Source organism: Shimazuella alba (assembly GCF_009831235.1).
In the GTDB taxonomy this organism is placed as follows: domain Bacteria; phylum Bacillota; class Bacilli; order Thermoactinomycetales; family Thermoactinomycetaceae; genus Shimazuella; species Shimazuella alba.
This window is the reverse complement of sequence record NZ_WUUL01000004.1, coordinates 173014-230317: the sequence shown is the minus strand read 5'-3', so window position 1 is coordinate 230317 and position 57304 is coordinate 173014. Positions and strand designations below refer to the sequence as shown.

Below are 57304 nucleotides of genomic sequence, written 5' to 3'. Positions count from 1 at the left end.
AAACCAAACCATCTTTTGAATCATGTAGGTAATCCAATCTTTAAACGACATCGTTACCACCTCACTACTTAGCATCACCGCTTTTCATGAGATTAAACCAGATGTTTGCGATTTGATCAGCTACCTGAGTTTCTGAGAGATGACTGGTCGAGATGGTATAGTCTGCAAATTGATAGAAAGGTTTTCGTTTGTCATACAGCTGATAAACTCGATCTTCCAATGTTCCTCCTTGTAGCAATGGTCTGGAGGTATCTGACTGCAATCGATAAATGATTTCTTCAGGTTGTGCATCAAGGGCGAAAACCCATCCAAATTTATTCATACACACTCTATTTTCGGAACGAAGTACAATCCCTCCACCAGTAGTAATAATACTTGGATGTGTATTTTGAACTGCTTGTTCAATAACGCCTGTTTCGATGTTGCGAAAAGTCAATTCTCCATAATCTTTAAAAATGTCTGGAATAGAACTATCTCGATCTCGTTCAATGATTACGTCTGTATCCAAATGTTCCATATCAAGTGTATGAGAAAGAATTTGACCGACAGATGTTTTACCTGTACCCATAAACCCTATTATAATGAGATGTTTTTTCATAGTACGTATTATTATAACATGATCCCTACTCCAACCAATATAAGATTTGAAGGGTTTGTTTATCTAATTCGACCGCTTCTGTTTGCTGTATTCCTTTGCTTCCTTTCGCTATTGCCTTTACAAAGAGTGTTCCTGTTACTGATTCAAATACATAAACGTCAACTGTATATTCTCCAAATGTCTTTTGTTTTGCTGAGTAGTCATTTGGGTTTGTTTGAAGCTCTGATTGCCGGAAAGCTATTGCGCTTTCTGCTGCATAACCAGCCTGTACCATCGCCAAACGCATTTGGTCACGTTCTCTCCATTGCATCCATTCTTTTGAAGCATATAGAAACAATGTAGAGATAAGAGCAATGAGGACCATCACAGTAGGTAAAACAAACCCCTGCTCTTTATTCATCTATACGCCCCCAAATGTAAGCTATTCCCTTGAAAATTGCTCCTTGATCTGATAAGGTAACATGCATTTTCCATCCTTTTGGCAACTGCTCATAATGAATCTTTTTGATGTGATAAAGCAAAATGGTATTCCCTTTAAACGGGGATTTTTCACTCTGTTTTAAACTGCGAATGAGTTGCTTATTTTTTACTGTGTATCGCACTTCTCTGCCATCTTTCATGATCATAATGAAATGATTGTCACTTTCCACCATCTTAACTCCATTTGCCGCATCGTACATCAATTGGATCTGAAATTGATCAAACTGTTCCCACAATTGATATTCTGCCAATTGCATTTTCACACTACTTGTAATTTGATAAAAAAACCCAAAAATCAATGGAAAAAAAGACATAACCAAAGCAAAAGAAAGCATCATCTCTATGTAGGTGAATCCACGTTCTGAAAGCGGTATACCTCTAGTTTGATGGATCTGGTTTGCCCATGAGTGTTCTTCCATTTTATTTTTACTTGTATATTCCATAGTGATTGTACGTGGGTCACCTCTTCTTCTATTTGAAATGGTTTGATCAACCGTGTACTCTTACTTATCTTCAAATCACTCAGTTGCTTTTCTATCTGAGATTGTGCTAACATTCTAGCCTGATTTTCCAACATTCGACCATTTGTGAATGATTTTCCTGTTAAATAAATTGGTACAACAAAGGATAATAATGTGGTAATTACAGCCAGCGCAACAAGTGTCTCTACGAAGCTAAAACCCCTCTCCTGTTTATGCATCAAACTGTATTTTTGTCGTCCCACTAGCCACTTGAATGACAACTTTCATTTTTTCTTTGTTGTACTGTTTCAAAATAATCGTCCCTCCACGTACTTGTCCTGTCTCTTGGAAGACCACTTCATTATTTTTATAATTACTATCAATTTGAATATCTTCCGGTAACTGAATTTGTTTGGTGATTTTTTTGTGTTCCATTGTGGTAATATCGTCATTTGTAAATCGGACAAGTACCTCTTTTTCTTTTGACATTGCTAAAAGCTGAGCTTCTTTCAGCTGGGAAGTGATATCAAAACGAAGCTGCGTATAGGTAGCTTTCGATATTAATGCAGTAATATCAGGCACAGCTATAGAACAAAACAGACCGAGAATACTTATGATACAGAGCAGCTCTACTAGTGTAAATCCAGCTTCTCTTCTCAGTTTTTTTGGCATACTATCTGGATCTCCTCTTGCTTCTTCACTAATCGATAGGTACCTGCATCACCAGGACAGCTTGGAACACTACGTAGATACTTCTTTGTCACTAGTTCTTGAATAGTTTTTGGGTAAACTCCAAAATCCAGATAGTAATTATCAATCTGCATCGTGATCATTCTGCGGTTTGCTTTATCTGCTTGAACATTTGCTTTCTTACTAGCTGAAATAAAATTTGGTAAAGCAATAGCGATAATAATTCCAATAATAAATAGAACAACCAGCATTTCCACTAATGTAAATCCTTGTTCTGATTTCTTCATCATTTCCTCCTACTGTACAGCTTGAATAAGTCCAAACATTGGCAAAAACAAAGATATAACTACGATTGCCATGATCAATCCAATCAAAAGAGTCAGAATTGGTTCCAAATAGGTCAACCATCTCTCCAATTTTTCTGTAAGCCATTCTTCTGTTGTGATGGCTAATTGATTTAACATTTCCCCCAACTTCCCTGTTTCTTCACCTAAAATAACGGTTTGTGAAAAAATCGGCAGGAGTTCATTTGGATTTTCTAAAACAATGGTGCTCAGTGTCGCACCTTCTATTAATTTTTGCTTGGTGGCCGTGAGGTACTGACAAAGGGAAGGCCATGGGGTTACCTGCTCCAAGAGAGTAAAAGACGAAAGCATTGGTACACCAGATGACATGAAAGAGCCCAATTGGAGAGATAAATACTGCGTATATCGGTAACGGTAATAAGTTGTAACAAAGGGAATACGCCTGAAAAAATGTTGAAACCTTACTCTTCTTCTTCCCCACACACCAACCATAACGATAAGAAATCCAATCAAAAGTAGATAAGGAAACCATGCTGAAAATAAAAATACCAACCGTGTTGTATAAGGCAGAGGAAACGAAAAAGACTCATATAATCCAGAAAATGTCGGCAAAACAGCAACAGAAAGAAAGAGCAAACCAACACAGAGGAAACAGAGGATAAATAAGGGATAAAAAGTGATTTGCTTTATTTTTCGTAACCACTTTGCTCTTAATTGGTAATACCGATGACATTGATGCAAAGCAAACAGGATATCTCCATGATGCTCTGCAGCTTCGATAAAAGAACAAAAAATAGCCGGCAGTTTGATGCAGCGCAGTGCGGTTGAAAAACTTTCCCCTTTTTGGATGGTCTGGATTAGAAATTGTCCATCATCGGAAGGGATAACATGCTGAGTCGTTAACATATATAAGCTGTCTAGTAAAGTTAAGCCGCTTTCCAACATGTTACTTAAGTGATAACTGAAGGAAGCTATTTTCTCTTCATTCCACTTACCCACGTTCTGTCACCTCCGTTGCCATTTTGCTCCACTCCTCTTTTGTAGTTAAACCAAGTTCCACTTTTTTCCTCAATGCTTGTTCCATCGTTTGGTAACCTTTTGTTTGAAAATAATGTCTTAGTTGCCCAACTGTCGGTTTCTTCGTAATGAGACTTTGGAGTTCCATATCTACAGGTAGAACTTCAAAAATACCAGATCGTTCATAGTAACCGCTTGATCGACATTTTAAGCAACCCAAGCCTGAACATGCATCACAGGAAAGACGAATCAATCGTTGAGCAATCACTCCACTAACAGCAGAGGCGACGAGATATGCTGGTATACCCATATCAATTAGCCTTGTAATGACACTTGCTCCATCAGTAGTATGAAGCGATGTGAGAACAAGATGTCCAGTCAATGCTGCTTCTATTGCTATTTCTGCGGTCTCTTGATCTCGTATTTCTCCAATCATGATGATATCTGGATCTTGTCGAAGAATAGCTCGCAGACCTTTGGCAAATGTAAAACCAATTTTGTGATGCACTTGTACTTGATTTACCCCTGCTAACTGCAGTTCAATTGGGTCTTCCAGAGTAATAATATTTTTTTGCTGGTGATCAAGAAGGGATAACAACGTATATAAAGTTGTTGTTTTGCCCGCTCCAGTAGGTCCTGTTACTGCTAACAACCCAGTTCGCTGCAATAGCCTCTTCACTCGCTCTGCTTCTATCTTTTCCATCCCAAGTTGATTCAAAGTAGTAGAAGACAACACCCCCGGCAACAGCCGAAGCACCATTTTTTCACCATATAGAACAGGCAATGTAGCTAATCGTACTTCTAACAAGGTTTCTCCGATTTGAACCGTCATCGCTCCATCTTGTGGCAACCTTCGCTCTCCGATATCTAGTTGACCCATTATCTTCATCCGAGAAATGATAGCTTTTGCTTCTTGAATAGGCAGGCGCGCTGTTTCTGTAAGATAACCATCAATACGTTGTCGAATAATGAGGTTCTCCTTGCAAGGCTCTAAATGTATATCGCTAGCACGGTATTCAACCGCTTCAAAAAAGAGATTGTTAACAAATGTAATTACATCCATTTTTTTCACCTCCTAAAAAACAGAACGTATATTTCTATTTCGACCTATTAAACCTTGAAACCTCCTATAATGACAAAAAAAGTAAAAAAATAGACAAAATAAAAAGGCCCTTTCGGCCCATTTACGCAAATATATCGTAATTTTTCCCATAGATGCAGGTAACGTCATCATCTACTTGAATAACTTGTCCATCGAGCAAATCAATATTAATTTCCTTGCCTGTTGTAGTAGATAGAGTAACAGTTAAAGATTTGCGAATTCTGGGCTTGAGTAAGGAAGATTTAAACTCAAACTGCGTCGTCATTTCTTCTTCGACAGAAACGGTTCCTAACTTCTCATCTAACAATATTTTGTAATAAGGTTGAGCAGAAAAATGCTTCATAAAAGCCTGTAATTGATCCTTTTCCCCTGATACACGCAATGTTAACATAGTACGAGCCACTCCTTGTTTTTTTATACGAAAATATGAATGAAAGCGATTTCCAATACCCCTATTTAAGTATAAAGCCCAACTTGTCGGGACTCAATAAATATTAAAATCTCTTTTCATCTCCAAAAACGGTAATAATTTCCGTTTTTTCGACTAAAAATCCACAAAAAAGGTCAAATTAATATTCTCCATAATAATGACAGAAAAATCCATGTGTTTTAGAAGGAAAACAAGATTTGACATCGAATCTTTGAACAAACAAAATAACATCAATAGGCAGGGATCAACCAGATGGATCGATATAATTCGCTAGACTTCGGCAAAATTGTCCGTAAACTGAGAACATCTCGGGGTCTCCCTATGAAATTTTTTGAAGATAAAGAGATTTCCCAAGGTACGATTAGTAAGATTGAAAGGGGTGATCCGACTGTCAGTACGCATAAGCGGTTTTACTACTTAGAAAAGCTAGGTTATAGTACGGATAAACTGCCAAGGCTACTGGAACAAGAAAATAACTCTTCTCAACTTGAACATCTACAATTAAAATCACTGGAGACCATCATCGATTTGGTCGGAGCAAAGGCAGGATTAAAGCAACTGCGAGAATCCGGTCTGCAAGAAAAACTTCATGTCAAACCAATGGTTAATTTCTTAAAAGGGAAAATTTATTACCAAAAAAAATCCTACGATAAAGCCAAAACTGTGCTATTGGAAGCGGTTAAACTAATTGATCGAAATCTTGGTGTTTGGGAGTCAACCAATTTAAAATCATCTTGTTTTGGTGAACTTGCCCGCATATTTTTTCAAGAAAAAAAGTACGACGAAACCATTGCTTACAATCAAAAAGGGATCGATTCGTTTGTGGAGCAAGGTTCCAGAAAATACACCAAAGCTATTCTTTTATCTAATCACTCTCTTTATTTATTGAAACTAGATCTTTTAGAAGAGAGCTTGGAGATGGTGAAAAGTTGTAAGCACAATCTTGGATCACAAGAAACAGGCCTTAGCTTTATTTATCCTTATAATGTAGAAGTAAACGCCCTTATCGAAAACAAGTGCTACACCCAAGCTATTCAAAGTGCCGAACTCGGTATAGAGATCGCTCGAATCAGCCAAAGTTATGATCGATCTTTTCAGCTATGGAGCAGCTTAGGGGATATTTACTTCGAACAAGAAGAATTTTCAGTCGCACTTATCTGCTACCAAACTGCCTTACGGTTAAAACCGAGAGTTAGTTATGAAAATTGGTTTACATACATTCGTCTGCAACTAGGTCTTATTTATATTCAAAAAAGAGATTTCCCCCAAGCGGAGGCACAATTGTTGGACGCCGTCAAAACCTCCGATGGAAGTCGGATGGATCACATATATGAAGTTTACAATGCACTTGGAGATCTGTATCTCCAGCTGGAAAATACAGAAAAAGCTGTTAGTTCCCTGCAAAAAGCTCTACATATTGCCCAAGATCACAAACTATACAAACAAGAGAGGGAAGCGCTGACCAAGCTGTGCCAATGTCAAAACTATCTGGATATAGACCAATATCAAAACTATGTAAACAACTTAGTATCTGTCAGTATCCAACTCCAAAGAGGAGGTGATGAATGATGCGGAAAACAACCAGCGAGCCAATTCATACTTAGATGATGAGAATAGGTCTGATTCTTATATTGCTATTATTTGAGCTAGCCGAGTGGCTAGCTTTATTTTTTTTGGATATTCAAAAATTCCTTGTGTTAAAATAAAAGAGAAACCTTCCGATAAAAAACTGGAGAAATGATGCGTTTTCTGAAACGTGCCAAGGGAACTGGCAAGGTCGGTGGCTCTGCCATTTCCAAGGAGTTCATCAAGGAAAATGTCCCTGTCCTGCTTACCAAGTTTACTATTGCAGAGACGGTACTAAAGAATCTTGGACTTTTGGGTAAGCGTGTTCCCATGTATCTAGTTGTGGACTATTCTGGATCCATGCGCAAGTTCTACCCTCGGACCATGCAGATTATCTCAGATCGTACCCTTGCAGGAGCAGCCCATCTAGATGACGATGAAAAGGTTCCTGTTATCGCGTTCAGTACTGATCTAAACGGTACAGAAACCGCTGATCTTACTGAACACGCTGGTTTCATGGAGCGATTTATGAGGAAGCTTGGGAGTATGGGAGGCACAAACTATGCTCCTGCTTTCCGCAAGCTTCTCTCCCTTCATAAGAAGAAGAAGCAAGGGCTTGTTGTTTTCATCACGGACGGCGGTCCGCAGGACCTTGATCCGGCTGAAAAGCAGCTTCAAAAGCTGTTCGATAAGAACTTGTTCGTTCAGGCACTTGCTGTTCGGGATCCATACAGCAATTACGATGTTCTGAAGGGATGGAAGCGGAAGTATCCGAAGAATTTCGGTTTCCAGGAAGTGGATATGAGCATGCAGGATGATCAGTTCTACAACCTTGTATTCGGAGAGTTTTCAAAGGTTGCTTGATTTCTAAAAAAAGAAAAAAGTTGCATCTATTCCGTTTGAATAGATGCAAGAGCCAGCACACTGCATTTGCGAAAGTGAATGTAGTGTGCTGGTACCTGAATATACTATGTGCTCACATATAATTGCTTGCTGAAAACATCTTACCTTCTCGAAAGGGTAGATGTTATTTTCATAACCCTTTTAATTTATTCCAATATTATGATAATATAAACTCATCCTCATCCTACTATATATCCACATAAGGAGAAAATCATGGCTGAATACGAAATACGCATTGGCAGCGGTTGTATTGCAACAGCAACAGTGCAGTTTGCAGCAGTTCGCAGTATTCTCACGGAAGTCCGAGTCGATCAGCATAGTGGCAAGGGATGCACCTGCATTCCCAATGATGCACCTGTTGCAGAGAAGGTAAAGGCTTATGGCGATTACATGCGATCAGATCTGCGACGCAAGTGTCTTGGGCTGGAATACCGCAAAGGCAATCGTATCGGGGTACTTTGCTAATGTAAGTACCTGTGATAATTCCCAGCATGATAACAAAGAAACTTTTATCATGCTGGACGCGGATAAAATGTATTCTCCAAATAGAAAGAGCCTATTTTCAACCAAGAAAGTAGGCTTTTGTTTGAAACTGTCTGAACCCCTACGATTAATCATTGGGAACTCACAGAAAAATAATTATTAATCTAGACAAACGCTCGAGTATTTCATGTTGTTTTATCGAATTTTTAATTTTAAATAATACACTATTTTCTCCCTCAACACTATCTGGTACCATCAAGTTAACGTTCTAAAGCCTAAGAAAAGAGGATGATCTAATGGGTATCCATGCTGTTTCCGTTGGTAAGCGTCAGAGCTGCTCTGCCAGGGTAGTGGTTGCAAAGGGTGGATTGATCACCAAGTTGGAAGTAACAAGCCATGCTGACAACTGTGGATGCAGCAAGTCAACTGTCCTTCCTGAGCTTATCAAGGAATACGGCGGTCAACTCTTCCTCGGTATCACTGGCTGTGGAGACTTGAAGTACAAGGGGCGACTGGGAATGAAGAGACTCGTTCCCTGTTAGCATCCTAGGACTCTTCCCTTCATATATTTTGCTGTATGGAGGGAGAAGAAAAACTCATGATTCTTCATGCATAATAAATGTCCAAACTCCCCATACTATTTTTAGCGATGGGGAGTGGCCAAGTGGCAAGGCAACGGACTTTGACTCCGTGATGCGTAGGTTCGAATCCTGCTTCCCCAGTTAAAGAAATAACGCCATGATGGCGTTATTTCTGTTTTATTATATACGATCGGTTTGTTATGATACTCGAAACACTCATTAACTCCACGTTCTAACTCGTCATAATCTCGAAAAGGAATAACGATTTGTGTCGGGTCCCCGACGGATTGCAGTAACTTAAAACGCATAGGACTATTGTGTCTATACCGCTCCCACAACCAAAACGCATTTTCCTCCACATCCTTTACATGGCTCATAAATTGGACACCACAATACAACATATTCACTCTAACGCTTTGAAAGTAATCAGAAGCAGCTTCTACGTCTACTTTTCGTTTTGCTTGGTAATCAGCAAAAAACTCAGTTGCTTTTGGTGGATAACCTAGAATATCCCCAAATATACGTATATAATCTGGATTCTTACGATTTTTTCCATTAGTGTTAACTAAAAAACGTCGTTTTAACGCTTCATTTTGAAAATACAAAGTAAATTCCTCGTTACAATCGTAGTACGGATATACACTAAGCTTGTCCAATTTAACAGCATCTAGCTTTGTACGATTTTCGTAACACGATGGCTTTATACCTTTTAAAAAGCTATCTAGAGAGGATAAATACATAGCACAACTCCCAAAACATAGAATTACGATGATTATATCATTTCTAAGAAAAAGAAGAGAGGGAAAGCTCTCCCTCTCTTACCTATGTCTCTTTCACTTCACTGAAATCTTCGCGCCCACACTCTGGGCAATATTTTATGCCGTCGTGTGTAGTTTGTGTGGTGCCTTCACAATCACTATCGAACGAGCAAAACAACACAGGATTTTTCAGCATGCTTTGCACCTCCTCAACTTTGAGGACTACACTATATCATTGTAATAGAAGGAATTGAATGTCAATTACAAATTATCAAAATGATCATTATACTATTCAGCAAGGTAAAGAACTTTGACTTCGCTATTTCGTAAGTTCGAATGGCTCCCCAGCCAAATTAGACAGCAGGGGTGATCCCTTTTATGGATGCGCTTTTTTGCTGCTTATTCTTATGTATCTCACTTTATATAAAATTACATGTTATAATAATTATGTCCATAAGATTCTCTAAAATCAGAATGAGGTTCCCATGGCAAACATTAATCCCCTGAAAAAGGCAAAGGAACTCCGTGAGCGGATGGAGCCAGATGGATTTATGCATCGTGGTTTCATTCCTGATTCAGACTTCCAGCCTCTTGCTCGAATGTTGTTTGATGAGCTTATTCAGTTGGTCGAGAACCTCACTACAGAGGTAGAACATTTGAAGAAAAAGGGCTAGAACAATCCTATGTGACTACTGGTTAATATCAAGTAGTCACATCCACTATACAAATATTTCTATACAAAAAGACGTTTCCTTTTTAGGATTACGCCTTTACCTTTTCTCATGAGGGACAAGTTTTGGAACGCAGAAAAGCAAGATTAAGATGGCTGTCGCATATGGTAAAACTTCTAAAAACTCCACATCCATCACATATTGAAACACCCAAGGATCATGAATGATGAGATCTCCTGCAATATACCCTAAAACCGCCCCGCCCAAATAGAGGATAAAAGGAAACTTGGCGATAAATCTCGCGACAAATCCACTTCCCCACATCAAAAGCGGTATACTCAGTGCTAAGCCAAATAAAACAAGCCACACGTTTCCATGTGCTGCTCCCGCAACTGCCATGACGTTATCCAAACTCATGACGACATCTGCGATGATAATGGTCTTAATCGCACTGCGAAAAGTACCACCAGCTTCTACATGTGTTTTTTCATTCGCATCACCGATAACCAATTTACCTGCGATGAAAAAAAGTAAAAGTCCACCTGCTGTCATCAAAAAAGGAATATGCAGCAAATAAGTTGCTACGGTTGTTAGCGATGCTCTCAAAACCACTGCTATACCTGAACCAATTAATATCGCACGTCTACGTAGTTCGTTTGGTAATCTCCGAGCTGCCATTCCAATCACAACAGCATTATCTCCACTTAACAGAAGATCGGAGAGGACAATGGTAAACATACTGATCCAAAATGTAGTTTCCATCTCTTTCTTCCTTTCCCAGTTTGTCCTCATCCTTACTTTATGAGAGGATTTGAAGAGCTATAACCAATAGTGGTTAGATAATTAGCAGAATGAAACGTATTATAAAAAAAGCTGCTCATAAGAACAGCTTTCCCCAGCTCGATTCTCACCATGTCAGGTAGATATCGTCATCTCTACAAATGAAAATCAACTATTTCTATACCTTCTACTGCTTCTGATACTAATTCTTCGACTTCCATCTTTTGCTCTTCTCGCTCACATACTTTGATCGTTGGTTTTGTTTTTGGTTGTTCTGGTACGAATACAGTACAACAATCTTCATAAGGAAGGATAGAAGTCTCATAAGTTCCAATCTTTTTTGCTATCTGCATGATTTCCGTCTTATCCATGCTAATAAGAGGACGCAAAATCGGTATCGTGGTAACATCATTAATAGCCTGTAAACTTTCTAACGTTTGACTTGCTACTTGTCCCAGAGATTCACCAGTAAAAAGTGCTTTCAGATCATATTGCTTGGCTACTTTTTCCGCGATTCGAAGCATCATGCGCCGCATGATTGTAATGCTGTAATTTTCATAACAATGCTTTCGGATCTCTGTCTGTATATGAGTAAAAGGTACGACATAAAGACGTATTTTCCCACCAAAACGGGTTAATGTTTGGGACAAGTCCAAGACTTTCTGCTTTGCTCGTTCGCTTGTAAAAGGATGACTGTGAAAGTGTATCGCATGAAGTTCTACTCCGCGCTTTAATGCCAAATAACCCGCAACAGGACTGTCAATCCCCCCAGACAACATGAGCAAAACTTTGCCGCTTGTTCCAACTGGCAGTCCTCCGACACCTGCTGTCTCTTTTCCATATATATAAGTTCCTTTAATTCTTACTTCCACTTTGATTTCCAACTCTGGATGATGCACATCTACTTTTGCATGTGGAAAATGATCCAAAATATAGGAACCAATCCGAGGGTTTATCTCACCTGTACGAATAGGAAATCTTTTATCTGCACGTCTGCTTTCCACCTTAAACGTAGATATACCAGGGTAAGAGGAAAAAATATTAGCAGCAGTCTGCTCCATTTCCTCTATCTGGGAATTGATGCGAATTGCCGGGCTAAAACTTACAATTCCAAAAACATCTTTCAGTAATTCCATGATAGGCTCAGCAGGATGCTCACCAAGCTCAACAAAAAGCCTGCCGTGTTCTCTCGTAACTCTAACACTTTCATAATCCTTTAGTTTTTCACGGATATTTCGGATAAGGCGATCCTCAAATAATTTTTGATTTCTACCTTTTAAAGAAAGCTCGCCATATCGAATTAAAATAACATTCCAGTTCATCTTATCTACACCTTTATCCACTGTTGTAAAGTAGGTATAACGTTTTGTAATGCTTTTTGACAATGACTGATATCTGTAGCTGTTGTTAACATTCCCATGCTAATTCGTATACCACTTATTGCTTCCGATCTTTTCCTCCCCATCGCAAGCAATACCCTGCTAGGTGATTCTTTTTTGGAAGAACAAGCGGATTTGCTTGATACAAAAACGGTTTCGTCTTCTAATGCTCTAACTAAAACCTCCGATTTAAGTCCGACACAGGAAAAATTCAGGATATACGGCACACCTTTTTCTCCATTTATCCGAATTCTTTTTAATGATGTAAGACTTGTCAGGAGTTCCGTTTTCCAAATATGTGTATTTTGTAAAAAAGATTCTCTTTTGGCTATAGTTATCTCCAATGCCTTAGCCATTCCTGCAATTAGAGGAACAGCTAATGTCCCTGATCGAATTCCCATCTCTTGTCCCCCGCCGATCAATAACGGAGCGATTTGTTTATTTTTCCGCAGATATAAAGCTCCAATACCTTTTGGGCCATGAAATTTATGCGCAGATACAGATAAAAGATCTATTTTCATTGTCTGTACATCAATTGGTATTTTGGTAAAAGATTGTACGGCATCTACATGAAAAAAAACTTTTGGATAACCTGTTAGCAGATGACCAATTTCTGCAATGGGCTGTACCGCTCCCATTTCATTATTGACATGCATGACAGATACTAAAATGGTTTCGTTAGTGAGAGAAGCTTGTAATTCTTCTAGTGATATCATACCGTTTTCATCTACCGAAAGATAAGTTACTGCAAATCCTTCCTGCTCCAACTTTTGGAAAACTTCATAGACAGAGTCATGCTCAATAGTCGAAGTGATGATATGCTTTCCTCTGTTCTGATACCTATTCACAACTCCATGGATAGCTAGATTATTTGCTTCTGTACCACCTGAAGTAAATATGATCTCTGATGGTTTGGCATGAAGTTCATCTGCTAATTTCTTCCTTGCATCTTCTGCTGTTTGCTCTGCTTGAAAGCCGAGTCCATGGAGGGAAGCAGGATTAGCGTATGTATGCTCAAACATCCAACTGACGGTTTCGATCACTGCTTTGTATGGTTTGGTTGTTGCACTATTATCAAGGTAATGCATAGGATTTGTGTCCTTCCTGAAAATCTCATAAAATGTCATCGTATCAAAAATATAATAAAATACAACATTCACCTAGAAAGATACAGCAAAAAAAGGCGAATGGTATTCGCCTTAGATGTGACAGGAATCGATGCCTCGTTTTTGCAAATAACGCTGGTGATATTCTTCAGCTGGATAGTAGGTGGTAGCAGGCGTAATTTCAGTGACAATAGGCTTGGAAAACTTTCCGGATTTATCCAATTCTTGTTTCATTTTTTCTGCTTGTTTCCTCTGTTCTTCATCGTGATAAAATACAGCAGATCGATATTGTGTACCTTTATCAGGTCCTTGTTGATTTAGAGTAGTGGGATTGTGATTTTCAAAGAATATTTGCAGTAACGCTTGGTAAGATATTTGATTTGGATCAAAGTCTATATCAACTACTTCGGCATGTCCTGTTTTATCGGTACATACGTCCTCATAAGTTGGATTTTCCTTCGTTCCACCTGTATATCCGACAGAAGTATGGGAAACTCCTGGTATTTTACGAAACGTTTCTTCAACTCCCCAAAAACAACCCGCACCGAATGTAGCCTTAGCCATGATTGATCCTCCTTATTGTAATCGGAATAACTGTATTTGTTGTTTGGCCCTATCATTTTCTTCTGGTGTTAGTACCAATGATTCTTTTGGTCGAGGAAAAGGTTGTAAAATCAGATCCAAATAAGTGATCTCTCGATAGTTTACCTCAATTAAGATGCCAATATCTATCAACAACTGTACCATATCTGAAATGGTAGTTGGGTACCTCAACGAAGATCGAACCAAAATGGATTCACACCATTGTTCACGCAAATATAATTCATGATGAACATGATACGACATCAGTTCTTGCTTATGGATCTTATCTAACGGAAATGGTTCCATAGCTAATTTCTTAGCTTCTTCCTCCATATAAAAGAAAATTTCTGATTTGGAATAGCCTTGATATATAAATGTAACAACACTCAGCACAACTGAGTTCATTCCCTGTGGCAAATATAAGTTCCAACCAAGCTCAAAAAAAACTGCTGGTACTTGTAAATAATCTTGCTTCCAGCCCGTACTGAGAACTGTTTGAATGCGCATCTTTTTCCCCTTTTCTGCGCTATTCTCTCATTGTTTTTCACCTTCAAAAAATTAATTAGCCTCGACGGAATTTTGCAATCCATTGATCCGCTTTTGAAGCTAGTTTTGGAAATTGAAGACGAAGTTTGTGTAACCATCTTCTTGCCCAAGGGGTAGTTCTTGACAAAAGGGCAAGACCGATTAGAAAGAAAATCCATCCTTGCATGATTGGAAGTAATGACCCAATAACACCCAAAAGAAGGAAGAAATACCCTGCAATTGTTATGAAAACTCGCTTTACTTTTTGATTCATTGGACTATCGCCACCCCCACTCCATCTCCTAATGGCAAAATCATAGACTCTAAACGTGCATGATTGGCTAACATATCCGTCACTTTTCTAACAGCTGTTGGAGCTGGATGCTGATCATTTTTATCTAATACTCTCCCACCTAAGAAGAGATTATCAAGAACGATCACTGCGCCTGGCGATGCTAATTGAATCACTAGTTCTACATAAGTTGGATAATTTACTTTATCTGCATCAAGGAAGAAAAAATCATACTTTTTATTTTCTTGGACAAGCTTAGCTAGTTGCTCTAATGCGTCTCCTATAAGAATGGTTACTTTATCTAAATAATGTAATTTGGCTAAATGCTCCCTAGCTAAATTAGCATGTTCTTCTTTGAGTTCAATAGTAGTACAGTGTCCGTCATCCTTCAACCCTCGAGAAAGACAAATTGTACTATATCCTGCTAAGGTACCTACTTCTAATATTTGTTTAGCACCTGTCATTTTCACCATCATGGTCAGCCATTTGCCCACTTCAGGTGGAACAGAAATTAGCGGTAAGCCTAATGACCTCAATCGTGAATCAATAGAGCTAAGTACCTCATCTTCTTCTACAAATAAATGTTGAATGTAATTTGTATAGTTCATCCGATTCTCCTTATCCGAATATGAAAAAACACAAGCTATCGTTAGTTTGTGTAGTGGATGAAAATGTACAGCTTTGTATTTCCTAAAAAGGGAAACGGCTACCCCTTATCATAAGGTAAACCTATTATATAATAGATATCTTAGACTGAAAAGAAAAAGCCTCTCTATGGAGAGGCTGCTAAAAAATAGCCATTAAAGGAAATGCTAGTATCCTGACAAGGAGAACAAACGCACCAATACCAATTGCCCACCATCCGGCAGTACTGCCTCTTTGTGCTCCCACTATCCCCAAAATGATTCCAAGTGCGGACAGAATAAAGGGAAACAAGAAAAAGGCCAATAAGGACAAGATTAGAGCGGTTACACCAATCCCAGAACCATCGACTTCTTTTTTCTCCGTACGAGAAGTGTCAACTGGATTTACATTAGACGGTGATAACTCTGCAGCAGCTTCTACATCGAGTTTTTTATCTTTGTTGTCAAGATTTTCTAGCTGATTCTTCTCCTTCGTATCCATTGAATGCTCCTCCTGACCTTAGGAAACTATTCTTAGTCTCTTCGATCAGAATAAAAACATACACTGATAAAATTGTTATCTATTTCCTAGCGCATTACTTTCTCAATTCTTTCTAATCTTGTCAATATTTCATTTATTATAGCATCATACTCACTCATGTTCGCCTGAACTGCTTTATGTCTTGCAGTATTTTGTTTTTTCGATGTTGTTAGTTGTTCTTTTAGATACTCATTCTCTTTGAGTATGTCTTCGTAACTTCGGATAACAAGGTCAAGAAATTCATTTACTTCGTTTACATCATAACCACGCATAGATTGTTTAAAGTCTTTGTTAAAAATTTCCATAGGCGTTAAACGTTTCACGATTGAGACACTCCTATCAACATCAACGTTTCATTTTTTTATTATATACGAATTATAAGGTTACAGTAAAGTTAACTTCCCAATCAGCAAGCTTTTTCCAATTGAATTTCAATGTCTAATTTCAAAAAAAGAGATGGAATTATTATTCCATCTGCTACTGCTTATGTGAATATCTTTCAACCATTTTTCTGAAATTCGGGTTAGACGATACATGTACTTTTTCGATAGCTACATCCATATCTTTGACCAGTGCTGGTATCTCTACACGAAGATGCCCTAATCTCTTGTTATTCTCTTTTAGAGACACAGCTACATATGCTTGATTTCGAATGACGACTACCGTAGCTGCTTCTACTTGTGGGTACGTTTGTATTATTTTTTTGGCGATCTCTTTTTTGACTCTTGCCCCTGAAGTAGGAGATTTGTCGGTGATAAAGTTGGCATTGTTCGTATAGAGCGGGTTGGTATGATTAATATTGGTATGATATCTAGTTGGTAACATATTTTGTTCTTGTACTGGGTCTTTTGATTGATACCTTGCACATCCTACGGCATTTGTAAGAAGTCCAACCATAAGACAAATCATCCACTTATGCAAAACATTTCACCTCTCATTATTTTGAGAAAGAATATAAAGTAAAATAAACCGAATTAGTTCCATGAGGGCTACTAATGCCCCTGCTACATAAGTAAGTGCAGCAGCATTTAACACTTTCTTTACCCCTGACTCCTCGTCTCTTGCTATGATTCCTTCTGAAAAAATAATCTGTTTTGCCCTATTGCTTGCATTAAATTCCACAGGGAGGGTAACAAGATGGAAAACTACCGTTATCAGATAGAAAATAATCCCTACTAGGATCAGGTTTGATAATTGCAGAAAAAAACCAATTAAAAGTAGGAAAGGTGCAGTTCCTGAAGTGATGTTTAATAGTGGCACCAACTTGTGACGAATCACTAGAGCACCATAATCTTCTTGGTGTTGCAAAGCATGTCCACATTCATGAGCAGCTACTGAAATAGCAGCTAAGGAAGTTTTTGCATAAACCGCCTCAGATAGACGCACTACTTTTGATCGAGGATCGTAATGATCACTAAAACTCCCTCTAATCGGCTCAACTGTGACATGGTGTAATCCATGTTGGTCTAGGATATATCTGGCAACCTCTAATCCAGTGTATCCTGATTTTGCATGTACACCTGACCAAGTGCGGAAAGCATACTTTACTTTTATCTGTGCCCAAACCGTAATCACCACTGCAATGACCATTAGAAAAATATCAATCACAAAAAACATATAAATCCCTACTTTCTTTTTCTATCTTGTGCAAGTGAAGGATTTTTATCCACTATGGAAAATATGGGTATAGAGTGCTTTTTTCTTATTCCTCTCCTTTTTCAGTGCAAAACTAGAGCTTTGGTTTTACTTTTGATAAGATATCCAAGAACATGCAAATGAGGAGTTTTTCAATGCAACGAACAAAGCCGGATTTTTGGCTTATCCTTTTGTCGTTTATCTTGGTCGGATACGGTCTTGTAATGGTATTTAGTACAAGCTACTATAAAGGCATTCTTGATTATCAAAATGCTTATTATTTTTTTAACAAACAATTGATTTTTGCTGGAATTGGCTTGGTTCTTTTTTTTATCTTTTCCAATATCCCCTACCATTGGTATCGCAAACATGTGGGAAAATTTTTGTTGGTTTCTCTTTTGATGTTACTTTTTGTTCTGATGTTCGCTGATGAAACAAACGGAGCTCGAAGGTGGATTAAGATTGGGTCTTTTACTTTCCAGCCATCGGAGTTTGTAAAGATTGTACTGATCTTATATACAGCTTCTATCATGGTTAAGAAACAAGAGGTTCTCCACAATTTTAAAAAGACAATTTTACCTCCTCTGACCGTAATTACGATCTTTTGTGGTCTACTGGTGATACAGCCGCATTACAGTGCGACCATTATTATCTTTACTACTTGCATGATAATCATCTTTTGTGGAGGCGCTAAGCTGCGTCAACTGTTTTTGCTAGTTAGTGCAGGTATACCTGTATTAGTTGGTGTACTATTTCTCGATCAGTACCGAATAAACCGCGTTATGGCATTATTCGATCCGTTTAGCGATCCACAAAATCATGGTTATCAGGTAATCTATTCGCTTTATGCTATTGGTCCTGGAGGAATTACGGGGGTAGGGCTTGGAAAAAGCATTCAAAAGATGGCATACTTACCAGAAGCACACACAGATTTTATATTCTCTATCATTGCCGAGGAACTAGGTTTTATAGGGGCAGGTACACTGATTATTCTATTTGCTATTTATGTGATAAGAGGTGTTCGCATCTCGCTTCGAGCTAGAGATTTGTTTGGAACTTTACTTGGAATCGGGATCGTCAGCCTATTCGCGATTCAAGTAGTGTTTAATCTCGGAGTTGTAACTGCGTTATTACCTGTTACTGGTGTGCCACTGCCATTTATCAGTTATGGTGGTTCTTCGCTTATGTTCCAATTGGTTGCTACTGGGATATTGTTAAATATTTCGCGCTATCAAGCTGTGAGAAATAAACCTGCTGTAAAAGCTGATGAAAAATAAAAAAACCTGCTATCTTATGTTGATAGCAGGTTTAAGTATGTAAAAAACAACATTATCTATGATTTTTATTTACCGAGCGCGATTCTGATTCCAATAATAAAAACCATACGAAATAGCAGCAAGTGGCACGATAAAGATGAGAGCTTTTGCACCAAAGCGATGAATGTATTCAAATACTACTTCCCAATTGGAGCCTAGTACATGACCTAATCCAATAAAAGTAAAGCACCAAACAAATGCCCCTATATAAGCAAACACCATAAATCTCGCAATAGACATACGTGCAATACCAGCTAAATAAGCCGTTACATGTCGTACTCCTGGGATAAAATAACCGACAAATAACAGAGCACTCCCGTATTTGCGAAATAAGAGATTAGTAATGCGCAATCGTCTTCGAGTAATAAATATTTTACTCCCATATTTACGTAAAAAAGGATAACCTAGTCGCCTACCCAATATATAACTTAAAGAAATACCTGTAGCGGAACCTAATAGGGCACTAAGGAAGGTAGAAATAAGATGCAACTGCCCAATAGAAGAGAGGTAACCAAGAAATGTTAACATAATCTCATCAGGTAGAGGTAATCCAACAATGCCAAGCACAAAAAAAAGAAATACACCGATATTTCCATAGTCTTGTAAAAACTCAACTAACCATTGATCCATGGTACAACCCCGTTTACCAACGCATTATTAGCTAGAATATACAATACCATAAAAAATACAATTTCACCAAATGCAAAAAAACGGTCCAACAAACAACCGTTTTTTAAGAAGAAAAAGATAAGAAATCATTTCGTTTATCTTCATCTATTTTTTGAATGACTTTGACCATTAAATCTACTACATTTTCCACGTCTTTTTTGCTTACCATTGATACGTGGCTGTGAATGTAGCGTGCAGCTACTCCAATTACGATTGAAGGGACGCCATTGTTGTTCATATGAAATTTGCCAGCGTCTGTCCCACCCCCAAGCATCGTTTCGTGTTGAATTGGTATTCCGTTCTCTTCAGCAGTATCCATCACTAAATTTCGCAATCCGATATTTGGTATCATGGTAGCATCCATAAAAGTAACCAATGGACCTTTACCCATTTTTGGATGATTGGAATGTTCTTGTCCTGGTGAATCTTCTGCTATTCCCACATCAATTGCAAATGAAACATCAGGATTCACTAAATGAGCAGCTGTTTGAGCACCTCGAAGACCTACTTCTTCTTGAACCGTTGCCCCTGCAATCACCGTATTGGGATGCTCTTCTACTTGTAAGCGACGTAATATTTCTAAAGCTACATAGCAGCCAAATCGATTATCTAATGCTTTCGCTAATATTGTATCTTGATCCGGAAGTATTTCAAAAGGACAGACAGGCACGATGGGATCACCGATACGAATTCCCCACTCTTTAATTTGCGTATCACTATGTGCTCCTACATCAATATACATTTCTTTTATCGGATATACCTTATTTCGTTCTTCTGGAGCTAAAATATGGGGCGCTTTTGAACCAATCACACCAGTGAACTTACGATTTCCAGACATAATAAGTACTCGCTGTGATAAAAGAACTTGACTCCACCAACCACCTAGCTGTGCAAATCGCAAATAACCTGTTTTGGTGATTTCTGTCACCATAAATCCTACTTCGTCTAAATGGCCTGCAATCAAAATACGTGGTTTGTCTGATGTTCCTTTTTTTTCTCCGAAAATACTTCCCAGTCCATCTCCAATAATCGAGACATCAAACTGTTGTAGTTCCTGTTTTACCAAATTACGAACTTCATGTTCATATCCAGAAACACCATTTGCTTCTGTCAATCGTTGCAACAATCGCATTTATATGATCTCCTTTAAAATATTTCTTGTCCAAAATTGTCAGATGCATCTGCGATCGCTAATGAATTTTCTAGTTGATTAATGATTTGCGAATAATATAGGGATGCTTCTGTCGTATGACCCATTTGAATCAGATCATGATATGCTTGATAACTATCACGAAGCAATCGAAATTGTTCCTCGAATTCATGGGAAGTCAGCATACTAGGTCTACCATCACCTTCTTCATCGTAATAGGTTTTATAACGATCCAAGTATGCTTGATAGCTTGCAAATGGCTCCATTTGTCGACCTGCCTTTTTGCTTATAGGATGAACCAAGATGTGCATTATTATCCACTTACCAAAAAAGACTAGTATCCTATTCTAGTCCCAGACTGAAGAAAAACTACTTCTGAATCGATTTTCAGAAGTAGTTTTAACATAGACAAATAAAAAAAACGAAGATAGCGGAGCCTGCGTCACCGCCATGTGACTAAATTCTTGAGGTTCGTGTTAGCAAAATGAGATCGTGCTGATTACTTTCTTCTTTTTTATGTTTCGCTAGTAACGTGATCCCTCATTTATTCTTTTTATTTAACAAAAAAGCTTGTCGACCTTCTTACTTTGTCTCGACAAGCTGAAGCCAGCAACAATTGGCTCTTTTATAGAAAAGTGATTATTTGCTCTGGCTCCGCGGGACACGTGGTGTGTGTTCGCGGAACCTGAGCGGCCTTGGAAGGATCCCGTTAGATTTTGGGTTCGATCACACTAAGTTCGATGATCGCGAACTTCACAAATCCCTTTTCCGTTTGGATCCGCACCGTGCAGCTGCCGATGCCACCGAAAGAAACCTGGTAGTCCTTCTCAGAGTCGACGGTCTCGATAACCTCGTCCAAGAAGAGACGCCCACACACGTTGAAGTTCAAGTGCATCTCGATCATGTTGACGTCACCGGTGGTGACATAAATCGAGATGTAGCGACCATCGAACATGCACCCGCCGCGGTACTTTGAATTCTCGAACTCTTGAAGTACGTGGTACTCCACAGCCGGGGTGTTGACGGACTCCGTTGCCTGCTGCTGATTGGTACGGTAGCCAAAAAGCCGCTTGATCATAGTTCTGACCCTCCAAGGTCACTCAAAAAAAGGGGCTCAAACGCGGTTGCGGAACTCCTGTATCTAGATAATATAATATATTTGAACTTTTAGGAATGGCAATTGGACAACAAATGTTTATTGAGAGAGTTTTCCAATCATTGCAGGTGAAATATGCCATCAACAACAGGCTACAAACTGTAGAAAAACCATTAAGCTAGTTCAAAAAGCGAATTTTTAGGGTTCAGTACACGATTTTCAGAAGTACTTTTTCTTCAATCTGAGACTAATATCCTACTTTTTGAGTCGAGATTTATCTTGTTCCCAAGATATGCTAAAACAGGTTCAACTACATTGATAAGAAAAGAAAACAAAAAAAGACGCTTTTGCGTCTTGTACAAGCTTCAAATGGAAGCAACCAATAAGCCGAGTTCTGTTCTCCTTATGTGGTCATCGATAGCTTGTAAGTATCTCCCACTATTGGAGCAGCAATCATCTGTCTAGGTTAAGTATTGCTACTTAACTCCAGCGACCTACCCAGAACCACTGCGGGCAACAGCTGTATCCAAAGGATACGGGTTCTCTATCAGGTCTTGCACCAGGTGGGGTTTACCTAGCCAGCATGTTCCCATGCTGCTGGTGCGCTCTTACCGCACCGTTGCATCCTTGCCTGTGAGGTTTCCCTCCATCGGCGGTCTACATTTCTGTGGCACTTGCCTTAGGGTTGCCCCCACCGGCCGTTAGCCGGCACCCTGCCCTATGGAGCTCGGACTTTCCTCCCGTGGTACCTTGCGGTTATCCACCGGCGATTGCTCTGTTTACTTCCACGAAAGACTATTATAACAAACGGAAAGACAGTATTCAAATGGATAATATAGGGATTTTGCCAAATGAATTCAAACTATTGCTAACAAACTTATTGCTTTTAGAAATAACCTATATTTGAGCCCTCCCCACGCATGAATGCGATGGATTCTTGGGATGGTAGTCTTATGACTACTTCACTCCAAGCTTATCCCATGAGCCTCACTGTTTAGATATTCCATTAATCACTATCACTAAGCAGCTTGGTTATCGCCGCTCATGGTGCATATCACTATACGAATCAAAATTTGTACAGATCTTTTTTCAAAAATGTCAGGCTTATGAGAGGGAAAAAAACACCCTTCCATTTTCTGACTTCGCTCTCATTTCCATCACTGAAGCTTGTAGTTTTCTCGCTCACAAAGATATAATACTGTTGTGAGCAACTGGGCTCACTCTAACTTGGAGGTCACAATGGCTAAGGTCAAGAAGGTTGACAGCCTCAAGAATCAAGCCAAGGATAAGATTGACGCGGCTAAGACCAAGGCGGTTGAAATCGGTAAGACAGTGGCAAAGGGTGCAGCCGCTGCTGCTGGTGGAGCCATTGCTGGTGGAGCTGTTGATGGAATCAGCGCTACAACTGGTGCTGTGGTTGGTGCTGCAGTATACGTTGTGGCTAAGAAAAAGAAGAACAGCTAATCCATCTTGTGAACGGAGTTATATAAAGAAACTCCGTTCACCCTACTCAAAATGCATAAAAGGGATAAAACCTTACTCTCTGCTTCAACATGTCTGAAAAGGATTGAAATTCACCCGTGAAGGATAAACTTGGACTTCTTTTGGAAGATGCATTTCTAATTGTTCACAGACGGAAGGTATTACCCGTTGTTCAGTTGCATGTCCAACATCGATCAAACATATTCCTTCCTCTAAAGCAGCTTGTGCTGTATGATAATCTATATCTCCAGTAATATAAACATCAGCACCTTGTTGTTTTGCCTCTGATACATACCTGCTACCAGCACCGCCAAGGATTGCAACTTTTTTAACCTTTGACTCCATTTTACCAACAACTTGTACATGTTTTAATTCAAAAACTGTTTTTACATGAGAAACAAAATCTCGTAAGGAAACCTCAATAGGTAAGAAACCAATTTTCCCCATTCCATAAGGTATATTTTGTTCCAATGGATACAACTCATATGCAACTTCTTCATACGGATGAGCAGATAATACTGCTTGGACCACATGTGATTGAAGTGATTTTGGCAAAACCGTTTCTAATCGATATTCTTCTACCTCGGTTAACTGTCCTTTATTACCTATATAAGGATTTGTCCCTTCACCTGGAAAGAATGTGCCTGTTCCTTTTGTAGCAAATGAACAATAACTATAATCTCCTACAGCACCTGCGCCACTTTGCCCAATCGCAGTTCGTACCACATCCAAATGCGAAGTTGGAACAAATACGACCAATTTAAGAAGCTGATCTTCCCCATGAACGAGAAATGTCTTAGGTTTTAGCAAGCCAATCTCCTTTGACAAAACATCGTTTACACCATTGGCAACAGTATCCAGATTAGTGTGTGCTACGTACACTTGTATTTGATGCTGGATTAACTTTTCTAGGATTCTTCCTCTAGGTTGGTCTGTTCGAATCGAACCAAGAGGTTGAAAAATGAGGGCATGATGGGTAAAAATCCAATTTGCACCTATTGATATTGCTTCATTCACTACTGCTTCAGTTATTTCAAGTGCTACCACTATACCTGTCACTTGATGATTTAAACTTCCCAACTGAAAACCGATTCGATCCTTTTCCAATGCTAAACTAGGGGGTGCGATTCTCTCTAAGTATCGGATGAGTGTTTTTCCATTGATAGCCATTTAATCACCTGCTCCTTATCTCTGATTTCTGCATCTATCTCAGCAATCTTTTCTTTTACACTTTCCTGTTTTGCTCGTTTCAATTGATTCCTTACTTCCAATTTACGAAGTAGAGACAATTGTAATTTTGGCACCAATAAAGGATGTTTCTTTTTCCATAGCAATGGCCCTATTTGATAAAATCTTTCTTTGGAAAGTGGAAGTTGATCATAAGTTGAGTGTCCTTTTACATTTGGTTCAGCTACTAGAATTTCATAATAAATACCATCTTCCTGTACTATCTCTTCTTCTACTAACTCCCAGTGATGTTCTTCCAGCCACTTTCGGAGACGATTCTCCCCTATGTTGGGTTGAAGGATCAATCTGCGAGTACTTTTCAACTTTGCTTGACCATCTTCTAATATACTTGCAATAAGTGCTCCTCCCATACCAGCAATAACAATAACATCGACTTTCTCATCGATCACTTCTAATCCATTACCTTGTCGAACATCAATTAATGATTGATGACCTGTTTTATGTACAAAAGCAGAAGCATTTTTCCAGGGACCGCGGTTTAACTCTCCAGCGATACCACTTGTAATTTTTTTTTGCTCTGCTAAATAGACAAGCAACTTACCATGATCCGCCCCAATATCTGCAACACAAACCCCTTGAGGTACAAACTTAGCTACTTCCATCAGACGTTTGGACAAAAAATCTTTCATCATCGAAAAACACTCCTCCATATCCTTTTTATTATAACGAAAAAAAGCCCATTATTTCCAAAGAAAGATTAGGCGGAATTCCAGATTTAAAGAGAACATGAAATGTAGTATGTAAAGCCATAATCAAATTTTTTATATAACAAAAATTTCTATGCAATATGCAAAACTCATCTCATGCTGCATCAAAAATCATACTATCAATAAAAAAGAACAGCATAAAAAATTCGCTGTTCTATATCCAGATTCCCTATTTTTGTTTTCATTCTGAATCAATTTTAATTTAGAGGAAAGAATTGATTATTTTGATCTAGTAGTTCGAATAACCTTCTTAACTTCGCATTATTCAGCCTTTTAAAAATTTCTTGTAGCGAAATCGCTCCCCTTCGATTAAAGATCGCTCCTTATATGCACCTATTTGTTGCTCTGTAACCAGATGAGGTAACTATTTGTTTCGACAATTGGTGATAAAACCGATACCAATAAGAAAAAGCCCAATGCCCATCTCCATGGAGACCAATATTCTGTACCATCTACTTCAAATTGATATTGTTGAAAATGATAATTAGATTGAGAATGCGCTGCTTCATGAACATGGACTCTGCATAATAAAGGGAATTTTCGCTCCAATCCGTGTAAATGATTCCTTGAAACAAATTACTGTATACCGTCAATTTTTTGGATCATCCACAATATCTTGATGTAAGATTATATTTCCATATTGGTTTACATGTTCAATAAACCCAGCATGGTTGATGATATCCCAAGCATCTTTGATATAGGACAACGATAACTTATCAAAACTTAACTCCAATGCTTCTAGTGTAAGTAATCGATATGTTGTCTTATGTTCTCACTCAATCCCTTATGTATAGGACAATACGCTTTATCTAAAAAAGCCACTCCCTATTATGATATGTAAATATTATTAGAGTTATCGTGTATACTGTCCCGAAATTCTAATTTTTTCTCCATAAACCATAATCTTCTGCATCGACAGCATAGACACTGTATGCAAAATATTTTTTAACAGTAAGTATTCCCATTGATTAGGAAATCTTTCCTATCTCGTACGAAAGTCGGATGAAAGTTGACGCAGCAGACCATACATTTCATCAATACTATTTTTTCTCCATGTTTCCAATTACTCATCATACAGAAAGTTCATCTTTTTAAAATCCCTTTCTATTTATTTCCAATGTAAAATACGGGAAAATAAAAAGGAAACCATTTGAAATAGATTCTCGTTTAAGTCTGCACCAGAATTTTCGATAATTGCTGAAGAAACAATATTTGTCTTTAATAACTCAGAATTACTAGCTGCTTTCTTAAACTGCTCTACATTTATAGATTTTTTCAAAGAAAATACCTCCCTTATTACTTATTATTGAGTTTTTTTTAATTGAAATATAAAATCGATTTCATTTATATAATGTTTGCAGGTTTAGTTCTCATACATCATCCGATCCCAAATCGAATACAAGGTTTAAGTAAGAAGATTTAGTCAAAATTTCTTCATTTAAAGTTTGTTTGTATAATCAAGTTAACTAATTCTGCCCGTAAACACCTAGGAGGTTGAGATGGATTTCATCTCGATCAGCAGGCCGATCCGACCGGCTGGGACACCAACTGGAACAACTGTCTGTTCCAACTGGATGACGCTCCGGTTGGCTTCGATCTGAAGAATTTTAAGAAGCAGACGACTGAACCCACACTGGTGACAAGATCTTCATCCCTCAGGATGGCAAGGAACTCTCCTACATCCAGGAGGGTCAAGGCGTTCGAGCTCCCTTGTGAGGAATTGATTCCTCACAGCTGGGTTAAGTACTGCGAGCGTTGGTATGTCGCAGTGCTCGCGGAAGATCGATGGCTTTGGATCAGTCTCCCCCAGGGTGGAGAACCGCATCTGTAGCGGTCACTGGGCAGTCTGCTTCCTTGAAGCAGTTCTCTCGCATTATAAGAGCCAGTCACCCAGAAATGTAATGGTAAACCTTTTCTATAAAGTTGGCAAAAAATAATCTCTTATCTAGCCTCTAAAGATAAGAGATTATTTCTGTCTCTAACTGTGTAATTCACTAACAAAAATATCCAAATCGAAGATCCGTTAATGCTAGAGACCCCTAATATTATTCCTATAAAAAGAAAAGCACACTCCCAAAAAGGAGTGTGGTTTTAAGGTATGCCTTCTTTCTTATTCACACCACGAATGCTCTTTAAATTATTTAAAGTACAACCACCGTTGGAAAAATGGTGTGAGGTCTTTTTCCGCCACTTGATTTGCCACTCGAATAAAATCAGCAGTAGTTGCTGTCTTAAATTGATATTGATGGTAGTACGAGTTTAAGATTTTCATCACTTTCTCTTCGCCAATCTCATGTATTAAAGCAAACATCATCGCAGCAGGACGAAGGTAAACCATAATTCCGTAAACTTCATCAGGATAATCATAGAGACGTTGTGCAGAGTGAATTCCTGCTGATCGATGAATTTCATCCGATTTTATTGCTACACGCTTTAACCAAGGCTCATCATCCTGTTTCATCTGCTTTTGCATATAGAGAAATTCAGAAAATGTGGTTAAGCCTTCATCCAGCCAAGGTTCTTTTACTTGGTTATTTCCGACCACTCCATACCACCATTGATGTGCTAACTCATGAACTACCACATTTACAGCAGGTGCAATGCCATCAGATGTTGGAACTTTAGGGAGAGAGGTGACTAAACCTGGGTACTCCATCCCAGCAATACCAAAACCTGTTTCCCCCAGCACTACATCCACTTCTTGATAAGGATATTCACCAAAACGACTGCCATAAAACTGTAAACCATCTACTGCTGCATGAAGTAATGGTTTACTGACATCTTTCATTGTTTTGGTATACCATAAATTCACTTTTGTCTTTCCTGATTTACCACTTAACACCTGATAATCTTTTGTAAGAACTGCCACAAAATCTCTTACATTATACTGTTGTAAATGGACCGTTTGTTTTGCTTGATGAACATCTTTTGCGGTGGAGATAACTTGATATCCTTTTGGAACATGAAAGATAACGTCAAAGTCAGACATGGAACTATAAAATGGATCACCTGTCGTAGTGTAAGGTTCTGTATGCCAACCTTCTTTGTCTTTGACTGCTAGCATTGGATACCATTGTGCCAAGAATGCTGTATTTTTATATTTGTTTAAGCGCGTACCTCCATGAGGAAGATAAAGCTGATAATCAAGCTCTATTTTCGCGCTTTTGCCTTTTGGTAAGGGTTTTGGAAGATCCACTTTCATCACTGTATCTTTTATCGTAACCTTTTGTTTTACTCCATCTACTTTTACATGGGAGATAGCGATATGTCCAGCCTTTGTAGGTTTCGCTTCTTTGTTGTACTTCCAATGCTGAAAAACATTGGGATACAGACGAAAGTAAACTTCTTTTTGAGGAGTATCTCGTAATTCAGGTAAAGTAACAGTCATATGTCCCTTTACAATCTCTTGCTTCTCCACATAAGTAGCTTCAATCTGGTATGTGGGTCTATTGGTTATAGTTTCTTCTGCATAGGCAAATTTGCCGCTACATACAGCAGAAATGGCCATTGTGACCAAAAGCATGGATGCTAATAATCTACGTCTCATCATTCCACTCCTCCATAGGTACCTAAGTATTAGGATGACCAAATGGAAAAAAATCATGTAGAGAAAGTAGCAACCATCCTTTTGGTAGGATTTATCTGCTTTTTAGTTTTTAGCCTTTATTTTTTCCCTTCTCCTATCCGAATCTCGCTGCTACATGTTTCCATGTAACCTATTTTCATTAATCATATTCCACTAATGAATGCAAATGGGAAATTTATGATTTATATGATTCCTATTGGAATTAAACTATAATCTATTATATGTATTATTTTTCTCGTAATGCTTTAAAATCTGTATCTGTTAGTGCATATACACAAACATTCTCCAATTGGCCATCAACACCTAATTGGTAATTTCGAAGAACTCCTTCCAATCGAAAGCCTAAACGTTCTGCTACTTTTCTACTTCTCACATTCCGTTCATCGCAATTAATTTCAATTCGGTTTGCATGTAATATTTGAAATGCAAATACCGAAATTCCGCGTACAGATTCTGTAATATAACCTTTACCCGAATATGGTGAGCGACACCAATAGCCTATTTCAAACTTTCTTGCTGCCCAGTCCATACGATGGAGTCCACTACTTCCGATAAAAGTTTTCGTATTTTTCTCAAAAAGATGAAAGCGTAGATCTGTTCGTTCTAAAAACTGCGCATGAGCTTTACGCACATTAGCCTCCGTTTCCTCTTTCGATGGACAAGATTGAGCCCATGGCATCCAAGCTTTTAGTTCATCAACCGACTCCATCATTGCCTCATGTACTACTTCTCCATCACCAGGTAGAGGCATTCGGATAAAAAGACGTTCTGTTTCAAAAGAATGCGGGAAATTCTCCAATATAGGTAACATCTCGACAGCTTCCTCCTTCACTATGATTCTACATAGACAAGGAGAAATTGTCATTAAAAAAAGCGTCAGGCTTTCATTTCTGACGCTCGGTACAAATAAGAAGCTAACATCCTATTTCCCGGGCAATAATATTACGTTGAATCTCGGAAGTCCCTTCACCAATTTCGGTTAATTTTGCATCTCGAAAGTAACGTTCTACTTTGTAGTCATGAATATAACCCCATCCACCATGAATTTGGATTGCTTGATTACAAACTCTCCTTGCTACTTCCGATGCAAATAATTTACATATAGATGCCTCTTTCGTAAATTTTTTGTCTTGATCTTTTAACCAAGCTGCTTTGTAGACATATGTTCGAGCTAACTCGATCTCCATAGCCATGTCTGCCAGCTTATGTTGAATCACTTGAAGTTTGGATATCGATTTACCGAATTGAACACGTTCTTTTGCATACTGCAACGCTAACTCGTAAGCACCTTGAGCAATACCAACGGCCATCGCTCCAATACCAATTCTCCCTCCATCTAAGGTTACTAAAAATTGTTTGAACCCATTCCCTATTTCCCCTAACACGTTATCCTTTGGTATTTTTACTTGTTCTAAATAAATCTCTGTTGTATTTGAACTTTTTAGTCCCAGTTTATTATAATTTGATTGAATGGATACTCCTGCAATCCCTGTTGGAACAATAAAGGCAGTGATCTGTCTTTGATTATTTGTTTTGGAGTGCGTGGATGCAGTTAAACTCAAAAATTTTGCATGGCTTGCATTGGTTATAAAACATTTTGATCCTTGAATACTCCAATTATCTTCGTTTTCAACTGCCGTAGTTTGAGTACCTGCCGCATCAGATCCAGCATTCGGTTCTGTCAAACCGAATGCACCTAATGAATCGCCTGTACAAAGAGGGATCAAATAACGTTTTCTTTGTTCTTCTGTTCCAAATAAATAAATAGGTGCACATCCCAATGATATATGAGCGGAGTAGGTAATCCCTGTAGAAGCACAAACTCTACTCAATTCTTCTACTGCGATCGCAAAGGAAATGGTATCAGCTCCCCCTCCTCCATACGATTCAGGAAAGTTAAGACCCATTAGAGATAATTTAGCCATTTTCCGGATAATATCATGGGGAAATTCTCCTGTTTGATCTCTTTGATCTGCTCCTGGTTTCACTTCTTCTTCAGAAAACTCACGCATCAATTTCTGAATCATGGATTGTTCTTTCGTAAGTTCAAAGTTCATTCTTCGTCCTCCTACAACCCTTATTGACAGCGCTTTCACCCTTATTATAGGCGAGAAGGTTTGTTTTCTTCAATTATTTTGTTTATTCAGATGATAAAGGCTTTTTTCGCCACTTCGCTAATTTGCATTGCTTTTCAAATAGGGTTAGAATGAGAACACAAAAAGGCTCACCAATCTATGGAGAGCCAAAGAAGATAATCCCATTTTATTCTAAGAAATCTTTTAATCGTTTGCTACGACTAGGATGACGAAGCTTGCGGAGTGCTTTTGCTTCAATTTGGCGAATACGTTCACGAGTTACACCGAACACTTTCCCTACTTCTTCTAGGGTACGTGTGCGGCCGTCATCTAGTCCAAAACGTAAACGCAACACATTTTCTTCTCGTTCAGATAGAGTATCTAAGACATCTTTCAATTGTTCTTTGAGTAATTCATAAGCAGCAGCTTCAGCAGGAGCCGTTGCATCATCATCTGGAATAAAATCACCAAGATGTGAATCATCTTCTTCCCCAATAGGAGTTTCCAAAGAAACTGGCTCTTGGGCAATTTTCATGATTTCTCTCACTTTTTCCGGGGTTAATCCCATCTCTTTTGCGATTTCTTCAGGCATGGGTTCTCTACCTAATTCTTGGAGCAATTGACGAGAAACACGAATTAATTTGTTTATGGTCTCTACCATGTGTACAGGAATACGTATGGTTCTTGCTTGATCCGCAATGGCACGAGTGATAGCTTGACGAATCCACCAAGTAGCATAGGTACTAAATTTAAATCCCTTGCGATAATCGAATTTCTCAACTGCTTTGATCAAACCCATATTTCCTTCTTGAATGAGATCCAAGAAGAGCATTCCACGACCTACGTATCGTTTTGCAATACTTACAACTAAACGTAGGTTTGCTTCTGCGAGTCTTCTTTTTGCCTCTTCGTCGCCTTCCTCAATTCGTGTAGCTAGTTCCACTTCTTCTTCAGCAGATAAAAGAGGTACACGTCCAATTTCTTTCAAATACATCCGTACAGGGTCATTTATTTTAACCCCAGGCGGAACACTCAAATCATTCTGTAGAAAATTATCATCGTTTTCCGTTACTTCGGTATGATTAAAGTCTTCTTCTTCGTTCATTACCTCGATGCCCTGTTCCGTTAACACCTCAAAAAAGTCATCTATTTGTTGAGGGTCCTGCTCAAATGATGCTAACTTTTCCATAATCGATTTATAAGTTAAAACACCCTGTTTTTTTCCTGATTCAATTAATTGTTCCTTGGCCTGATCCAATGTTATTTCATCCACATGCGATTCGTTTGCCAAAGTAATGCCTCCTTTCTTTTCGTGCATTAAACCAAATTCTGTTTTTTTCGTAATTGTTCAATCACTTGCAATCCCAACTTTGCTGCTTTTAATGGTTCTCCTGCATTTTCAACTTGTTTCACTTGCTTATCTTGTTGCTTTATTGCCTCTACCAAGTCTGATTTCCTTATTCTATCTATCAAGTTCATAATCATTTCTTTGTTTACTTCTGTAGGTAGATCTAGCATACCGAGTGAAGTTATTTTTTTCACCCAATTCGGGTCTTGAATCGATTGAATGACAGGGACAAATCCTTCTTGATTCCCCTCTGAATAGTAAGCACATAAAGAAGGAATAAAAGAACCATAATCCCCTTTAAAATGATAATCCTTCAACTCTTCTTCCACCCAACCAGCTACCTTTTTATTTTGTATCATATGGGCTACTAAATATTTTTCTGCCGTTTCTATGGGTGAATTTCCAAGCGTATGTTTGCTAACCTTTTGATTACCATTATTCCACTTGACTTTTTCTTTATCCCTCTGTATGATCTTCTTTTTGGGAAATTTTTGCTTGTTGAGCTCTTCTTTTACTGCTTCAAGCGATAAATGAAACTCTTCCGTGAGATTTCTCACATATAGATCTTGTTCCGTTGCGGTAGGCAATGAAGCGATAAATTTGATTGCAGCAGCAATATAGCTTAATCGGTCATCATCATCTGTTAACTTAAACCCTCTCTTTAAACGGTTTAACATAAATTGCGCAATTGGTTTTGCTGCTCCAAGCACTTCTTCGCGAAAAGCAGATGCTCCTTTATTTCGGATAAATTCATCAGGATCTGTGCCTACTGGCATTTGAGCAACTTTTACTTTTAGAGATTGTTCTTTCATCATTTCCAATGACCGTTCAGTCGCAGCTTGACCGGCTTCATCGGAATCAAAACAAAGAACCACTTTGTCTGTATTTCGACCAATAAGACGAGCTTGTGTATCTGTAAGTGAAGTTCCAAGTGGAGCTATTCCATGGTATATGCCAGCTTGCCATAACGAAATGACATCCATAAATCCCTCCATAAGAATAGCTTGTCCATCCTTACGTATATGCTTCCGGGCACGAGAAAGATTGAACAGATGATTTCGCTTTTGAAAAAGACGTGTCTCCGGAGAATTTAAGTATTTTGGTCCATTATCTGCAAGGGCCCTACCACCAAAACCAATTACCCTTCCTTGTGAATCAGCAATTGGAAAAAGAATACGATGTCGAAATCGATCGTAAGGCGATCTTGCTTGATCTTCTGGAACAACTACTAAACCAGCTTCCACAAGCAAATCAACAGCTACACCTCTTTTTTGAAAGAAAGGTATCAAACATTCACTAGATGGTGCGTAACCAATTTCAAACGTTTTAATGGTCTCCATACTTATTTTTCTTGCTGCCAGATATTCTCTAGCTTCTCGTCCATATGGCGTGTGTAATAAAAAATGATGATACAACTTAGTCGCAGTGGACAAAACAAATCGCAACTGGCTAATTGCTTGATCTTCGTCAGAAACAGCGTATACCTCTTCTGGAATTGATATACCTTTTTCTTTTGCTAAATGAATCACAGCTTCCTGAAACGTGTATTGCTCTACATCCATCAGAAATTGGATTACATCTCCCCCGGCTCCACAACCAAAACAATGAAAAATTTGTTTGTGTGCAGCTACAGTAAATGAGGGAGTTCTTTCGGAGTGAAATGGACAAAGACCAAAGTAGTTGCGACCGCCTCGTTTTAAGTTCACATATTGTCCCACCACATCTAAGATGTCTACTTCTTTGCGGATTCGCTCTAAGACCTCTGAAGATATTTTTCCCATCGACATCACTGCCCCTACCTGTTTACCATGTCAGAGATGATTAGCACTTGGAATAGTTCGCCGCAAAAAAAGAATCTCCTGCAAAATTACTAGAAATTTATTTGGTAATATTTACATACCTGAATTCCAGCAGATATTTTCTTATTTTGCATGTAAATCATGATTTCATTTCATCCAAATCAGATGAAACAGATTTCTCAATCTCATATGCTCTATTCTACAAAAATATATGGAGTCCTTCTAATTGAATAATTTTCCGTTTTTAGGACATACAATCATTAATATACCTTAAGAATATCAACAAAAAAATAGATTTTCTATCAAAAAACAGATAGTAACATTTCCCACATGTATGTAAAAATCATAAAAAAACCCGGGTGAACCGGGTGTAATTATTTAATTTTTTTTGACAGAGTTATTTAATTCTGCATGTGCTGCTGCTAGTCTTGCTATCGGTACACGAAATGGAGAGCAACTAACATAATCAATGCCTACATCATGAAAAAATTGAATGGAACTTTTTTCTCCTCCATGTTCGCCACACACCCCTGTTTTCAAGCCTGGTTTTTTTTCTCTACCAGCTCTTACAGCCATCTTAACCAAAGAACCTACTCCTTCTTGATCGAGGACGATAAATGGATTATCTGGGAGAACCTTTTGTTCTACATATGTGTGCAAAAACTTTCCTTCTGCGTCGTCTCGGCTAAAACCAAATGTCGTTTGTGTTAAATCATTGGTCCCAAAAGAAAAGAAATCTGCCTGTTCAGCGATCTCTTCAGCAGTTAATGCTGCACGAGGAACTTCAATCATGGTACCTATTGTATATTCAAAATGCGTACCGGTTTCCTCCTGAATACGATCAGCTACTGCGATTACCATGCGTCGCAATGCTTTTAATTCTTGAACATGACCCACAAGTGGAATCATAACCTCAGGGGTTACATCAATTCCTGCTAGCTTAGATTCAACAACTGCTTGGAAGAGTGCTTCTACTTGCATTTCATAGATTTCTGGATTTGTCATACCAAGTCTACAACCTCGATGACCAAGCATTGGATTAAACTCATGCAATGCACGAACCTTTTTTAACAAAGCTTCTTTCACTAGATAGGAGGTAGAATCGGTTTGCTGCATCTTCATTTTTGTTAATTCTACTATCAATTCTTCCATGTTTGGTAAAAATTCATGGAGAGGTGGATCTAATAAACGAATATTAACTGGTAAGCCATCCATTGATGCAAAAATGCCTTTGAAATCTTCTTTCTGCATAGGTAGTAATTGTGCAAGTGCAGTTTTTTGCTCCTCGTCATTCTCCGCAAGAATCATTTGTTGTACGATAGGAACTCTACTTGGTTCCATAAACATATGCTCTGTCCGACATAACCCAATGCCTTCTGCCCCAAAGACCCTAGCTTTCTTTGCATCTTTTGGATTGTCTGCATTTGCTCTTACCTGTATTTTCCTTACATCGTCTGCCCATAATAGTAGCTGTTCAAATTCAGCTGAAAGATGAGGATCGATGAGAGGTACAGTTCCAAGAATAACATGACCAGAACTTCCATCAATTGTTATGTGATCCCCTTGCTTCAACGTAGTCGCTCCTACTTGAACAATACCAGCTCGCAAATCTATTTTTAGTTGTTCACAGCCACAGATACAAGCTTTTCCCATGCCACGAGCTACAACAGCAGCATGGCTCGTCATTCCGCCTCTACTCGTTAAAATACCCTGGGCTGCCAAGATCCCATGGATATCTTCAGGAGTTGTCTCTGGACGAACAAGGATGACTTTTTGTCCTTTTTCTGCTAATCTCTCTGCTTCATCTGCATCAAAGGTAATTTGACCAGAAGCAGCCCCTGGAGATGCTGGTAAACCTTTTGCAATTACTTGTAGTTCAACATTTGGGTCAATTCTAGGATGCAGCATTTGATCCATTTGATCTGGATCAATACGCAGCAAAGCTTCTTCTTTGGTTATCTTTCCTTCTTCCACCAAATCAACTGCAATTTTCACTGCTGCTTGAGCTGTTCTTTTTCCTGATCTTGTCTGTAAAATGTATAAGTTTCCCCGCTCTACTGTAAATTCGATATCTTGCATATCGCCATAATGCTCTTCTAATAAATTAGATAAATCTACAAACTGACTGTGGATAGCTGGCATTTGTGATTCTAGATCGGAAATAGGATTAGGAGTACGAACCCCAGCAACCACATCTTCCCCTTGTGCATTTATTAAAAACTCACCATAGAGTTCATTTTGACCAGTTGATGGATTTCTTGTAAACGCTACTCCTGTACCTGAATCGTTTCCGAGATTCCCAAAGACCATTAACTGAATATTCACTGCTGTTCCTAAGTCATCAGGGATTTTATTGATCTTGCGGTAAATCTTCGCACGCGCATTATTCCAAGAGCGGAAAACTGCTTCAATTGCTTGGGATAACTGTACTTTTGGATCCTGTGGAAAAGGAAATTTTGTTTTCTGTTCTACTAACACTAGGTATTTTTTTATAACACTCTGCCAATCCTCTGCCGAAAGCGCCGTATCTTCCGAAACTCCATTCTTCTCTTTTAATTCATCTATGATTTCTTCAAAAAAATAGTGGTCGATGCCGAGAACTACATTCGAGAACATTTGAATAAATCGTCGATAGGAATCATAAGCAAATCGTGGATTACTGGTTAATTCAGCAAGACCAACAACCGTTTTATCATTTAACCCCAAATTTAAAATCGTATCCATCATACCAGGCATAGAAAAAACGGAACCTGAACGAACCGATACCAACAAAGGATTTGCAATGTTTCCAAACTGTTTTCCTGTCTGTTCCTCTAGCTGTTGCAAAGACGTGTGTACCTGTTTCATCAATTCACCTGATAAAATTTCCCCATCTTTGTAGTAATCCAAACATGCGGAGGTCGTGATTGTAAAACCAGGAGGAACAGGTAAACCAGCGTTTGTCATTTCAGCTAAGTTCGCCCCTTTACCTCCAAGAAGAAATTTTTTCTCCTTTGTACCTTCTGGAAACAAATACACTTTTTTGGTAGTCATATTAGTCCCACCCCTGTTTGTTTATCATGTCTAAGATGATGTTTGCAGTTTCTTCTACAGCTTTGTTGGTCACATTAATCTGAGGACATCCTACTCTGCGAATAACTTTTTCTGCATAATCTAATTCATCGAGTATTCTTCCCATATTGGCATAGCTTGCCTCAGATGTTAGGCCGAGTGCTTTCAAACGTTCACGTCTAATACTATTCAAATGATCTGGATCAATGATAAGACCAATGCAACGCTTACGTGGTATGAGATATAATTCATCTGGCGGCTCTACTTCGGGAACGAGTGGTATATTAGCTACTTTTAATCCTCGATGAGCTAAATACATAGACAATGGTGTTTTGGAAGTTCTTGATACACCTATCAAGACAACATCAGCACGGAGAACCCCACGGGGATCTTTTCCATCATCATACTTAACAGCAAACTCAATCGCTTCGACTTTTCGAAAATATTCCTTATCTAATTTATGGATGAGTCCTGGTTCTCTCTTTGGCTCTTTGCCTAGTAACCGACTGATGCCATTCATCACTGGTCCAATCAAATCTACATAAGGAACTTGGTTTCTGACTGCTTCACTGATCAGATAATGCTGCATTTCCGGCACAACTAAAGTAAAAACTACCAAAGCTTTCTCTTCTCTAGCTATTTCAATCGTCTCTTTGATCGTTTTCCTATCACCTACATATGCAACGCGGCGAATCTCTACTGATTTGGACTCAAATTGACTAGCTGCTGCTCGAATTACTGCTTCCGCAGTTTCTCCGATTGAATCGGAGACCAAATAAATAACCGAATGGTTGAACAACTGGCTCCCTCCTATACTTTCATTGCTTGTCCTAGTTCTACGAATGCCTTTACGATAGTTGTTTTAGTAATGCGTCCAATCACTTCCCACTCCTGTTCAGAAGTCTGGTGAGAACGCACAACAGGAAGAGAGTCTATTTGGTGGGTGACCATCTGCATAGCTGCCTCAAAAAGGGAATCTTCGCTTCGACAGAGTATCAGATTAGGCATGCGAGACATAATAATGCTCACAGGTACAGAGTTAAGCTCTGTCTTTCCCATCGCTGCTTTTAATAAATCTTTACGTGACACAACTCCTGCTAAAAAACCTTCTTTTTTCACTACAAAGATACTTCCGATATCTTCTAAAAACATGGTGCAGATTGCATCATAGACGGATGTATTTTCTTGAATAACGACTGGAATAGATTTGTATTCTCCAACTGATAAGCTTTTGATATGCTCACCTAGTAATTGATTCGCTGTTTTGCCTGTATAAAAATAACCTACGCGTGGTCTTGCATCCAGAAAACCTGACATCGTAAGAATCGCTAAATCTGGACGTAGAGTTGCTCTTGTCAAATTTAATTTTTCTGCGATCTGCTCTCCAGTAATAGGTCCTTCACTTTTTACGATTTCAATAATGATTTCTTGGCGTTTCGTAAGCTCGATAATCGTTACACCTCCTATCATGCAAATGTGACATACTTTATTATATATAGTATATACTATATCTTTTTCTTCCTACTAACAATATTTATGCTAAGTTTCATTTTATCCTTCTACATTCATACCCACTTTCATCGCTATGGGTAAATGTTTGAAAAAATTAAAGTATCTCGTTGTATTGTCAACTCATCTATATCATCTATCTGCCTGTTCTACTTCAACAAGACATAAAATTGTGATAAATAAAAATTTAGATTTGCTTTCGCAAAAAGGAATGTTATTCGAGTAACAAAAAAGGGACCATATACCTCAATATCTCCTTGATAAAAGGGAACTAAATCAAAAATGTCGAAGTAGAGGCTGTGGCTGTTATAACTATTTCTTTGGGTCATTACTAGCATTCCATTTCCCTTGAACATACTAAATTACAAAAAACTAGGCAAATTAACCTAGTTTTTTGTTAAAATTATTCTCCTTCAAATACTATGTGATCAAAAACAGCAAATGTTTTCACTAATTGATCAATATTCTTTAACAATGCCAAACGATTTTCTTTGATTTCTTCGCTGTCCACCATTACCATAACATGATCAAAAAAAGTATGAATAGCAGGTACCATTTTCGAAAGAGCTTTATATACATCTGATGCGTTTTGTGCTTGATTCACTTCTTCTGAGGCGGTATGGAATGCTTGATACAATGCAGTTTCTTCTTCCGCTTCAAATAGTGATTCATTTACCACTTGCTGCATTCCTTTGGTAGCCAAATTCGCTACTCGAATGAAACCTTCTGTTTCGGATTTAAAATTGTGCTGATCCACACACTCCATTAATACAGCTGCTTTCTGTACAACAAATGGAAGGTTATCGATTTCACTCGCTAAAACAGCATCAATAATATCGTAACGAATAGATTGTTCCGTCAGAAGTGCTTTCAAGCGTAAACGAAAAAACTCTTGTAACTCTGCCTTCACTTTCATTTTCGGATGGATTAATTTACCGTCCTCTTCTAGAGCAGCTAGGGCTAAGTCTATCCAGTTTGTCAAAGAGAAGTTATACATATGATAATGCATGAATAATTGTACAACTACAGCAGCTTTTTTTCGAAATCCGTATGGATCTTGTGAACCGCTAGCAGAAAGTCCAATCCCAAAACCAGAAGCAAGTGAATCGAAACGATCTGCCAATGCTAAAATGGTACCAATTTTGCTTGTGGGTAACTCATCCCCTGCATGTCGAGGTAATACTTGTTCATATAGAGCTTGTGCTACTTGAGGATTTTCTCCCTGTAGTAGAGCATATTCTCTTCCCATATAACCTTCTAATTCCGGGAACTCTCCAACAATTTGGGTTGCTTGATCAAATTTTGCAATGGACGCAGCACGCAGTAGTTGTTCACTCTCCTCTTCGGTAAGACCTAACTTCTCTCCTACTCCAAGCGCCAATCTTTTACTACGTTCCACACGAGCAGCCATTGAACCAAGTGCTTCTTGATAAACGATATGCTCTAATTTTTCTTTCGCTTTATCTATATCTAGCTTTTGATCTTCTAAATAGAAAAATTGTGCATCAGCTAATCTGGCACGTAAAACTTTTTCATTACCTTGACTTACATACTGCAAAGCATTTTTATCCCCATTACGAATCGTAATAAAATACGGCAGCAGAGTACCTGATCGATCTTGCACAGGGAAATAACGTTGATGCTCACGCATTGTAGTAATGAGTACTTCTCTTGGTAAACTTAGATATTCGGTAGCAAACTGTCCACTGACAACAGTTGGATACTCCACTAATTGTGTAACCTCTTCTAACAACTCTGTATCAATAGGAATATGCCAACTATTTTGTTGCTCTAATTCAAGCAGCTGCAAACGAATATGGTTCTGTCTCTTATCCATATCGACTTCTACAAATTGTTCTTGTAGGGCTAGTTGATACTGATCTGCTGTTGAAATGGAGATTTCTTCACCAAGAAAACGATGACCTCTTGTGATACGATCAGCCGTAACACCAGCAAATGATATAGGAATAACATCCTCATTTAATAAACAAACTATCCAACGAATAGGGCGAATGAACTTCGTTTTGGTCGCTTCCCAACGCATCGTTTTGGGAAATGTTAAGCTTTCCAAAACGGAGGAAAAAGAATTGGAAATAACTTCTTCTGTTTGGAGTCCAATTTCTTGTTTTACTGCATATACATACTCTGTTCCTTTTTCCTCTCTTAGCTCTAAGGATGTTAGCTCAACACCATTTTTCCGTGCGAATCCCATCGCGGCTTTACTCCAATTACCATCTTCTTGTTTTGCAATCTTAGCTGCTGGACCGCGTAATAATTCCGCACGATCTGTCTGTTTCTTATCTACTTCTGTTACCAGTACAGCTAGTCGACGAGGAGTTGCAAAAGTTTGTATGGAACCGATAGAAATGCGATGATCTGCAAACCAATTTGTGACTTTATCTGCAAGTTGATTCGCGGCATCACGAACAAAACGAGCTGGTATCTCTTCGCATCCAATTTCAAATAAAAAATTATGATTCACTTTTAACTCCTCCTTGCTTTAGCAGAGGATAACCCAATTTTTCTCTCTCTTCAATAAATGCTTTCGCACATCTTCTGGCCAAATTACGAACTCTTTTGATGTAACCCGTTCGCTCTGTCACACTTATGGAACCTCTTGCGTCTAACAAATTAAAGGTATGGGAACATTTTAAAATGTAATCATATGCAGGAAAAACCAATGATTCATCCAACGCTCTCCCTGCTTCTTGCTCAAATGCATCAAACTGAGAAAACAAAAACGTTTCATCTGATATTTCAAATGTATACTTGGAGTGCTCGTATTCAGCTTGATAAAAGACATCTCCATATGCTACGCCTTCCACCCACTCTAGGTCAAATACGTTTTCTTTTTCCTGAATATAAGAAGCCAATCTTTCTAAGCCGTAAGTGATTTCCGCTGAAACCAATTCCGTCTCTATGCTCCCCACTTGTTGAAAGTATGTAAACTGGGTTATCTCCATTCCATCTAACCAAACTTCCCATCCTAATCCAGCTGCGCCAAATGTTGGATTTTCCCAGTTATCTTCTACAAATCGAATATCATGTTCCAACGGATTAATACCTAAGACTCGCAAGCTCTCTAAATAAATTTCTTGGATATTATCCGGAGCTGGTTTCATAATTACTTGGAACTGATGATGTTGGTACAGTCGATTAGGGTTTTCTCCATATCTTCCATCAGCAGGCCGACGAGAAGGTTCTACATAAGCTACTCTCCATGGTTCAGGCCCCAATGTCCGTAAAAAAGTCATTGGATTTAAAGTTCCTGCTCCTGTCTCTACATCATAAGACTGGACCAAAATACATCCTTTCTCACTCCAAAACTTCTGTAATTCCCTGATCATCTGTTGAAAATTCAACGATTCCACCTCCCAAAAATACAAAAAAGCTCCCTGTCCACATGTGATAAATCATCACATAGGGACGAGAAGCTGTTTCCCGCGGTTCCACCCTACTTGACCAAAATGAACTTTATTATGGCCCACTTCACTTTTTCTATGCTCTAGAGTGCCCATTTCACTAGTTCCACTATCAGGCTTGCACTCTTCCTGATTCGCTAATAAGTGGAGAAACTAGTTACTTTTTTCTGTCATCGCATACCAAATTTTTTATAGCTTATCAAATATAAATGCCTCTTGTCAATTCCATGTCGATCGCAGCTGATGTAAGATAACTCGTGTTTTATTTTTTACATCCAATTGAGCATCCAAATAATATTGCAATATCGTTTCCATGTCTCGTTTTGTTTCCCATTTCATATTTACTTCTCCTAATTGATCTGCTGACAAATCATTTAAAATACGTAAATAATAAGCAGTTGCTGGTTTAATACTCATGTCTCTTGGTGTCATACAATTGGTGCACACCATCCCCCCTTGTGTGAGAGAAAAAGCAGTTGCTTCTCCATTTTTCCAAGAAGCACCACAATTTGCACATTGAGAAAAGACAGGCTTGTATCCAGCTTCTTGAAGGACTGCAAGTTCTAGCAGACGAGTTAAAATCTCAGGGTCCTTCCCTTCATTTAATTGGGCAAGTAGTAATCCAAGTTGGTTATATAAAGTGACAGAGGGTTCTTTCTCAACAATCACTCGATCTACTAATTCCAACCAATATGCCCCATATGCAGTTAACAACAAGTCAGAACGTATCATTTGATTATGATGAATGATATCTGCTTGTGAAAGGGATGGCATACTGGTTGGACTATGCTGATAACAAACAAAATCAGCAATGGTAAAAGGTTCTGTGACTGCTCCAAAACGACTTCTTGGTTTTTTAGAACCTCTTACTATCATACTTACTCTGCCACGCTCACGAGTAAAAATAAAAAGTAATTGATCACTTTCCCCGTATGCCTTATTACGAAGCACTAATCCTTGCAATCGTATGATCATTGCTGTCCTTTCTACTTAGCCTCTTCGTTCTGCTCAACGTCTTCTAACTGGTCATCTTCCTTCTTCACAGTTATAGCCTCCATATCTTTGTACAAAAGATATGCATCGATGCTACCCGTTACCTGAAAACAGCTCCATGAGAAATTTCGCACCGAGTTTCTTCCTTTCTAAAGAGGGTATCAGAGTTAGCATGACCTAGGAGCATTATTTCTATGAGACAAAGTTGTTGTAAGTTTTTGGTTATTTTTTACTCCTCGTTTCGATAGCCATATTCCCTCAGATATTGGAATTCATTACGCCAATCTTTGCGTACTTTCACCCATAAATCCAAGAATATGCGATATCCAAATAAACGTTCCATTTCTTCTCGAGCAAGTTTTCCAACTTGCTTTAGCATCGCTCCTTGCTTGCCAATCAAAATCCCTTTTTGGGATTTTCGCTCCGCAACGATCGCTGCACGTAAATACAAGGTCTGTTGGTTATCTCTTAATTTTGTTTCTTCAACAACCACTGCTACGGAATGGGGTATTTCTTCGTGTGTCAATTCTAACACTTTTTCCCTAATAATCTCACCCATGATAAATTTTTCCGGATGATCCGTCACTTGGTCCTCTGGGTAGTACATAGGACCTTCTGGTAATCGGTCTTTAATGAGGTCTAATAAGCGTTCTGTATTGTTTCCTTGTAATGCAGAAATAGGTACAATCTCACTAAAATCATGAAGGTTGCGGTATTGATCTATAAAAGGCAAAAGTTCATCTGGGTGAACTTTATCGATCTTATTCACCACTAAAAATACAGGGGTGGAAATACCTTTCAAACGCTCTATTATGTATTGATCTCCACCACCTAAACCTTCCTCTGCATCTACTAAAAAGAGAATCAAATCTACTTCTGAAAATGCATTTTGAGCAGTTTTCACCAAGTATTCGCCCAACTTAGATTTTGGTTTATGGATTCCTGGAGTGTCTAAAAATATGACCTGTGCTTTATCATCTGTATAAATCCCACGAATCTGATTTCTGGTCGTTTGAGGCTTGTCTGACATGATAGCAATTTTTTGGCCAATTGCTTCGTTCATCAATGTCGATTTTCCTACATTTGGGCGACCGATGAGTGCAACAAAACCTGAACGAAATTTATTCGACATGTAAATCCTCCTCTTTGAAAAGCAAGAGGGAGTAGTTCAGTGACAATAACTGTTTGGTTACTCCCTTGGAAGTTAAAAAGTATAACAGGCATATCAGGCGAGCATGATTACTTCATCATTTAGCAACAAGCATCACAAAATATAACTGAATTTGGCAAATCTGATATAATGCTGACTCCACATAAACCCATCATCAATCCACTTTATAAAAGTTGCAATCCAAGAACCGCAACCACAACGCCCATGATAGCACCTAAATACAGCGTATGATAGTTACTAGTTTGTTTCATACTTGATGAAACAGCGATTCCAGTTAAAAAGAGTACCAAAATACTGATAGGCAACTGCCAGATAACTAAAATAATCAAAGTAGCCACACAAAAAGTAAGGGACATATTGAGACTCGGTTCCCAGTTTTTCCAATAACGAGATATCCATACTTTTAGCAATAAGGTAGCAAAAAAATCAAATAAGACAATGACAGTAAGTCCGATCGTCGGTGGATAGAGTGAATGCTCTGCGATACTGCGATGGATAAAGCGTAAATAAGGAAAAAAAATACTTGTACCCACTATAAAGGCAAGTCCAGTTGTTAGAAATACAGCACCAGCCGCCACATCCTTCGCAATTTTTGCTAAAGGATGGTACTCTTTTGTTACCATATCCACAACGGTTTCGATCGAAGTATTGATAAGCTCTGCAAACAACACCAATGTTATCGAGACAAATAATATAAGAACCTCTAATTTAGAAAGAGGCAAGCACAGACTTAAAAGCAAAACCACCAACGCAGTAATAAAGTGGATACGCATATTGCGTTGGGTGATGACCGCATACTTTAGGCCTTCAATAGCATATCGAAAGCTTTTTAGCAATTTGGCCATCCACATATAAATCCCTCCTACCTAGTAATGCCAAGTTGCAACAAGACTTCTTCTTGAATAGAAAACATCTCTTTTTCTTCTTCTTTTGTCTCATGGTCGTAGCCAAGAAGATGTAAAAAACCATGAACAACAAGAAAAGATACTTCCCGAAGAAGAGAGTGTTCATATTCCAAAGCCTGTTCCTTTGCACGCGGAAGAGCGAGAATAATATCACCCAGTTGAATCGAATCCTCCCAATCCTCTTGTACCCATTCTGATCGATCATGGAATAGCGGAAAAGAGAGAACATCGGTAACTGTATCTTTTTGTCGGTGCTCTCGATTGATTTCTTGAATTCGCTCATTGTCAACCAATGTTATCGAAACGGAGACTGCTGGTAATTTTTCTACTTCTGCTACTTTCTCTAGTACTTCTGTTATGCGGTCAACCGCAGCTTTTTCTTCTTCAGTCATCGATACTTCTACTTCTAATTCGATATTCACCATTTATTTTCCACCTTTTGGAATATCATCTGGATACTCAATACGCGAATGGAAGATCCCTTGTAGGGTTGCAGCCATTGCTTTGGCAATCGTATTGCATTCTTTGAACGTTAGGTCACATTCATGAAACTGGCCATCTTCTAAACGATCACGTATGATTTTTCCAATCATATTTTCAATTCGAGATGGGCTTGGCTTTGATATGGAACGAACTGCTGCTTCTACACAGTCCGCAATCCCAACGATAGCTGCTTCTTTAAATTGAGCTTTGGGACCTGGATAGCGATAATCTTCTTCGATTACTTTTGTTCCATTGCTTTGTTCCAAAGCGCGATAGTAAAAGAATTTTAGTAGTGTCGTTCCATGGTGTTGTGCAGCGATATCTTGGATTGCTTTTGGAATCCGATGTACTTTTAACATCTCTACTCCATCACGAGGATGGGATAAAATAATCGTTTTGCTTAAGTTTGGCGAAATCTTATCATGAGGATTATCCCGATGTATTTGATTTTCGATAAAAAACTGTGGCCGTTTTAGTTTTCCAACATCATGGTAGTATGCTCCTACTCGTGCCAGAAAACCATCTGCTCCAATTGATTCTGCCGCAGCTTCCGCTAAATTACCTACAATAATCGAGTGGTGATAAGTTCCTGGTGCTTTGTATAGTAGATCTTGTAATAATGGATGATTAGGGTTACTTAATTCTAATAGTCTGAGCGGTGATAATATCCCAAACAATGTTTCAAAATAAGGTAAAAACCCAATCGTAAGTACAGCAGAGAAAATACCACCGATAAAACCAAACAATAGAGATTGAAACAGCTGTGTTATATCACTCTCTGTTGGAGTTAAGGTGTAAAGAGCAAGAATGACAATCATACTGATTGATGAAGTTAATACACCTGCTTTTAAAACAGCACTCCTTCGTTTGACATCATCTAATGCAAACGTACTTATGATCCCACTGATCAATGCGATGAGACCAAAACGGAAATCAAACAAAAACTGGTTATCTCCTTTAAAAAACATACTAGAAGCGACACATAAGATCAGGCTTGCTGAAATAGACAGTTTGGAATTTAACAATAAAGTAATGAGCATCGTTCCCAGCGCTACAGGTGCTAGAAAGCCTACCGTACTCCATTCTAAATTTTGTCCTAATGTAACAATCTTCATGCCAATAAGCGTAAGTAATAGAATAGAGATCAATAACAAAAGTTGGCTATTATCCGCATGAACAAAAGAATGAAAGCGCTGCACATAAAAACGAAAGATGGCAAGAATCAAAGCTACGAAGAGCAGTAATCCCACATAAGGAAGGAAATTGGTCTGCTCACGAATAATTCCCATTTCAGTCAGTTTTCGATATTGGTCATCCGTTACTACTTCACCAGATGATACAAGTACTTGGCCTTTCTTAATCGGGATAGAATCAACCGAATCCTTCGCCGCTTCTTTGAGAGAATCAGTCTTTTTTTGATCATACAATTCGTTTGCGATTAAAAAATACCTTGCCATTTCACGCGCTAAATAACGAGAATTACTAGATAACGAAGAAATAACAAGCATGCGATCAACTTGATCTTTTTTACTTGCTAACTCTTGCGTACGTATCCCCTCTTCTAAAAGATCGGAAACGATATCCCTTGTTGTCAACCGCAAATCTGTTAACTCATTTTCTGGGGTACGAACCAACTTGTAATAGAACTCCTCAGGCAATTCTTTGGTAATTGCATCTTTTAGACTCTTTATTTTTTCAGGTTCTGTTAGTGTTTTATCCGCAATGATTCTTCTGGCATCAGCAAATACCAAATCGATTTTTTCAATTTGGCTGTTGGTAAGCTCTTCATTTTTTGTATACTGTGGATCAACTGATTCTACTGCCCTATCTTGCGCTAACTTCGTTGCCGTCTCATCTATTTTTGTAATTGGGGATATTATTGTTTCCCGGCTTACTTTACCAACTTTTATATCGACAAATTGTGGTAAAGCATGCGGCAATAACAACAAATAGAACGCGACCCCAAAGATCGCGTAAATAAGCATCTGTATGGAAAAATTAGTTTTCCATTGTCCTTGAAGAAAAGAATCTCGTTGACTTTTTCCCATTTCTAGCTGGCTCCTTGCTCGTCTTCCTCCGCATATGCTTCGATAATTTGTTGCACCAGTGTATGACGAACCACATCAGCTTGTTTCAAGTAAACAAAACGAATATCAGGGATATTTTCTAAAATCCGCTCTGCTACTCGTAATCCTGAATTTTTCCCTCGAGGTAAATCTACTTGGGTGACATCACCTGTTATTACCATTTTGGAACCAAATCCAAGTCGAGTTAAAAACATTTTCATTTGCTCTGGTGTAGTATTTTGTGCTTCATCTAAAATTACAAATGCATCTTCTAATGTACGACCACGCATATATGCAAGAGGAGCGACTTCAATTAAACCACGTTCCATCATCTTTGTGACTTGTTCCATTCCCAGCATCAAATATAAACTATCGTATAGCGGACGTAAATAAGGGTCTACTTTTTCTTGGAGGTCTCCTGGTAAAAACCCTAAGTTTTCCCCAGCTTCCACTGCTGGTCTTGTTAAAACAATTCGTTTTACACGGTTCGACTTTAACGCCATTACTGCCATTACAACAGCTAAAAACGTTTTCCCAGTACCCGCAGGGCCAATGCCAAATACAATATCCTTTTTCTGAATTGCTGTTACATAATGACGTTGTCCCAAAGTTTTCACTCGTATTTTTTGACCTTTTTGAGTGATACCAACTTCTTCTTGGTACAATTCCAATAACTCATCTGCTTTGTCCGTTTCAGAAAGTCTTTTGGCATATACGACATCTCGCTCATTTAGTTCAAGACCTTGACGTATAAGTGTGAGTAGGACTCGAAAAAGTTCTTGTGTGCTATCTACCTGGTCAGATGGTCCAGTAACTAAAATTTCGCCGCCTCGTGAAATGATCTTCACTTCAGTATCCGCTTCAATTACTTTTAAGAAAGCATCATGTGGACCAAATAATTTGATTGCTTCATCAGAAGTTTGAAAATCAATATGAACTCGTTTTTCATTGCTTTGCAAATGTTTCAATCCCCTTGTAGTATAGGCTGTTCTTGAGAAATATTTTCCACTACATCAAAATGTATCTTCAAATAAACTTTACCATTGTCTATCCGCTGGTGCAAAACTTTTTCCGCTAAAATTCTGCCATCTGGCCCTATTGTATTAATCATTTCCAATCTTGCTCTTTTTTTACCCAAAGAAACCGCCTCATCACGATCTCTTTGATAGCTAACTTGTCTCACAGACCAATAGTCATCTCGAACAAATCCGAGCGGAATTTGGTATTTTCCAATACTTATGGCAGAAACCCTTCTCATCAACTCCGAGCGAGCATATGGCTTAGGCTGCTGAAATGGGTTTGTTAGGACAAAAGGTCCAACAAATGGCCAAGTATAACGAGTCTTTTCTCCCGTGTATTCATTTTGAGTGTATGTAAGAGGTACAACCACTATGGATTCATACCAAACTTCACCTAATACGATTCCTTGAGCTCCAACAATAGGACCGTTGTTAGGATTTGCTGCATCCCCATATATGCCAGATACCAACAATTGTCCCTTCTTCACCATATCATGGACTTTTACAACGGGATTGCCGTGAAAAACCCGTACATCCATGATAAAAGCACTCTTTTTGGCTACTAAGTTCACAGGACGTCTTACTAGTTTCTTCTCACCAATAGAGTCTACACGCTTTTTCTCTGCCACTGTTACGATAATTCTCGTTCCTTCTAATCTCACTCCAATCCATGAAGCGTTTGGGATTCGTTTTAAAAGTCTTCTTTGAAGATGGTCTGTATTCGGAAGTCCTACTTTTAACGTACCTGGATAAATACCTTCTTTTTGTAGAATAGATAAAACATGTTTGTCTGGAATTTGCTCATTCCCTTCAATATCAACATACCAAATAAAGGAAGAAAAGAAAAACAACAGGAACAGAAAAATAGCAAAACCTGCTACGAAAAATTTCCGTTTTTTTATTTTTTTCAACCAAAAAAACGGACCCGATCGTTTGATTATTTTCCCATTCACTTTATGATGTTTCATATATCTCCAAACTCGCATCATATCTGATAATAAAACAGTAATGTGTACTTTTTCTTTGTTAACCCACTTTACATTTCGCAGGACAACTTTAGCTTGTACGATTTCATTCAGCAATAAAGCAATATTATTGCCCTTGCATTCAATGGTTACTGTTCCACCTTTCACCTGTTCTCTCCCCTTAATCCTTGTTTTTCATATGTATGGATGTAATGTTACCTGTCAGCAAGATTCTATCTGGGTATATAGCTTCCATAACAAGCGATTTTCCCTCTACAGTAAGGAAGCCAGTCACCGTTTGTAACGTTAGTAGATCGGGATTAAATCGATGAACGCCTTGAAAATTTTCGATCTGTAATTGTTGTCCGATCCATTCTATGCGAGGGAGAGAACCTACTGCTTCCACTGGGAAATCAAACCAATCTGAGGCTAGTTGTGAAAATCGTTTCATCGTTTTCCTCCCTCCATCTCCTTGTTAAGACTATGCTCCAAACAAGGCAAATAGAAGAAACAATAAAGAAAAACAAAAAGCGACTCATTTAAGAGTCGCTTGCTCACCTGTTATTTGGTTTGTTGTTGTTGTGCTTGAGTAATAAGGCGTTTGGTTATTTCCCCTCCAACTGATCCGTTTGAACGTGCTGTAGTATCTTTTCCAAGAGTAACTCCAAATTCACTCGCGATTTCTTCTTTGAATTGATTTAAAACTGCCCCTGCTCCAGGTACCAACAATCTGTTTGTGCTTCTAGCCATTTTAGATAACACCTCCTTCTTTCTCTTTAGTATGGAAAGATAATGTGTTCTTTACGTGTATTACATCTTTCCAGTGATGGGAAATTTGGGTTAATTCACTTGTGACAACTTTATTTCCCTGACACGTTCTGTCAGGGAATGTTCGTTACAATAAACATATCTGAGTCAGAAGGAGATGAATATTTTGGATATAAAATATGAGATCTACATAGAGGGAACATTGGAGAAAGTATGGAATGCACTTGTTCATCCAAAATACGTAAAGCAGATATACATGGAAAGTGTCCTCGAATCCACTTTTCAAGAGGGAGATCCATATGCCTATGTAGGACCTGGTTTAGAAGGCGAGAGAACAACCCATGTATATGGAACAGTAATTTCTTGCAAAGTAAATAGGGAATTAAGTATCAGCCATTATACAGGAAAAGCTTATAATCCTGAAACATCGATATACCCATCTTATATTACTTATCAATTGGAAAAAATAGGGAAAACAGTGAAATTAACACTCCTTCACGATCGATGGGAAGAAAATGACCCCTCATATGAAGGGAGTAAAAAAGCATGGCCCATGATCTTATCGAATACAAAAACTTTGATTGAGACAGGGAGAACTTTAGATTTCGAATAACGTTTGAGATAGAGAGACTCTCTATCTCTTTATTCCGTCTTCGATAATCTCTACCAATCCTTGACCACCATCAACGATAACCCGATCTCCCGTTTTTAATGTTGATGTAGCATTGCCACATCCCACAACTGCGGGAATACCTAATTCTCTAGCTACAATAGCGGCATGAGACAAAGGGGCTCCTACATCTGTAATGATTGCCGATGCTTTTGGAAACAATGGAGTCCAGCCGACATTGGTGCTAGAGGCTACTAATATTTCTCCAACTTGCAGCTCTTTGCCTTGGTTTGGACTTGCCAAGACACGCACGGTTCCCTCTATTCGACCAGATGCACCAGCGAAACCTTTAAGATTCTTCGAAGATGAATTTATATTGATAATGGAGGGATCGTAAATATCTCCTCTTCGCTGTTCATCTTTTTCCCATGTAAACGGATCAAAACGACCTCGGATGATGGAGGGCAATGGTGGAAGAGATTTAAACTTTTCATACGTATGTTTTCGTTGTTGAATCCGTTCCTCTACTTCTATTTTATGTTTTAAAAGTTGCATGATTTCATCTATATAGAGGAAAAATACATCTTCGTCAAAACCTGTTACTTCTCCTACTCGAAGCATAAAAGTACGGATAACACGGTGTGCACGAATAAATTCAGACCGAACCGTTTCTCTTAGTTGTGCACCTTCACCTGCTTGTTTTAGTTGTTCCTTTAACCATCCTTTTTTAGTTGGGTACTTTTGTATAAAACGGCGAAATGCTTCTTGGTATTTTTCTTCTTGTCGATGTAACAAACTACTAACATTTGAACCTGTTTCACGAAACTCAGTTACTTGTTCTTCCAACCAATTTTCATTTTCTGTTGGATCTGCAATAAATAGCTCAAATTCATTAGGACCGCGGTGCCCATATTGTAAAACATAATCTTCTTTACTCATTTCCCCGGTCAACACTTTGGAAATCCCTGTCAAAGGCCCGAGACTTGCTAACTCTTTCTCACCTCTCAAGTTAGAAAGAAGTAAATTTGCTTCTTCTTCCCCGACCATCTTGCTTAGCTTTTTCTTGAGTGTCATCGCTAAAACTGCTTTGGTTCCTCCTGATAACAGTGTCCACCATGCATCTTTATGGTATGGCTTTAAATCATTCTCCCAGATAGCAAGTAATTGCTGGGTAGAAGATGCTTTCCTAATATTCCGCTTCATCATTTCACACCAATCTGGTGTTTGGCTCACTCGTTTAGGTATATTTTTTGCTATTGCTTTTACTTCTTTCAGATAATGTTTTACTTTGGGATACATTAATTTCAATAGCTCCCACCGAGAAAATGGGTAAATCGGCATCTGAACTTCTTCAGGTATATTTCCAAACACATCTCCAATTAATGAAGTTGCAAATTTCGGTTTCAGACCAAAAGCAGAAAAAACGGATAGTCGTTTACTTATGTTCGTATAAATCCGACCACAAATATTTCCAGACATCAAGTAATAGCCTGGTACAACACTGATTTCCTCATCTAAATACTCGAGGATAGACCATGTAAAAGGAGTTATTACATCCGGTACTGCTTCTCCTACATTTGCGTTGGTCCACAAATAGTCTCCAGACATCGAATAATTTAAGTTATAGGTGTCGCGATTTCCTTTGGATAATGTAGTAATCGGACGTGCCTGAAGCATATACAGTGTGTCATCTGCGATAGCCCATTCTATATCTTGTGGAGATCCATATTCTTTTTCTAATTTCTGCGCGATTCGATATAGTTTACTAGCATATTTTTTTAATTCCACTGGACCTTTATATTTCCCTTTCGTTCTCATCAATTCAAAAGAATATGCATTCGATTCCCCAGATACCAATTGTTCCCCCAGCCCATAAACATAATTTCCAATCATACTTGTATGACTTCCCGTTACCGGATCAGCGGTAAACAATACTCCAGAAATATCAGATGGAATCATAATCTGCACAACTATAGCGATTTGATGATCTCCTTTGATCCCTTTCTCTACACTATATGATTGGACTCGTTCGCTATAGACCGATTGCATGACCGTTTGAATCGCTATTTTGATTTCTTGATCTGTCTCACAGTCTAAAATCGTTTCAAACTCCCCAGCAAAGGAAGCTTGAGCAGAATCTTCACTAAGGGCAGATGATCGAACGGCAAATTTGACTTTTGTATACTTATTTCGGATATTGTTTAAATTCGTAATGACCTCATTCCAAGTATCTTTATCTAACTCTTCTCGTGAAGTGGTGGCTGTTGATAAAATAACAAATCCATCGGGTACGGGATATCCTTTTTGAAACATTTGACCCAGCATCTTTCCTTTACCACCTGCAAATGGTTGAAATTCAGGAGTTAACACCGAAAAACTTTTCACATTACTATGCATGCCAAACATCTCCTGTATTTAGCTGTACAAAATTTTCTTGAGTGTGTCTAAATAGCCATTCAATTCTTTTAGGATTTTATCGTCAAATGGTTCTGCTATTTTTTTCTGCTTATCTCCTCCTTTTAATTGACGAGAAAACCCTTTAATCGTCCACATTGCAATGTGTTTTGCTTTTTCAATATCGATATCTGGTCGAAATAATGATTCATCAATTGCTGCAAACATTTTTTTGTAACTCTCTTGTATGATCGCCTGATTACGGGAATTCAGGTCTTCTCTTATATCCAAAGAGTCTTCTGCATCTGCTTTTATCAAAAAATCAAAGATCAGAGGATATTTGCTGATCAACTGAAACTTTATTAATAAAATTTCTCGCAAACGCAACAAAATATCTTGTTGCTCATAATCAATTTGACCAAAAAAATCGTCTAGAACAACGTTTAAACAATAATCATACAAAAACAGGAACAGACCTTTCTTATTGGTAAAATAATGAAATAATAATCCTTTGGAGATTCCCGCCACTTGTACAATCTGATTGGTAGATGCTAACTTGTATCCTTTTCGAGTAAACTCTTCCATCGCTGCGTTTAAAATTTGTTGTTGCTTTTGACTGTCTATTGCTAAAAATGTTGCGTTCACTTCATCTCACCTTCTCGACTCATATATTGACCAATGTGGTCAATTTTATTTTATAATCATTGACCACATTGGTCAATGACGCTTTTTATCTGTACTAACTCATAACAAATGCACCAACAAAAAAACACCCCTATCAAAAAGGGGAGTTTTTTCATCTTGGGTATTTACGCCGGTATGGCTTTAAAGCTTTTGGAGCATCTAGCACTTCTTTAAACAGAAAAGCTTTTTGCAAAGATGTTAGTCTTCTTTGCTTTGCAGTAGATAATCCTAAAATTTGATCTACTCCATCACCATAATGGTCTGATTCTCTTTTCCTTTTCCTTGATTCTCTATCAACTGAGAAATTTATTTTAGACTCGTCAGAATCATTTACTGATTGTTCTTTGTTAGATTTAGGATTCTTCTGTTTCGATTTTTTTTGTTTCGTACCCTTATCTGGCTGTTCCTTTGGTTTCGCAGTATTTGTACAACAAATACGACCAATGCCCCATAAGAATAAAAAGGCAATGCCAAAAGGGATGAGCGTTTTGATCAGTTCTAAGATGGCATCCATATCATCCCTCCCATTCCTTCTCCTTAAACGGAGATCTTATGTGGAACTCAGATAAGGAATTACTGGTTATCATCTTCGTCCGTATCTCCTATAGTACGACGCATTTTTGTATCCGCATCAATATTTTGAAGTTGATAATAATCGAGGACACCCATTTTTCCAGTGCGCAATGCTTCCGCAAGTGCAAGTGGTACTTCTGCTTCTGATTCCACAACTTTTGCTCGCATCTCTTCTACTCGAGCACGCATCTCTTGTTCTTGAGCTACAGCCATTGCACGACGTTCTTCTGCTTTGGCTTGCGCGATTCGTTTGTCGGCTTCCGCTTGATCGGTTTGTAGCTCTGCACCAATATTTTTACCGATATCAATGTCAGCTATATCAATCGATAAAATTTCGAAAGCGGTTCCAGCATCGAGACCTTTTGAAAGAACAGTGTTAGAGATACTGTCTGGATTTTCGAGTACAGCTTTGTGACTGGAAGAGGAACCAATTGTGGTAACAATACCTTCCCCAACACGTGCGATGATCGTTTCTTCTCCTGCACCACCGACGAGTCGTTCGATATTGGCACGTACTGTAACTCTTGCAATAACTTTTAATTCAATACCATCTTTTGCAACTGCAGAAACAATTGGAGTTTCAATAACACGAGGGTTAACACTCATTTGTACTGCTTGTAATACATCACGACCAGCTAAATCAATCGCAGCTGCACGTTCAAATACCAAATCAATATCCGCACGATGAGCAGCAATCAAAGCATCTACTACCCTGTCCACATTTCCGCCTGCTAAAAAGTGTGTTTCCAATTGTTGGATGTTAACACCAAGTCCAGCTTTATGTGCTTTGATTAATGGATTCACAATACGAGCAGGAGTGATTCGACGAAGGCGCATACCGATCAATGTCGTCAATCCAACATAAACACCGGACGCCATTGCACTGATCCACAACATAACGGGAACAAATGAGAACAAAATTGACAACACAATAATCGCTAAAACAATAATAACAATAGGACCTAATAAACTAGTATCATCCACTAAAATTCTCCTAACATGATGTGATATGGATACATTTCTTATAATAACCTAACTATTCCATCACTTCATCCTCTTTTTTTACAACAACTCGGGTTCCTTCCACATTTGTAACAATTATTTTAGAACCTTTTTGAATCAATTCTCCATCTGTCACAACATCTTGTTTCTTTCCATCTATTTCTGCCCAACCAGACGGCCGAAGTGCAGATGTTGCAACTCCTGTTTTACCAATTAAATGCTTTTTATTTTTCGATGAAGTGTAGCCTTCTTCATTATTTTGTTTGCTTGTTAAAATAATTCTGCTCCAAGTTGTTCGAAATCCAAAGAACTTATATAAAATCCAAAGGATCAATACCGTTGCAATGATACCAATCGCTAAGGCAGTCAGACCAAGGGCTACACTTTTTGCTGCTGCAACAACCGAATAAAAGAGCGCAACAGCACCTAATGTTCCAAAAATACCACCTGGTACAACAATTTCTATGATCAAAAGAACTAAGCCTATAATAAATATAATCGGCGCGCTCATTTCGGTTACTCCTGTAGCAATCTGACCATAAAAATAAAGCACAAAAGCACCAACGCCAATTGCACCAGGGATAATATGTCCAGGAGCAAGTAACTCCACAAAAATACCAACTAAACCGATGGTAAGAAGAATAGCCATAATAACTGGATGAGAAACGATATCCCAGCTACTCGCGGCCAAAAGGGTGGTTCCAAGGGCCATTACGATCTTTATCCCCTCTCTCTAGATGTGGAAAAAAAGACAGCGTGAAACACGCTGTCATCCGAGTAACTGCTGAACTAACTGATTTACTTGCTTACTATCTGCACGCCCTTTGACAAGCGGTAAGACAGCACCCATCACTTTGCCCATTTCTTTTTTAGAAGTAGCGCCCGTTTCTGCAATCGCTTTATCCACAATTGCACGGAGTTCTTCTTCTGTTAATTGTTTTGGTAAATACGTGGATAAAATTTCAATCTCACGTTTTTCCTTACTTGCTAAGTCATCACGACCTGCTTTTTCGTATTCTTGCAAAGAGTCCTTGCGTTGTTTAATCTCACGCACAAGTACCTCTAATGCTTGATCATCACTAAGTTCACCACGGTTATCGATCTCCACCTTTTTGATGGAAGCACGAACCATGCGGATCGTTGACAAAGTTTCTTTGTCTTTTTGCTTCATCGCAGCTTTCATATCTTGATCCAACTGCTGGACTAAACTCACAGGTAGGACACCTCTTTATCTACGCTTTTTATTGCGTGCTGCTGCTTCGGCTTTCTTTTTTCGTTTCACACTGGGTTTATCATAGCGCTCGCGTTTCCTTGTTTCCGCTAAAACTCCATCTTTTGAAATGGAACGTTTGAAACGACGTAAAGCAGCATCGAGTGATTCATTTTTTCTCACACGTGTTTCAACCATGCTTCTCCCTCCCTCCAAGAGCAAAAAGAGCCACTAGAGTAAGCAGATAGCGGCCTGATCCATAAAAGGAGGTCAGCTTCCACGACACCTGCAATAACCTTCTAAAGAATTGAACACAAAAGGTCACTCTCCATTATAGCCCATAAAAGAAGACAATGTCAAAAATACATACTAACCCATTTTTCCAAGCATTTGACCACCTAGTATATGGAAGTGAATATGAAAAACAGTCTGCCCTCCATAAGGACCCGTGTTGGTGACAACACGAAATCCATCCTCCGATAAGCCCAGTTGCTT

At 38.5% G+C, this 57304-nt stretch carries 65 protein-coding genes, 1 tRNA gene and 1 other RNA gene (2 of these 67 running past the window's edge); 9 read left to right on the top strand and 58 right to left on the bottom strand.

Going from position 1 to position 57304, the window contains the following annotated elements:
• From GSM42_RS08005 to GSM42_RS07960, 10 genes are all read right to left on the bottom strand, one after another.
• A protein-coding gene (locus GSM42_RS08005) for a YqzE family protein (protein WP_160801027.1) crosses the window boundary here: on the bottom strand, positions 1-51 show its 5' end (the start). It extends 126 nt beyond the left edge of the window; the window shows 51 of its 177 coding nt (coding positions 1-51); its start codon is at positions 49-51; the stop codon falls past the left edge of the window.
• A gap of 13 nt (positions 52-64) precedes the next feature.
• Positions 65-568, bottom strand: a complete 504-nt coding sequence (locus GSM42_RS08000) for a shikimate kinase (protein WP_160801026.1) — start codon at positions 566-568, stop codon at positions 65-67.
• A gap of 55 nt (positions 569-623) precedes the next feature.
• Positions 624-998 (bottom strand): type II secretion system protein, encoded by a 375-nt coding sequence (locus GSM42_RS07995; RefSeq protein ID WP_160801025.1) that lies wholly within the window; start codon positions 996-998, stop codon positions 624-626.
• The gene (locus GSM42_RS07990) at positions 991-1497 is read right to left on the bottom strand and encodes a type II secretion system protein (RefSeq protein WP_237446512.1); all 507 of its coding nucleotides are present in this window, start codon (positions 1495-1497) and stop codon (positions 991-993) included. Before GSM42_RS07990 ends, GSM42_RS07995 begins: the two co-directional genes overlap by 8 nt.
• Positions 1419-1778 carry a type II secretion system protein gene (locus GSM42_RS21335; protein ID WP_420820978.1) on the bottom strand — a complete coding sequence of 120 codons (360 nt, stop codon included), beginning with the start codon at positions 1776-1778 and terminating at the stop codon, positions 1419-1421. The genes GSM42_RS07990 and GSM42_RS21335 overlap by 79 nt, the downstream gene beginning before the upstream one ends.
• Positions 1771-2211: a prepilin-type N-terminal cleavage/methylation domain-containing protein gene (locus GSM42_RS07980; protein WP_160801022.1), complete on the bottom strand. Its 441-nt coding sequence runs from the start codon at positions 2209-2211 to the stop codon at positions 1771-1773. Before GSM42_RS07980 ends, GSM42_RS21335 begins: the two co-directional genes overlap by 8 nt.
• The gene (locus tag GSM42_RS07975; protein ID WP_160801112.1) at positions 2196-2519 is read right to left on the bottom strand and encodes a competence type IV pilus major pilin ComGC; all 324 of its coding nucleotides are present in this window, start codon (positions 2517-2519) and stop codon (positions 2196-2198) included. Before GSM42_RS07975 ends, GSM42_RS07980 begins: the two co-directional genes overlap by 16 nt.
• Before the next feature lie 6 nt (positions 2520-2525).
• Entirely contained in the window at positions 2526-3533 is a 1008-nt protein-coding gene (locus tag GSM42_RS21150; protein WP_160801021.1) for a type II secretion system F family protein, read from the bottom strand.
• A complete protein-coding gene (locus tag GSM42_RS07965; protein WP_160801020.1) occupies positions 3526-4614 on the bottom strand; it encodes a GspE/PulE family protein in 1089 nt (362 codons plus the stop codon). The genes GSM42_RS21150 and GSM42_RS07965 overlap by 8 nt, the downstream gene beginning before the upstream one ends.
• Before the next feature lie 121 nt (positions 4615-4735).
• A complete protein-coding gene (locus GSM42_RS07960; protein ID WP_160801019.1) occupies positions 4736-5044 on the bottom strand; it encodes a hypothetical protein in 309 nt (102 codons plus the stop codon).
• Between the two features lie 360 nt (positions 5045-5404).
• Here GSM42_RS07960 and GSM42_RS07955 point away from each other — a divergent pair, with 360 nt between their 5' ends.
• From GSM42_RS07955 to GSM42_RS07930, 6 genes are all read left to right on the top strand, one after another.
• Positions 5405-6652: a tetratricopeptide repeat protein gene (locus GSM42_RS07955; RefSeq protein WP_160801018.1), complete on the top strand. Its 1248-nt coding sequence runs from the start codon at positions 5405-5407 to the stop codon at positions 6650-6652.
• A 168-nt stretch (positions 6653-6820) separates the two neighbouring features.
• Positions 6821-7513, top strand: a complete 693-nt coding sequence (locus GSM42_RS07950; RefSeq protein WP_160801017.1) for a VWA domain-containing protein — start codon at positions 6821-6823, stop codon at positions 7511-7513.
• Between the two features lie 252 nt (positions 7514-7765).
• Positions 7766-8017 carry a hypothetical protein gene (locus tag GSM42_RS07945; protein ID WP_160801016.1) on the top strand — a complete coding sequence of 84 codons (252 nt, stop codon included), beginning with the start codon at positions 7766-7768 and terminating at the stop codon, positions 8015-8017.
• 314 nt (positions 8018-8331) lie between these two features.
• Positions 8332-8577, top strand: a complete 246-nt coding sequence (locus tag GSM42_RS07940) for a hypothetical protein (RefSeq protein WP_160801015.1) — start codon at positions 8332-8334, stop codon at positions 8575-8577.
• A 108-nt stretch (positions 8578-8685) separates the two neighbouring features.
• Positions 8686-8757 (top strand) — tRNA-Gln (locus GSM42_RS07935).
• 1102 nt (positions 8758-9859) lie between these two features.
• Positions 9860-10048 carry a hypothetical protein gene (locus GSM42_RS07930; RefSeq protein WP_160801014.1) on the top strand — a complete coding sequence of 63 codons (189 nt, stop codon included), beginning with the start codon at positions 9860-9862 and terminating at the stop codon, positions 10046-10048.
• Positions 10049-10144: 96 nt separating this feature from the next.
• On the opposite strand, the gene GSM42_RS07925 is transcribed toward GSM42_RS07930, so the two are convergent.
• The 11 genes from GSM42_RS07925 to GSM42_RS07875 form a co-directional block, all read right to left on the bottom strand.
• The gene (locus tag GSM42_RS07925) at positions 10145-10807 is read right to left on the bottom strand and encodes a TerC family protein (RefSeq protein ID WP_160801013.1); all 663 of its coding nucleotides are present in this window, start codon (positions 10805-10807) and stop codon (positions 10145-10147) included.
• A gap of 173 nt (positions 10808-10980) precedes the next feature.
• On the bottom strand, positions 10981-12147 hold the full coding sequence (gene thiI, locus GSM42_RS07920) for a tRNA uracil 4-sulfurtransferase ThiI (protein WP_160801012.1): 1167 nt from the start codon (positions 12145-12147) through the stop codon (positions 10981-10983).
• Between the two features lie 5 nt (positions 12148-12152).
• Positions 12153-13292, bottom strand: coding sequence for a cysteine desulfurase family protein (locus GSM42_RS07915; protein WP_160801011.1), 1140 nt, complete (start codon positions 13290-13292; stop codon positions 12153-12155).
• A gap of 111 nt (positions 13293-13403) precedes the next feature.
• Positions 13404-13874, bottom strand: a complete 471-nt coding sequence (msrA, locus tag GSM42_RS07910; protein ID WP_160801010.1) for a peptide-methionine (S)-S-oxide reductase MsrA — start codon at positions 13872-13874, stop codon at positions 13404-13406.
• Positions 13875-13886: 12 nt separating this feature from the next.
• Positions 13887-14399 carry a DUF6042 family protein gene (locus GSM42_RS07905; RefSeq protein WP_160801009.1) on the bottom strand — a complete coding sequence of 171 codons (513 nt, stop codon included), beginning with the start codon at positions 14397-14399 and terminating at the stop codon, positions 13887-13889.
• 55 nt (positions 14400-14454) lie between these two features.
• Positions 14455-14691 carry a PGPGW domain-containing protein gene (locus tag GSM42_RS07900; protein ID WP_160801008.1) on the bottom strand — a complete coding sequence of 79 codons (237 nt, stop codon included), beginning with the start codon at positions 14689-14691 and terminating at the stop codon, positions 14455-14457.
• The gene (locus GSM42_RS07895; RefSeq protein ID WP_160801007.1) at positions 14688-15317 is read right to left on the bottom strand and encodes an O-methyltransferase; all 630 of its coding nucleotides are present in this window, start codon (positions 15315-15317) and stop codon (positions 14688-14690) included. Before GSM42_RS07895 ends, GSM42_RS07900 begins: the two co-directional genes overlap by 4 nt.
• Before the next feature lie 178 nt (positions 15318-15495).
• Positions 15496-15834, bottom strand: coding sequence for a DUF4190 domain-containing protein (locus tag GSM42_RS07890; protein WP_160801006.1), 339 nt, complete (start codon positions 15832-15834; stop codon positions 15496-15498).
• Positions 15835-15920: 86 nt separating this feature from the next.
• A complete protein-coding gene (locus GSM42_RS07885; protein ID WP_160801005.1) occupies positions 15921-16196 on the bottom strand; it encodes a DivIVA domain-containing protein in 276 nt (91 codons plus the stop codon).
• A gap of 154 nt (positions 16197-16350) precedes the next feature.
• Complete coding sequence (locus GSM42_RS07880) at positions 16351-16794, bottom strand: YhcN/YlaJ family sporulation lipoprotein (RefSeq protein ID WP_160801004.1); 444 nt, start codon at positions 16792-16794, stop codon at positions 16351-16353.
• Between the two features lie 6 nt (positions 16795-16800).
• Positions 16801-17490, bottom strand: coding sequence for a zinc metallopeptidase (locus GSM42_RS07875; protein ID WP_160801003.1), 690 nt, complete (start codon positions 17488-17490; stop codon positions 16801-16803).
• A gap of 173 nt (positions 17491-17663) precedes the next feature.
• Here GSM42_RS07875 and ftsW point away from each other — a divergent pair, with 173 nt between their 5' ends.
• A complete protein-coding gene (gene ftsW / locus GSM42_RS07870; RefSeq protein ID WP_160801002.1) occupies positions 17664-18785 on the top strand; it encodes a putative lipid II flippase FtsW in 1122 nt (373 codons plus the stop codon).
• Between the two features lie 69 nt (positions 18786-18854).
• On the opposite strand, the gene GSM42_RS07865 is transcribed toward ftsW, so the two are convergent.
• From GSM42_RS07865 to rnpB, 5 genes are all read right to left on the bottom strand, one after another.
• Complete coding sequence (locus tag GSM42_RS07865; protein ID WP_160801001.1) at positions 18855-19454, bottom strand: DedA family protein; 600 nt, start codon at positions 19452-19454, stop codon at positions 18855-18857.
• A 103-nt stretch (positions 19455-19557) separates the two neighbouring features.
• Positions 19558-20625, bottom strand: coding sequence for a M42 family metallopeptidase (locus GSM42_RS07860; RefSeq protein ID WP_160801000.1), 1068 nt, complete (start codon positions 20623-20625; stop codon positions 19558-19560).
• Positions 20626-20639: 14 nt separating this feature from the next.
• Complete coding sequence (locus GSM42_RS07855; RefSeq protein WP_160800999.1) at positions 20640-20954, bottom strand: hypothetical protein; 315 nt, start codon at positions 20952-20954, stop codon at positions 20640-20642.
• A gap of 398 nt (positions 20955-21352) precedes the next feature.
• Entirely contained in the window at positions 21353-21721 is a 369-nt protein-coding gene (locus GSM42_RS07850) for a hypothetical protein (protein WP_160800998.1), read from the bottom strand.
• Positions 21722-22106: 385 nt separating this feature from the next.
• An RNA gene (rnpB, locus tag GSM42_RS07845) (RNase P RNA component class A) lies at positions 22107-22526 on the bottom strand.
• Positions 22527-22978: 452 nt separating this feature from the next.
• On the opposite strand from rnpB, the gene GSM42_RS07840 reads away from it, so the two are divergent.
• Entirely contained in the window at positions 22979-23203 is a 225-nt protein-coding gene (locus GSM42_RS07840) for a ComC/BlpC family peptide pheromone/bacteriocin (protein ID WP_160800997.1), read from the top strand.
• Positions 23204-23287: 84 nt separating this feature from the next.
• Here GSM42_RS07840 and GSM42_RS07835 read toward each other — a convergent pair whose 3' ends face one another.
• The 24 genes from GSM42_RS07835 to GSM42_RS07720 all read right to left on the bottom strand — a co-directional run bounded on the left by GSM42_RS07835 (position 23288) and on the right by GSM42_RS07720 (position 50318).
• On the bottom strand, positions 23288-24391 hold the full coding sequence (locus GSM42_RS07835; protein WP_160800996.1) for a Nif3-like dinuclear metal center hexameric protein: 1104 nt from the start codon (positions 24389-24391) through the stop codon (positions 23288-23290).
• Positions 24355-25101: a tRNA (adenine(22)-N(1))-methyltransferase gene (locus GSM42_RS07830; protein ID WP_160800995.1), complete on the bottom strand. Its 747-nt coding sequence runs from the start codon at positions 25099-25101 to the stop codon at positions 24355-24357. Before GSM42_RS07830 ends, GSM42_RS07835 begins: the two co-directional genes overlap by 37 nt.
• 408 nt (positions 25102-25509) lie before the next feature.
• Positions 25510-25725, bottom strand: a complete 216-nt coding sequence (locus GSM42_RS07825) for a hypothetical protein (protein ID WP_160800994.1) — start codon at positions 25723-25725, stop codon at positions 25510-25512.
• Between the two features lie 559 nt (positions 25726-26284).
• A complete protein-coding gene (locus GSM42_RS07820) occupies positions 26285-26455 on the bottom strand; it encodes a hypothetical protein (protein ID WP_160800993.1) in 171 nt (56 codons plus the stop codon).
• An 858-nt stretch (positions 26456-27313) separates the two neighbouring features.
• Complete coding sequence (locus GSM42_RS07815) at positions 27314-28726, bottom strand: M1 family metallopeptidase (RefSeq protein ID WP_160800992.1); 1413 nt, start codon at positions 28724-28726, stop codon at positions 27314-27316.
• Positions 28727-28988: 262 nt separating this feature from the next.
• On the bottom strand, positions 28989-29573 hold the full coding sequence (locus GSM42_RS07810; RefSeq protein ID WP_160800991.1) for a GNAT family N-acetyltransferase: 585 nt from the start codon (positions 29571-29573) through the stop codon (positions 28989-28991).
• 103 nt (positions 29574-29676) lie between these two features.
• Positions 29677-30819: an acyl-CoA dehydrogenase family protein gene (locus GSM42_RS07805; RefSeq protein ID WP_160800990.1), complete on the bottom strand. Its 1143-nt coding sequence runs from the start codon at positions 30817-30819 to the stop codon at positions 29677-29679.
• Between the two features lie 205 nt (positions 30820-31024).
• Complete coding sequence (gene rpoD, locus GSM42_RS07800) at positions 31025-32155, bottom strand: RNA polymerase sigma factor RpoD (protein ID WP_160800989.1); 1131 nt, start codon at positions 32153-32155, stop codon at positions 31025-31027.
• Positions 32155-33966 carry a DNA primase gene (gene dnaG, locus GSM42_RS07795; RefSeq protein WP_160800988.1) on the bottom strand — a complete coding sequence of 604 codons (1812 nt, stop codon included), beginning with the start codon at positions 33964-33966 and terminating at the stop codon, positions 32155-32157. The genes rpoD and dnaG overlap by 1 nt, the downstream gene beginning before the upstream one ends.
• A 396-nt stretch (positions 33967-34362) precedes the next feature.
• Positions 34363-37017, bottom strand: a complete 2655-nt coding sequence (ppdK, locus tag GSM42_RS07790; RefSeq protein WP_160800987.1) for a pyruvate, phosphate dikinase — start codon at positions 37015-37017, stop codon at positions 34363-34365.
• 1 nt (position 37018) lies between these two features.
• The gene (locus tag GSM42_RS07785) at positions 37019-37834 is read right to left on the bottom strand and encodes a pyruvate, water dikinase regulatory protein (RefSeq protein ID WP_202404847.1); all 816 of its coding nucleotides are present in this window, start codon (positions 37832-37834) and stop codon (positions 37019-37021) included.
• 11 nt (positions 37835-37845) lie between these two features.
• The gene (gene ccpN, locus GSM42_RS07780) at positions 37846-38505 is read right to left on the bottom strand and encodes a transcriptional regulator CcpN (RefSeq protein WP_160800986.1); all 660 of its coding nucleotides are present in this window, start codon (positions 38503-38505) and stop codon (positions 37846-37848) included.
• Between the two features lie 442 nt (positions 38506-38947).
• A complete protein-coding gene (gene glyS, locus GSM42_RS07775) occupies positions 38948-41026 on the bottom strand; it encodes a glycine--tRNA ligase subunit beta (protein ID WP_160800985.1) in 2079 nt (692 codons plus the stop codon).
• Positions 41016-41906, bottom strand: a complete 891-nt coding sequence (gene glyQ, locus GSM42_RS07770) for a glycine--tRNA ligase subunit alpha (protein WP_160800984.1) — start codon at positions 41904-41906, stop codon at positions 41016-41018. The genes glyS and glyQ overlap by 11 nt, the downstream gene beginning before the upstream one ends.
• A 279-nt stretch (positions 41907-42185) precedes the next feature.
• Complete coding sequence (gene recO, locus GSM42_RS07765; protein ID WP_160800983.1) at positions 42186-42941, bottom strand: DNA repair protein RecO; 756 nt, start codon at positions 42939-42941, stop codon at positions 42186-42188.
• An 11-nt stretch (positions 42942-42952) separates the two neighbouring features.
• Complete coding sequence (locus tag GSM42_RS20545; RefSeq protein WP_160800982.1) at positions 42953-43093, bottom strand: YqzL family protein; 141 nt, start codon at positions 43091-43093, stop codon at positions 42953-42955.
• A 95-nt stretch (positions 43094-43188) separates the two neighbouring features.
• Complete coding sequence (era, locus tag GSM42_RS07755) at positions 43189-44091, bottom strand: GTPase Era (RefSeq protein ID WP_160800981.1); 903 nt, start codon at positions 44089-44091, stop codon at positions 43189-43191.
• A 203-nt stretch (positions 44092-44294) separates the two neighbouring features.
• Positions 44295-44981, bottom strand: a complete 687-nt coding sequence (locus GSM42_RS07750; RefSeq protein ID WP_160800980.1) for a diacylglycerol kinase — start codon at positions 44979-44981, stop codon at positions 44295-44297.
• An 11-nt stretch (positions 44982-44992) separates the two neighbouring features.
• Positions 44993-45460 (bottom strand): rRNA maturation RNase YbeY, encoded by a 468-nt coding sequence (gene ybeY / locus GSM42_RS07745; RefSeq protein ID WP_202404846.1) that lies wholly within the window; start codon positions 45458-45460, stop codon positions 44993-44995.
• Positions 45461-47566 (bottom strand): HD family phosphohydrolase, encoded by a 2106-nt coding sequence (locus GSM42_RS07740; RefSeq protein WP_160800979.1) that lies wholly within the window; start codon positions 47564-47566, stop codon positions 45461-45463. It abuts the gene before it with no gap.
• A gap of 2 nt (positions 47567-47568) precedes the next feature.
• Positions 47569-48543: a PhoH family protein gene (locus GSM42_RS07735; protein ID WP_160800978.1), complete on the bottom strand. Its 975-nt coding sequence runs from the start codon at positions 48541-48543 to the stop codon at positions 47569-47571.
• A 5-nt stretch (positions 48544-48548) separates the two neighbouring features.
• On the bottom strand, positions 48549-49736 hold the full coding sequence (yqfD, locus tag GSM42_RS07730; protein ID WP_160800977.1) for a sporulation protein YqfD: 1188 nt from the start codon (positions 49734-49736) through the stop codon (positions 48549-48551).
• A gap of 13 nt (positions 49737-49749) precedes the next feature.
• The gene (locus tag GSM42_RS07725) at positions 49750-50019 is read right to left on the bottom strand and encodes a YabP/YqfC family sporulation protein (protein ID WP_160800976.1); all 270 of its coding nucleotides are present in this window, start codon (positions 50017-50019) and stop codon (positions 49750-49752) included.
• A 110-nt stretch (positions 50020-50129) separates the two neighbouring features.
• Positions 50130-50318: an alpha/beta-type small acid-soluble spore protein gene (locus GSM42_RS07720; protein WP_160800975.1), complete on the bottom strand. Its 189-nt coding sequence runs from the start codon at positions 50316-50318 to the stop codon at positions 50130-50132.
• Between the two features lie 175 nt (positions 50319-50493).
• Here GSM42_RS07720 and GSM42_RS07715 point away from each other — a divergent pair, with 175 nt between their 5' ends.
• Positions 50494-50949, top strand: a complete 456-nt coding sequence (locus GSM42_RS07715; protein ID WP_202404845.1) for an SRPBCC domain-containing protein — start codon at positions 50494-50496, stop codon at positions 50947-50949.
• A 21-nt stretch (positions 50950-50970) separates the two neighbouring features.
• On the opposite strand, the gene GSM42_RS07710 is transcribed toward GSM42_RS07715, so the two are convergent.
• The 8 genes from GSM42_RS07710 to GSM42_RS07675 form a co-directional block, all read right to left on the bottom strand.
• Entirely contained in the window at positions 50971-53343 is a 2373-nt protein-coding gene (locus tag GSM42_RS07710) for a PEP/pyruvate-binding domain-containing protein (protein WP_160800974.1), read from the bottom strand.
• A gap of 18 nt (positions 53344-53361) precedes the next feature.
• Entirely contained in the window at positions 53362-53985 is a 624-nt protein-coding gene (locus GSM42_RS07705) for a TetR family transcriptional regulator (RefSeq protein ID WP_160800973.1), read from the bottom strand.
• A gap of 151 nt (positions 53986-54136) precedes the next feature.
• Positions 54137-54538 carry a hypothetical protein gene (locus GSM42_RS07700; protein ID WP_160800972.1) on the bottom strand — a complete coding sequence of 134 codons (402 nt, stop codon included), beginning with the start codon at positions 54536-54538 and terminating at the stop codon, positions 54137-54139.
• A gap of 59 nt (positions 54539-54597) precedes the next feature.
• Positions 54598-55581: a flotillin-like protein FloA gene (gene floA, locus GSM42_RS07695; protein WP_160800971.1), complete on the bottom strand. Its 984-nt coding sequence runs from the start codon at positions 55579-55581 to the stop codon at positions 54598-54600.
• Positions 55582-55633: 52 nt separating this feature from the next.
• Positions 55634-56311, bottom strand: a complete 678-nt coding sequence (locus GSM42_RS07690) for an NfeD family protein (protein WP_160800970.1) — start codon at positions 56309-56311, stop codon at positions 55634-55636.
• Between the two features lie 57 nt (positions 56312-56368).
• A complete protein-coding gene (locus tag GSM42_RS07685; protein ID WP_160800969.1) occupies positions 56369-56812 on the bottom strand; it encodes a GatB/YqeY domain-containing protein in 444 nt (147 codons plus the stop codon).
• Between the two features lie 15 nt (positions 56813-56827).
• Positions 56828-57007, bottom strand: coding sequence for a 30S ribosomal protein S21 (gene rpsU, locus GSM42_RS07680; protein ID WP_160800968.1), 180 nt, complete (start codon positions 57005-57007; stop codon positions 56828-56830).
• Between the two features lie 171 nt (positions 57008-57178).
• On the bottom strand, positions 57179-57304 hold the 3' portion of the coding sequence (locus tag GSM42_RS07675) for a histidine triad nucleotide-binding protein (RefSeq protein WP_160800967.1). 213 nt of this gene lie beyond the right edge of the window; only the last 126 of its 339 coding nucleotides appear in the window; the start codon falls outside the window, past its right edge; the stop codon is at positions 57179-57181.

Excerpts from the sequence above, each read along its gene's own strand:
- GSM42_RS08000 (WP_160801026.1), bottom strand. The coding sequence starts at position 568 with ATGGGTACAGGTAAAACATCTGTCGGTCAAATTCTTTCTCATACACTT.
- GSM42_RS07995 (WP_160801025.1), bottom strand. The coding sequence starts at position 998 with ATGAATAAAGAGCAGGGGTTTGTTTTACCTACTGTGATGGTCCTCATT.
- GSM42_RS07990 (WP_237446512.1), bottom strand. The coding sequence starts at position 1,497 with ATGGAAGAACACTCATGGGCAAACCAGATCCATCAAACTAGAGGTATA.
- GSM42_RS21335 (WP_420820978.1), bottom strand. The coding sequence starts at position 1,778 with ATGCATAAACAGGAGAGGGGTTTTAGCTTCGTAGAGACACTTGTTGCG.
- GSM42_RS07980 (WP_160801022.1), bottom strand. The coding sequence starts at position 2,211 with ATGCCAAAAAAACTGAGAAGAGAAGCTGGATTTACACTAGTAGAGCTG.
- GSM42_RS07975 (WP_160801112.1), bottom strand. The coding sequence starts at position 2,519 with ATGATGAAGAAATCAGAACAAGGATTTACATTAGTGGAAATGCTGGTT.
- GSM42_RS07965 (WP_160801020.1), bottom strand. The coding sequence starts at position 4,614 with ATGGATGTAATTACATTTGTTAACAATCTCTTTTTTGAAGCGGTTGAA.
- GSM42_RS07960 (WP_160801019.1), bottom strand. The coding sequence starts at position 5,044 with ATGTTAACATTGCGTGTATCAGGGGAAAAGGATCAATTACAGGCTTTT.
- GSM42_RS07955 (WP_160801018.1), top strand. The coding sequence starts at position 5,405 with ATGAAATTTTTTGAAGATAAAGAGATTTCCCAAGGTACGATTAGTAAG.
- GSM42_RS07950 (WP_160801017.1), top strand. The coding sequence starts at position 6,821 with ATGATGCGTTTTCTGAAACGTGCCAAGGGAACTGGCAAGGTCGGTGGC.
- GSM42_RS07945 (WP_160801016.1), top strand. The coding sequence starts at position 7,766 with ATGGCTGAATACGAAATACGCATTGGCAGCGGTTGTATTGCAACAGCA.
- GSM42_RS07940 (WP_160801015.1), top strand. The coding sequence starts at position 8,332 with ATGGGTATCCATGCTGTTTCCGTTGGTAAGCGTCAGAGCTGCTCTGCC.
- GSM42_RS07930 (WP_160801014.1), top strand. The coding sequence starts at position 9,860 with ATGGCAAACATTAATCCCCTGAAAAAGGCAAAGGAACTCCGTGAGCGG.
- GSM42_RS07925 (WP_160801013.1), bottom strand. The coding sequence starts at position 10,807 with ATGGAAACTACATTTTGGATCAGTATGTTTACCATTGTCCTCTCCGAT.
- thiI (WP_160801012.1), bottom strand. The coding sequence starts at position 12,147 with ATGAACTGGAATGTTATTTTAATTCGATATGGCGAGCTTTCTTTAAAA.
- GSM42_RS07915 (WP_160801011.1), bottom strand. The coding sequence starts at position 13,292 with ATGCATTACCTTGATAATAGTGCAACAACCAAACCATACAAAGCAGTG.
- msrA (WP_160801010.1), bottom strand. The coding sequence starts at position 13,874 with ATGGCTAAGGCTACATTCGGTGCGGGTTGTTTTTGGGGAGTTGAAGAA.
- GSM42_RS07905 (WP_160801009.1), bottom strand. The coding sequence starts at position 14,399 with ATGCGCATTCAAACAGTTCTCAGTACGGGCTGGAAGCAAGATTATTTA.
- GSM42_RS07900 (WP_160801008.1), bottom strand. The coding sequence starts at position 14,691 with ATGAATCAAAAAGTAAAGCGAGTTTTCATAACAATTGCAGGGTATTTC.
- GSM42_RS07895 (WP_160801007.1), bottom strand. The coding sequence starts at position 15,317 with ATGAACTATACAAATTACATTCAACATTTATTTGTAGAAGAAGATGAG.
- GSM42_RS07890 (WP_160801006.1), bottom strand. The coding sequence starts at position 15,834 with ATGGATACGAAGGAGAAGAATCAGCTAGAAAATCTTGACAACAAAGAT.
- GSM42_RS07875 (WP_160801003.1), bottom strand. The coding sequence starts at position 17,490 with ATGTTTTTTGTGATTGATATTTTTCTAATGGTCATTGCAGTGGTGATT.
- ftsW (WP_160801002.1), top strand. The coding sequence starts at position 17,664 with ATGCAACGAACAAAGCCGGATTTTTGGCTTATCCTTTTGTCGTTTATC.
- GSM42_RS07865 (WP_160801001.1), bottom strand. The coding sequence starts at position 19,454 with ATGGATCAATGGTTAGTTGAGTTTTTACAAGACTATGGAAATATCGGT.
- GSM42_RS07860 (WP_160801000.1), bottom strand. The coding sequence starts at position 20,625 with ATGCGATTGTTGCAACGATTGACAGAAGCAAATGGTGTTTCTGGATAT.
- GSM42_RS07855 (WP_160800999.1), bottom strand. The coding sequence starts at position 20,954 with ATGCACATCTTGGTTCATCCTATAAGCAAAAAGGCAGGTCGACAAATG.
- GSM42_RS07850 (WP_160800998.1), bottom strand. The coding sequence starts at position 21,721 with ATGATCAAGCGGCTTTTTGGCTACCGTACCAATCAGCAGCAGGCAACG.
- GSM42_RS07840 (WP_160800997.1), top strand. The coding sequence starts at position 22,979 with ATGGCTAAGGTCAAGAAGGTTGACAGCCTCAAGAATCAAGCCAAGGAT.
- GSM42_RS07835 (WP_160800996.1), bottom strand. The coding sequence starts at position 24,391 with ATGGCTATCAATGGAAAAACACTCATCCGATACTTAGAGAGAATCGCA.
- GSM42_RS07830 (WP_160800995.1), bottom strand. The coding sequence starts at position 25,101 with ATGATGAAAGATTTTTTGTCCAAACGTCTGATGGAAGTAGCTAAGTTT.
- GSM42_RS07815 (WP_160800992.1), bottom strand. The coding sequence starts at position 28,726 with ATGATGAGACGTAGATTATTAGCATCCATGCTTTTGGTCACAATGGCC.
- GSM42_RS07810 (WP_160800991.1), bottom strand. The coding sequence starts at position 29,573 with ATGTTACCTATATTGGAGAATTTCCCGCATTCTTTTGAAACAGAACGT.
- GSM42_RS07805 (WP_160800990.1), bottom strand. The coding sequence starts at position 30,819 with ATGAACTTTGAACTTACGAAAGAACAATCCATGATTCAGAAATTGATG.
- rpoD (WP_160800989.1), bottom strand. The coding sequence starts at position 32,155 with ATGCACGAAAAGAAAGGAGGCATTACTTTGGCAAACGAATCGCATGTG.
- dnaG (WP_160800988.1), bottom strand. The coding sequence starts at position 33,966 with ATGGGAAAAATATCTTCAGAGGTCTTAGAGCGAATCCGCAAAGAAGTA.
- ppdK (WP_160800987.1), bottom strand. The coding sequence starts at position 37,017 with ATGACTACCAAAAAAGTGTATTTGTTTCCAGAAGGTACAAAGGAGAAA.
- ccpN (WP_160800986.1), bottom strand. The coding sequence starts at position 38,505 with ATGATAGGAGGTGTAACGATTATCGAGCTTACGAAACGCCAAGAAATC.
- recO (WP_160800983.1), bottom strand. The coding sequence starts at position 42,941 with ATGATCATACGATTGCAAGGATTAGTGCTTCGTAATAAGGCATACGGG.
- era (WP_160800981.1), bottom strand. The coding sequence starts at position 44,091 with ATGTCGAATAAATTTCGTTCAGGTTTTGTTGCACTCATCGGTCGCCCA.
- GSM42_RS07750 (WP_160800980.1), bottom strand. The coding sequence starts at position 44,981 with ATGTGGATGGCCAAATTGCTAAAAAGCTTTCGATATGCTATTGAAGGC.
- ybeY (WP_202404846.1), bottom strand. The coding sequence starts at position 45,460 with ATGGTGAATATCGAATTAGAAGTAGAAGTATCGATGACTGAAGAAGAA.
- GSM42_RS07740 (WP_160800979.1), bottom strand. The coding sequence starts at position 47,566 with ATGGGAAAAAGTCAACGAGATTCTTTTCTTCAAGGACAATGGAAAACT.
- GSM42_RS07725 (WP_160800976.1), bottom strand. The coding sequence starts at position 50,019 with ATGAAACGATTTTCACAACTAGCCTCAGATTGGTTTGATTTCCCAGTG.
- GSM42_RS07720 (WP_160800975.1), bottom strand. The coding sequence starts at position 50,318 with ATGGCTAGAAGCACAAACAGATTGTTGGTACCTGGAGCAGGGGCAGTT.
- GSM42_RS07715 (WP_202404845.1), top strand. The coding sequence starts at position 50,494 with ATGAATATTTTGGATATAAAATATGAGATCTACATAGAGGGAACATTG.
- GSM42_RS07710 (WP_160800974.1), bottom strand. The coding sequence starts at position 53,343 with ATGCATAGTAATGTGAAAAGTTTTTCGGTGTTAACTCCTGAATTTCAA.
- GSM42_RS07700 (WP_160800972.1), bottom strand. The coding sequence starts at position 54,538 with ATGGATGCCATCTTAGAACTGATCAAAACGCTCATCCCTTTTGGCATT.
- GSM42_RS07690 (WP_160800970.1), bottom strand. The coding sequence starts at position 56,311 with ATGGCCCTTGGAACCACCCTTTTGGCCGCGAGTAGCTGGGATATCGTT.
- rpsU (WP_160800968.1), bottom strand. The coding sequence starts at position 57,007 with ATGGTTGAAACACGTGTGAGAAAAAATGAATCACTCGATGCTGCTTTA.